Here is a 57,224-nt window from a genome sequence, read left to right on the forward strand (position 1 = left end):
GTAGCAGTCCTTAACAGATTTACGGAATTAGGTCGCCCACTTACCCAAGTTACGCCTTAAATTTGGCTCAATTAGGGGCGCTTTGCATTTCAAATCTTTGTGCAACAAAGCCTTCATAAAGTAGAGATGCAAAAGCACATTAAATCAGTTTTATGAGTATTATAAGTCAAGTGCTTGTAGGTTAGGAGAAAAGGAAAGTTGTAATAGTGTTATAATCACGACTTATAGGAATCATTTATATAAGAATCAAATTCTATGGTTAATATCAAAATATATATTTTGTGTAAAATATAAACATAAATATTGAGATTGATTCTAAAAAATTGATAAAAAACATTAGAAAATTTAGCAGAATTCATATGTGGAACAAATGAAGAAATATATCCGGTTTATCGAAAAGGTTCAGATCTAACTTCTTTTTTTCATAGTGTAGGTATATCTGTTTATCATGATGGATCAACACGTGCTAAATGGGTATTCGAGCAACTTGTAAGTTGTAGTAAAAGTCAGCTAGCTGATGTTTTAAAAAGATTGGCTTCTCCAAAAGAATATAGTGGAAATCATTCAAAAGTAATAAGTGCATTAAGACTTCTTAACAAAATTTTGTATATAGAAGGCTTCGAAATTTATCTGGAAGGAATTGAACCCAAGTTTAAAAAAATACAAATAAATTTTAGTGAGAAGATTGAACCTGAATTCAAGCCAATCCCTAGACCCAATTTTCTAGTATTAGGTTTAGAACCTGGTGTAGGAGAAATTCTTGATTATAGATGGGACGAAATCCAACGTTGTATCGAAGCTGATGCTGATTTATCGGCGGTAATTCTTATGGGAAGCTTATTGGAAGGATTACTTTTAGGAGTAATTCATAAAAATATTAAGCTTGCTAATCAAGCATATTCAGCTCCTAAAACCCGAGAAGGAAAGGTTAAACCTTTTTCAGAATGGAAATTGAGTGAAATGATTGATGTTGCGCATTCATTAGGTTGGATTGAAATTGATGTAAAAAGATTCTCCCATTCTCTCAGAGAATTTAGAAATTTAATTCATCCTTATGAACATATGATATCGAATTTTAATCCTAATAAAGATACTACTAGTATTTCTTGGTTGGTTGTTCAGGCCGCTATAAACGATTTAACGAAAACTTTAAGTTAACAGTAGAAATTAAATTTATCCCTCGAATCTACATTGATTTTTTGACTCTATCTTCATTCATGGATTGAAATAATTTTGTGCAAGCTAAGTCCAGATATGGTTAAATGCCATCATTTTATTGTGTTTCACTCTGAAAGGAAAAATCATGCGCGCGTACAACTTCTGTGCTGGTCCTGCTGCATTACCTACTGCCGTTCTTGAAAAAGCTCAAGCTGAAATGCTCGACTGGCAGGGCAAGGGTCTTTCGATCATGGAAATGAGTCACCGTAGTGCAGACTATGTCGCGGTTGCTGAGAAAGCAGAAGCAGATCTACGCAAACTCATGAACATTCCTGAGAACTATAAAGTATTGTTCTTACAGGGTGGTGCATCGCTACAGTTCTCTGCAATTCCATTGAACTTGCTCGGTAAAAATAACAAGGCTGACTATATCCATACTGGTATCTGGTCTGAAAAAGCACTAAAAGAAGCAAAACGCTATGGTGACATCAATGTCATTGAAGCAGGTACTAAAACTGCTGACGGTAAATTAGCGATTACTGAGCAAAGTATCTGGAACCTGTCAGATGATGCTGCTTATGTGCACTATGCAGATAACGAAACGATTGGTGGCCTGCAATTTGCCCATATTCCTGAAACTGACAAGCCATTGGTATGTGATTTCTCTTCAAGCATTTTATCTGCGCCAATCGATGTAACTAAATTTGGCCTGATCTATGCCGGTGCACAAAAGAATATTGGTCCTGCTGGTCTGACGCTGGTAATTATCCGTGAAGATCTATTGGATCAAGCGAAACCGGAAATTCCAAGCATCCTGAAATATGCAGATCAAGCGAAAAACGGCTCTATGGTGAACACTCCATCAACTTATGCCTGGTACCTGTCAGGTCTGGTATTTGAATGGTTGTTAGAGCAGGGCGGTGTAGACGCAATTTATAAAGCTAACCTCGCAAAAGCTGAACTGCTGTATGGTTATATCGACTCTAGCGATTTCTATGCAAACCCGATTGCCAAAGAAAACCGTTCAATGATGAACGTGCCATTTACTTTGGCGAAACCTGAACTGGAAAAACAGTTCCTGAAAGAAGCTGAAGAAAATCATCTGTTGAACCTTGCAGGTCACCGTTCAGTAGGTGGTATGCGTGCAAGTATCTACAATGCGGTTCCGCTTGAAGGTGTTCAGGCACTGGTAAAATTCATGGATGAGTTTGCAAAACGCAATGCTTAAATCCAGCAAGCAAAAAACCCAGCTCAGGCTGGGTTTTTTTATCTTCCGATTCTGAAAATTAAAACACGAAAAGATGAAGTAGAAAGGCGCAGATCAGCATGCCCAAGGCAAAAAACAAGCATGACATCATGTCAATGTCATAGCTCGAGCGAAGATGATGCTCGACTTGATGTAAATTTTCTTCCTGTACGATTTTCATAGATATTATTGTCCGATCTATTTATCGTTAATTACTATTTGTTATGAGCCTTTTTATCATAAAAAATTGGTTAAATAAAGTACATTCTTAATTTAACTGCATAAAGTTATTATTTTTTTATCCATTAAATAAATCTATTTATTTAATCCTGCGAAAGCAAGAGTCACTGTTTACAGGGTATTGCCAATATCATAAATAATATTCGTTATTTTAAAAATGAATTTGTTTGAATTTAAAATTGTGGATAAGTGATTAATTTGTAAATTTATAAAGTGTATTTAGAAGAGTAAGTTGTGGATAAAATAACCAGCTCAATAAAATCATCAATGAAAATATTTATTTAAAAAAACAGGAGATATTCAACGGATGTGAATATCTCCTGTTTTTGAATTTAAAATATAAAATTTTTAGGCTTTGCTATAAATGTTGGCCTGAATCCATAGATTGCCACGGATATATTGCCCGATACTAAAGTCTTTATGTGCTGGATTGCGCGTAGCAACACGGAGCAGGGTGGCAGGACGACCTTCATCATGAATCAGGGTGACATCATAAAGTGTGTATTCCTGATCCATAAATTGCATTGAAGTCTTACCGACAATATTGCCCTGGAACCAGGCTTCATCTTCCTGACCAATGGTTTCACCATAGAGGTAAGCCACCATTTTAGAGAAATCCACAGTAACCGGAGCTTTATCATCTTCAGATTTAGGTTCCCACGCATCAATCTGTTCCTGCAGATTTTCAGGTGCAACGCCATTGTTGGCTGCCAGAATATCATTCAGCGCACGGTGGTGCTTGATTGAAGCCGGATCATCGACAATCAGATGTTCATGTTCCGCTACAGGCTCGAGTTCATAAGCCCAGGCATTCAGATTCACCAGATAATTTTGATCTTTATCGTATTGTGTATGATTGACGCTATACAGACTGTCAAACGCATACACAATATTGTTCAGACCCAGATTCAGGCGTAATACGGCTTGAGTATTAGATTTGCAGCTGATAATCCGTTCAATTTGTGCCTTCACTTTATAAGGACTGTCGAAGCATGGAAAAGCGGTTTTCACAGCTTTGGGTTTATTGCTTTCCACCTCAATGATCTGGCTTAACTGCACAGTGGCCTTGCTCGGACCCTGAATCAGCCAGGTGTTTTCATCCATATCGCATTCTTGTTTGCAGAGACCCATCGGCATGACCGGGGCATCAAGTGCCTGAGTTAACCACTTCGGTACATCGGTACCTGGATTGTCTGTAAGGAGATTCCAGTGTTCAACATGACTACCGAAGTTTTGATCATCGATAGTGATGATCTCAGGACTATTTGAATTTTTCATATGCACAATTGATCTGGGATTGCTTATTTATAGTTAATCGAGGGTCATTCTGATTTTTCAAGTCAATCAGATGAATTTTAAAATTAAATTGCCATCAGATTCTTGTCAATTCTTATTCGCAGTCTAGAGATCAGCATAGTTGTAATTGTCCAAAGGGTGTACCAAACATGGTCATATCAAAAGGGTATAAAGAAAACCGGAACGATGAGCACTGCATTTGCTAGAATAGATGACATTCATTTCTATCCCGGACCCATGCGTGTTGCCATTTAAACTTTGGGTAGATGCCGATGCATTACCCCGTATTCTTAAAGATGTCATTATTCGCGCTTCAGACCGTTATCAGCTTGAAGTGACTTTTGTAGCAAACCAGCCTGTAGGGATCACTCCTTCAATTCGTATTAACTCGATTCAGGCACTCAGTGGTGCCGATGCGGCAGATCAGGAAATTGTAGATCGCATGAATGAACATGACATCGTGATTACCCAGGATATTCCGCTGGCGGCACAGGTCATTGAAAAAGGTGGTATTGCCATTCATCCACGAGGTGAAATCTATACCACGGCGAATGTCAAAGCGCGTCTGCATTTACGTGATTTTATGGATACGCTGCGTGGCGCAGGGGTACAAACTGGCGGACCGCCACCAATTTCTGAGCGTGATAAACGCGAGTTTTCCAGTTCACTCGATCAAACCATTCAAAAGCAAAAGCGTAAAACAGCTGCAAAATAACGAGAAAATTTTCAAATGCCCAAACAAAGTAACCTGATGGTAACCTATGCCTTACTGGTTTTCATCTGGTCCACCACACCACTGGCAATTGTCTGGAGTGTGGAAGATCTGCATCCAATGTGGGCATTGGCAATCCGGTTCTTTCTGGCTCTGCCTTTGGCTTTGGGACTACTTTGGCTGTTTAAAACCCGGTTACCATTTGATCGTGTTTCCTTGCACAGCTATCTGGCAGGGGCCTGCAGTTTTATCGGCTCGCAGACCTTTACCTATTGGTCTACAGACTATCTTAGCTCCGGTATCATTGCCCTGATGTTTGGTCTTTCACCTGTGATTTCCGGCCTGATTGGGCGCTTCATGTTTGAGATGCATCTTTCTCTCAATCAATGGCTAGGGATGACAATTGCCTTAACAGGACTTTCTATTATTTGTCTGGGGGATGCGGATCAGCATATTCAGCCAGTCGGGATTGTGATTGCGCTAATTGGTGTGCTGGTTTATTGCATGTCCATGTATTGGGTGAAAAAGATTAATGCACCAATTGACCCGATGGCACAGGCAGCAGGCTCAATTGGCTTGTCGGTAATTTTCTCTATCGGTATGCTGCCTTTTATCTGGCAATACGCACCTACTGCCATGCCACATGCCAAGAGTCTATTTGGATTAGGGTATGCCGTAATAATGGCTTCGCTGATTGCGATGTTCTGTTATTTTAAACTGGTGCAGAAGATCAAACCGACTACCTTGTCGCTTACCAATGTATTGACACCGATGTTGGCACTAATGATAGGCGCTTTACTGAATAATGAAAAATTGCCCCTCATTGCTTTGGTGGGGGTCGTAATTTTATTGTCTGGTCTTGTTGTATATTTCCTGAAAGAAATTCGGGCGAGTATTCAGGCCCGTCATAAAAAGCAATAATTTAGTCAGATTATGGAATTTCGTAAGCTTTCACACATTCGCTAATTTTTGCCCGGTCCTGTGGATGTAGAGTAATGAAATAAGCCCCAGTGCGGAATTGGCCATTATCTTCGGCACGGCTATAAACCACTTGCGCTGTCGCTGCAATATGGAAGAAGTTCTCCGGATGGCTTAAGGTCAGGTGAATATAGGTGCCTTCCTTAATGAGATGTTTACTAAAAAAGCTTAAGCCAGACTCGGAAAAGTTCACATCTTCAGGGACAGGTAACATGCTCTGTACAATTGAATCGTATAAAGACCCGGTGATCAGGTTTAATTTTTGGTTAAATAAGGATAAGATTCGAGCAATTTGTTGATCTTTTTCAGCTAATTGTTCTAATTCGTAGTTGAGTGCATGATCAAATTGATCTAACTCAGCAAGTAGTAGAAAATAGCGGGGCAATACGAAATTAGCATCGTAAGGATCATTTAAGGCTACATCATCGGAAATAATCTGATAATTAATTCGTAAGGCAGCATCGATGCGTGACATGACACGTCTTTCAGTAACTCCATGCTGATGCTGTAAATTTTCCATAATTTATTACCTCGGACTAGATGGTTATGTTCAAACCAATCTCGCTGTACATAGGGTTGAAATATACTCGCGCACGGCGCAGTAACCACTTTATTTCTTTTATCGCTTTAGTCTCTATGATCGGCCTCACGCTTGGTGTGGCAGTCCTCATTACAGTACTGTCTGTAATGAACGGTTTTGATCGAGAATTAAAAAATCGTGTCTTAGGAATGATACCTCAAGCCACTGTTTCTTCAACACAAATTTTAACAAATTGGCCTGAACTTGCAAAAAAAATTGAACAACATGAACATGTTCAAGGTGTTGCTCCATTTACCCAGTTACAGGGAATGTTGACTGCGCAAGGGCAGGTTGCCGGGATCATGGTCACAGGAATCGAACCAGATTATGAAAAGAATGTTTCTATCATTCAAAATCATATGGTTGAAGGCAGTATCGATCAGCTGAAAAAAGGCGAGTTCGGAATTGTGCTGGGCAAGCAGATGGCAGACTCAATGGGGGTCGGTTTAAACGACAGTATTACCTTGGTATTGCCGGAAGCCACGCCGTCACCTGCTGGTGTAGTGCCACGCTTTAAGCGCTTTAATGTGGTCGGAATATTCAGCATTGGTGCAGAAGTGGATTCAATGATGGGCTATATCGCCCTGAATGATGCGGCAACTTTGCTGCGTCTGCCAGATGGTGCACAGGGGATCCGCATGAAGCTGGATGATATCTTCCTGGCACCGCAAGTTTCACGTGATATTGTCATGAATTTGCCAGCAAACTTCTATGCTTCTGACTGGACTTATACTCACGGTAACCTGTTTAGTGCCATTCAGATGGAAAAGGCAATGGTGAGCTTGCTACTGTTCCTGATTGTCTTGGTCGCAGCGTTTAATATTGTCTCCTCTTTGGTAATGGTAGTAACTGACAAGAAATCGGATATTGCCATTTTACGTACCTTAGGTGCTTCACCTGCGACTATTACCAAAATCTTCATGGTGCAGGGCACTGTCATTGGTGTGATTGGTACCTGTGCCGGTGCAATTCTGGGTATCATTGCTGCGACTAGTATTAGTAGTCTGGTGGGCTGGCTGAACAATACTTTGGGTCTACATATGTTTGATGCCTACTTCATTAACTACTTGCCGTCTTATCTACGCTGGCAGGATGTAGTGCTGATTGTTGTGTTGTCATTGGTCTTAAGTTTTGTAGCAACAATCTATCCTGCGCTACGTGCAGCGAAGATTCAGCCTGCGGAGGCATTACGTTATGAGTAATATCATTCTAGATGCCCAGAATATTCAAAAATCTTTTACCGATGGTAAATCTACAGTTGAAGTGATCCGTGGTCTGTCTTTGCAGGTGCAGGCGGGTGAATTTGTTTCAATTGTTGGTTCAAGTGGTTCAGGCAAAAGTACTTTGCTGCATGTGCTCGGTGGTTTAGATCGTCCAACTTCGGGTCACGTGATGGTGAACGGCCAGCGTTTTGATACGCTGTCTGAAGCTGAGCGTGGTTATGTGCGTAATGAGCACTTGGGCTTTGTCTATCAGTTCCACCACCTTCTGCCTGAGTTTACCGCGCTTGAAAATGTCGCGATGCCACTGATGCTACGTAAGGGCAGCAAATTTAAGGAAGTGAAACAGCAAGCTGAGTATCTGCTGGAACGTGTGGGCCTAAGTCATCGTTTAACCCATAAACCGGGCGAGCTGTCTGGTGGTGAACGCCAGCGTGTGGCCATGGCGCGTGCCTTGGTGGGGAAACCAAAACTGATGATGGCCGATGAACCGACCGGGAATCTGGATCGTAAAACTGCGGTAAAAATTTTTGAGCTACTGACCGAATTACGTCAGGAGTTCAATATGGCCATGCTGATCGTAACCCATGATGAGCAATTGGCTCAGTCAGCAGACCGTATTCTGCATATGCAGGATGGATTATGGGTGAATGACTGATATTGTCCTAAAAATATTGGAATAATCCTCTTTGATTGAAGCTCACTCCGGTGGGCTTTATTATTGCGTCATAAAATAACAATAAAAAGAAAAATCATGCTGCAATGGCTAGGTGTAGGCTGGATTCTTGGCTTGACAACAATGGGGTGGAGTAAAGCTGAATACCAGTTATCAGCAGGATCAGTCTGCCTGATTATGCTGGTATGGCTGCTTATCTACCGGGTCATCTATTTAAGGCTGCATCATGTTTATCTACGTTTTATTTCTATTTTATTTTCCTTAAGTCTGAGCTTTTTATTAGGGCAGGGCTTTGCCAATCATGCTCTTGATCAGCGATTGCAATTTATCGAGAAAGAAGTTGGGCAGCGAGAAGTTATCGTTTATATCTCCCGGCTCAACAAAATAAATACCAATATTATTCAGCAACCCTTACAGGTATTACAGCCGAATGGGACGCTAGTGCAGTGGCTAGGTTCTGTTAAACAGGAAGGACCAGTGCAGGCTGCGTTTAATATGTCAAATCAACTCCAGCTGGGACAGTATTATCGACTAAACGGGGAAGTACGACCGGCACATGCCTATGCCACGCCCGGTGCATTCGATGTAGAGAAATGGCACCTTGAGCAGAACCTGATGGCAGGATTTCGTATTCAACAGATTCAGCCTTTAACCCAGCAAGAAGTTTATGCACTCGGTTTTAGCCAGCATTTACGCCAACAGCAAAGTTTAAGATCCTCGCTACTTCTTTGGATTGAACAAAAACGATTAGAGTTAAGAGTATTTATTTACCAACAGCCAATACGAAACAAAGGATTGATGCTGGCTCTGCTAACGGGAGATGAGAGTTTACTGGATCCAGCAATTGAACAGCAGTTTCGCCGTTTTGGTATGAGTCACCTGCTGGCAATTTCTGGGCCGCATGTAGTGATTTTTGCACTGATATTCTGTGCGAGTTTACAGTTTTTGACAGCCAGGCTTTTTCCAGCTCTCTATCTGAAATGGCCCAGACAATATTACCTGAGTATACCTTTTTTACTTTGTGTCTTGCTGTACTGCGCCTTTGTCGGTTTTGAAATTCCGGCCTTACGTACCTTGTTGATCTGTGTGATGATCACGGCCAGTATCTGGTTGAGGCAGTATGTGCAACCTTTAAAGTTACTGATCTTAAGTGCAGCAATATTACTGTTACTGGATCCTTTTAGTATTTTGTCCGCAGCTTTCTGGTTGTCTTATGGTGCCTGTTTTGTCTTGCTGCGAATTTATCAGACCATACAACGACAACCACGAGATGTAATCCAAAGTCCAGGACAACGTCTATATTTTGCATTAAAAGTTTTAGTCGAATCTCAGTGGAAAATTTTTGTCGCCTTATTTCCCTTAATGATTATTTTCTTTAAACAGCTGGCCTGGATCGCACCATTGAGTAATTTGTTCGCGATTCCATGGATTGGTCTACTTGTTGTGCCACTGGATATTATTGCCGCTCTATTTTTCTTCATTGCGGAACCATTCGCGGCACTGATCTTTCAAATGAACGATCTGATGATCAGTACGTTACTTGGTTTTTTAAATCTACTGGATCATCTGTTTTCACCTGAACTGATCCCGGTCGCTATGACATCATGGCTACTGATATTGAGTGTAGTTATTCTTGTAATTCTTTTTATACCGCGTGGAGCGGTACCTAAGTCATGGGCAGCGTGTGGACTGGTACCCATGATGGCAATACCGCTTTATCATTCGCCATTTCAATTGCATGTGCTGGATGTGGGGCAGGGTCAAAGCATATTTATCCGTCAAGGCCAACATAACATGATGGTGGATACTGGTGGCAATTATGATGAAAGCCGTTTTAGTGTCGGTGAACAGATCATTCTTCCATTTCTATCCGTGCAGGGAATATCTAAGCTTGATCAGCTGGTATTGACCCATTTGGATCAGGATCATAGCGGAGCTTATATGCATATCCGTGATCAACTTAAGGTTTCAGAGCTTATCGCCAGTGAACAGGCTGAACTGAATGAAAGTACTCAATTTAAATTATGTCAGCAGGGACAGTCCTGGAACTGGAATGAACAGGTTTATTTTCAGGTGTTATCACCGCGGTCAGACTCACTTAATCAGTTTAAACCTGATAAAAATGAAAATTCCTGTGTTTTCCATATACAAGTTAAAGATGCCTGGCCTTATCAGCATTTTTTACTGATGGGCGATACAGGCTGGCAAACTGAGTTTCATTTGCTAAGAGATTATCCGGATTTAAAAGTCGATGTGTTGGTCTTGGGGCATCATGGTAGTCAGCACAGTTCAGCCTATCAGTTTTTACAGCATTACCGCCCCAAAATCGCGATTGCTTCTGCTGGGCGATTTAATCGTTATGGCCATCCCAGTCGATTGACTCAAGCACGATTACAAGCTTTAAATATTCCACTGTTAAGTACGCCAGAGCACGGTAGCATCGAGTTTTTTATTAAAGAAAAACAAATACATCTTGCATCTTATCGATCAAAATATAGATGGTTGCAGAGAGATGGTCTTAAGATTCAATAGCTGTATTCGTATTTAAAGTCTGTAAAGTTTCTACTGCAAGTTTTGCCTGTTCGTCCTGATAGGCCTGGCGCAGATCATTAATTTTAGCCAGTGCTTCATCCTGTGGAATGCGATAAATGGTGCCGCCCAGAGACTCATGCGCTTTAAAGCGTTTATAGCTCCAATGGTAGTGCTCCGGGTAACGATGAATCAATTCTTCCATTTTCTTGAAAATAATCTCGGTACCCTGATTCGGGGTAGAGCTATAAATTTGCTCATCGAGGGGCTCGAAGAATACATCAAAGCCTCCTTCAGTATTACGCATTGCAAAAAGGAACAGGCATTTTGCCTTGGTCTTTTGAATCAGTTTGGCGCTGAGGTTGCTTGAGCTGAGTGGTACACCAAAAAAAGGAATATATTCACCGCCTGCAGTTGGGGTATGGTCTGGAAGAATCACTGTCGTGCCGCCTTGTTTCAAGGCTTTAAAAATCTGACGAACGCCTGTTTCATCGGTGGGTAATAAGGTAGCCTGCTCACGACTCCGTGCCTCACGAACAAAGTTATCCACAGCAGGATCTTTGACCGGCTTATACATGATGCTCATTTGAGTAAATTGAGCGAGATAAGCATTCATGATTTCCCAGGTACCAAAATGCGGCACAATCAGTACCAGTCCTTTATTTGCTGCAAGTGCTTCCTTAAGTAAATGTTGTCCTTCTACATGATGGATACGTTGAAGATTTTTTTCATTGCTCGAGCCCCAAATACTAAAGAACTCAAAATAAGACATCAATTCATTCCGGATTGAGGCACGCGTAATCTCTTCACGTTGCTGCTCTGAAAGCTCCGGAAGTGCAATTTTCAGATTAAAGCGAATAGTTTCTGAGGTCTTGGAAGTCTTCAATAGATTTACAATGCCCGCAAGACTGCTTGCCATCAATCTCGTAATTGGGAGCGGAAGTCGGCTGACGAATTTAAGCAAACCATAGGTTGAATTCTTTGAGCTTTGTGCAGTCATTGAATTGATATTAAGAGCAATGGGAAGGAATAATTGAAATTTATTATAGGATAAAACTGCTGGTTTAGACAGAAATACTCAAATCGGTGTATATAATGGGCACAATATAATTATGTGTTGGATTGTTTATGTCCGATTGGCCACCAAAACCTGAAAATCAAATACAAAATACGCCACAACCTCAGCAACCGACAGGACCTGAGTGGAAACTGCTTGAAAAAGCGGTACTTGCCTCTGTAGAAGAGCAGCGCCGCGCACGTCGTTGGGGGATCTTCTTTAAATTCCTGACGTTTGCCTATTTGCTGTTTATTATCCTTGCCATGGGCAAAAGCTGCAGTACAGCATCGACTGATGCCACTAAAACATCAGATGAGCATCTGGCGGTGGTTGATATTATTGGCACGATTGCATCAGACAAGCAAAGTGTGAATAGTAACAACACCATCAAGTCGCTGAAGAAAGCTTATGCAAGTAAGCAGGCGAAAGCAGTGGTTCTGAATATCAATTCTCCAGGGGGGTCACCAGTGCAATCTGATGAAATCTGGCAGGAAATTCAGTACCTGAAAAAGCAGTATCCGCAGAAAAAGCTGTATGCTGTAATTGGTGATACTGGCGCTTCGGGTGCTTATTATATTGCTTCTGCTGCAGATGAAATTATTGTCAATCCATCGAGTCTGGTCGGTTCAATTGGCGTGATCATGCCGAACTATGGTGTGAGTAACCTGATGCAGAAACTGGGCGTGGAAGACCGTACCATGACTTCGGGTGAAAATAAGGCACTACTTTCGATGACCCAACCAGTTGATGCTGCACAGAAAGCCCATGTTCAAGGTGTGTTGGATAATGTGCATGCTCACTTTATCAATGCAGTGAAACAAGGTCGTGGAGCAAAGCTTAAATCAACTGATCCTGCAATTTTCTCTGGTCTGTTCTGGACGGGTGAACAGGCAGTACAATTAGGTATTGCTGACCGTACCGGTAGCTTACAAACCCTGAAGCGTGAGCTGAAAACTGATAAAGCCTTGAACTACACCGTTGAATACAGCCCATTTGAGTCTATCTTGGGCCGTATGGGGGCTTCCCTAGGTGAAGGTATTGCCAGCTCGGTCGCTCAGAAACTCAGTACTGAAAGTCAGACCAAACTGCAATGAAGCCAATTATTCATTTTGCGCACGCCAATGGCGTGCCTTCTCGTGTCTATCAGAAACTGTTTGATGGACTAAAAGATGAGTATGACATTATCTATGTGCCGTTGCTGGGTCCAGATAAACGTTATCCGATTGATAATCATTGGAATAGCCTGACCCAGCAAGTAATCGACAGTATCGTACGCCAAGCACAAGGTCGCCAGGTGATTGGTCTGGGGCATTCGCTAGGTGGAGCCTTAACCATGATGGCTGCTCGTCAACGGCCCGAACTGTTCGAGCAGGTGATCATGCTGGACCCACCTTTGATTATGGGACCGTCTTCATTGATGCTGCATATGGCAAAAGTATTCAAGCTAAAGGCTGTGGATACGATGTCACCTGCTGCTTTATCTTTACGCCGTCGTGATCATTGGGAATCCCGTGAGCAGGCAGCAGAATTACTACGTTCAAAGGGCTTTTATAAAGATTTTGATCAGGAGTGTTTTCAAGCCTATATTGATCATGCCTTGAAAGATGACCCAGTGCGGGGTGGGGTTGAGCTGACCATTCCCAAAATGGACGAAGTGAATATCTTTCGTACCAATCCATCCTTATGGTGGTTACCGCAAGCAAAGGTCAAACTGCCGATGCATCTTGTTGTAGGTGATGAAAGCCTGTTTCATAAAAGACAGTTTCCAAGACTGGTTCAGAAAAAGTTTGGTATTCCCTTTACGGTAACGCCAGGTGGACACATGTTTCCTTTAGAAAGACCGTATGAAGTCGTCGGTCTGATCAAGCAGCTCATTGCAGAGCAGTCTTTAAAGTGAAAAATGAATCATAAAAAAACGCATCCGGGGATGCGTTTTTTTATGCAGTGTATTCTTTAGAATTTGCAGAATTGAACCGGTTCCTGCATCAACTCACCGCGATACATTACGCCAGCAGCAGTATGCTGAATCGTACCAGTACAGATCCATTCCACCACTTGCGGGTAAATCAGATGTTCCAGTATATGCACGCGCTGAGCTAAAGTATGTGTTGTATCTTGATGAGATACTTTTAAAACCCCTTGAGCCAATGCCTGACCAGCATCCAGTTCAGCGGTTACATAATGTACGGTACAGCCGTGCAGGGTATCCCCAGTATTCAGCACCCGTTGATGCGTATGCATACCTTTGTAATTCGGCAAGAGAGAAGGATGGATGTTCACCATTTTACCTTCCCAGGCTTTAACAAATTTTTCACTTAAAATTCGCATAAAGCCTGCCAGTACCACTAAATCCACATCCCAATCTAACAGTTTCTGATGCATTACATCATCAAAGGCTTCACGATTCGGATACTGCTTGTGTTCAATGACTGCAGTCTGAATTCCAGCTTTTTGCGCACGCGCTAAAGCATAAGCTTCAGGCTTGTTGGAAATTACGCCGACAATTTGCCCTGACAGATTGGCATCAATCAAGGCTTGCAGGTTAGATCCACTGCCTGAAACAAGAACAGCAATTTTAATCATGCGATTATGCGAAAATTACACGGATTTTTTCATCAGCGCCTTCTACAGACTCGGCATTGTCCGCAATGTGACCCATCGTCCATGCTTTTTCGCCAAGGCTGTTCAGTACGTCTACAGTCTTGTCTGCATCTGCTGCGTCAACAACAAGTACCATACCTACGCCGCAGTTAAATGTACGATACATTTCAAACTGTTCTACACCACCTTCGCGTTGAAGAAGCTTGAATAGTTCAGGCCATTCCCAAGAAGACTCATTCACAACTGCTTGAGCCCCATTTGGAAGTACGCGAGGCAGGTTACCTGGCAAACCACCACCAGTGATGTGTGCCATTGCATGCACATCTACCTGTTTAAGCAATTCAAGAATCGGTTTTACATAAATACGTGTTGGTTCCATTGCTACGTCAGCAAGTGGTCGACCATCGATGATCTGGTTTAAATCAACGTTTTTCACGTCAAGAATTTTACGAAGTAGTGAGTAACCATTTGAGTGTGCACCTGAAGATGCAACACCAACTAGCACATCGCCTGCTTTAACTTTAGAGCCATCAATAATTTTACTTTGCTCAACAACACCCACACAGAAACCTGCAAGGTCGTAGTCTTCGCCTTCATACATGCCTGGCATTTCAGCAGTTTCACCGCCAACCAATGCACAACCAGCAAGTTCACAGCCAGCACCAATGCCAGTAACAACATTTGCTGCGACATCAACATTCAAGTGACCAGTTGCATAGTAATCCAGGAAGAACAGTGGTTCAGCACCACAAACGAGAAGGTCGTTTACACACATTGCAACCAGATCCTGACCAATTGTGTCATGACGGTTCAAATTCAATGCTAAACGTAATTTTGTACCAACACCATCAGTGCCAGATACGAGAACAGGTTCTTCATAACCTTTAGGGATTTTACAAAGTGCACCAAAGCCACCAAGACCGCCCATAACTTCAGGACGTTTAGTGCGCTTAGCGACGGACTTGATTCGGTCGACTAACGCGTCTCCCGCTTCAATATCGACACCTGCATCTTTGTAGCTTAAACCAGTGTTTGGGGTAGAAGTTGAGTTGCTCATAATGAAGTCTCCGCATTCGCGGCGCTGATTATACCCGAATATACGAAACTCTTATGTTATTTATGTCCTAAAATGCTATCTTTATTCAAATATTTTACTTTTTATAATGATTAATAGAGAAAAGGCAAGACTTTATGGTAGATCGTACCTTACGTCGCATTTTTATCTTGGCTGGTATCGCCTTGATTATTTGGGTGTTATACCTACTTAAGCCTGTTGTTGTTCCATTTGTCGGCGCATTTTTTATCGCCTATCTATTTAGTCCTTTGGTTGATCGTTTACATCGTATTGGTCTGCCGCGCTGGCTCTCTATCAGTATTGTTTTTATCGGGATCGGGGTGGTGCTGACCCTAGCCATGTGGTACTTGGTGCCGTTGGTGTGGAAACAGTTAATGTATGCCCGCGACAGCATTCCTGCTGGAATTCACTGGGTCAATTATACTTTCCTGCCGTGGCTGTCTGATACTTTTAATCTCGTGCCAATGGAAATTGACACCAACCAGATTTCCAGTGTGGTCATGGATTATGTCCAGACCAATTATAGTGCCGACAGCATTCAGGCAATGGCCTTGAAATTGGCACAATCAGGGATCAGTTTTATTCAGATTGGTGGAACAATTGTTCTTATTCCTATCATTGCTTTTTATTTCCTGCTCGACTGGGAACGCATGCTCGACAGCATGCGCCGACTCATTCCACGTCCATACGAGCGTAGTACTTTGGAAGTTGTTGGTGAATGTCACGAAGTTTTGGGTGCATTTGTGAAAGGACAATTTCTGGTCATGGTATTACTAGGCGTTGTTTATGCCGTCGGTTTACAATTGATTGGCCTGGAAATCGGCCTGATCATCGGGATGGTCGCAGGCCTATGCAGTATTATCCCGTATCTGGGTTTTGCAGTTGGGATTATTGCAGCAGTAGTGGCGACTTTATTCCAGTTTGGAATTGACTGGTGGCAACTGGTTCTAGTAGGCATTGTATTCATGGTAGGTCAGGCGGTAGAAGGCTATATCCTGCAACCATTCCTGCTTGGCGATAAAATAGGCCTGTCACCAGTCGCTGTGGTATTTGCCGTATTGGCAGGTGCTCAACTGGCAGGATTCTTGGGTATGCTGATTGCCTTGCCAGTCGCTGCGGTGATCGTTGTATTACTGCGTCATGCCCGTGAATTCTATGAAAAAAGTGCACTCTACGATAATAGAACCCTCATCATCCAAAAGGCCTCTACTGGCTCTATCAATATTGAAACCCCTAATGTAGATGTAGATATTGACCTGAAATCGCCTCATGAGAAAGCACTGCAAGCAGATGAAAAATCGAGTAAGATTGAAAAAACCCAGCTTAAAGATGGATAGGCCAAAAAATAGATATGCGTCAATTGCAACTTGATATTGAACCCCAGCTCGATGCCCGAATCAGTGATTTTTCGGGTCCGGGATGGGGACATGTAATTGATGCGATTCGCCAGCTCCATGCGGGTCTGATTAATCGTTTCTATGTCTATGGTGGTGCGGGAACAGGTAAGAGTCATTTGCTTTCTGCAATTTGTGATTCTTATCTGGAAGTGGGGAAAACTGCAATTCAGGTCTCTTTATTGGAACTTTTGGATGCACCTACAGAAGCCATTACCTCACTTGACCGCTATGATCTGGTAGCTTTAGATGATATTGAAGCGATTAGTGGCGTACCCCACTGGCAAAAGGCAGTTTTTCACTTAATTAATTATAATAATGAAGGCGGTGGTCAGCTGGTCTTTTCTTCAAGGTTTGCTCCGATTGAACTTAAGCTGGAATTACCGGATTTACAGTCTCGTTTGACCCAAGCGGTGAGTACGCGCGTTCCGAACGGAAGTCTTTATGCTGACCGTTTTGCCTTGGTATCATCAGTATTGGATAGACGTGGGATTCATCTGGATCAGCAAATTTTTGATTACCTGCTGAGTCATGGTCCGCATCAGACCTCAGTACTTTTACAAACACTTGAACAGATTATTCAACTTTTAAAGGGTGAGAAACTCAAAGTGAGTAATGCTAATTTAAGGCAGATTTATGCATTGATTGACGAATATCGATAAATAATAAAAATTCTTGAGTAATTACTCAAATTATGACAGATTAGAGCAAAATAATTCAAATATCGCTAGGATGATGCGATTTTAGAATAAAAAGAAAGATTATAAAAAATTAGGAGAAGGTCATGCTCAAGAAGAGCTTAGGCATTGCTTTGCTATGTATTATGGGGCAGGCATACAGTGCTGAAATTGTCGTCACCACCACTGAAGATATCGTCAGGGATGATAAAGAATGTTCCCTACGTGAGGCCGTGCAATATATTAATCAGGGGATGGATAAGCCTTATATGGGCTGTGGAGACAACACGCCAATCGCTATTATTACTTTGAAAGAAAAAGAAATCTATAAACTAAACTCTCCCTTACAGATATTGCACTCAGTAAATATCCGTACTGTTTATGATAAAAATATTGGTGATGATCGAGCTGAAGGCTTGAGCAATGCCATTATTCGTGTTGCTGATAATTTGGATGCTTCTACTTTTGGTGGCATATTCAATATTGCCAATACTGAAATTATTTCGGGAATAAGTAAGCAGGTAGCGGTTGAATTTCGTGAAGTGACTTTAGAAGGATGTAAGGTTAATAGCTGTAAATCATCTAAAGGAGGTTTAATCTATAACCAAGGCAAGCTTACACTAAGACATGTCAAATTATATGGTGGTACGGCAAATGAAGGTGGTGCGATTTATGTGGCTGGTACTGATAAAACAGATCCAAGTAAAATTGGTAGCCTTTATATCCTGCAATCTTTGCTTGAGAATAATAAAGCAGATGAAGGAGGAGCTATTTATAGTGAACTACCCAGCTTCGATATTCGACAGTCTGTAATTGCTAAAAATACCACCTTCAATATAAATACGCGTTCATCCAATATTTATACTCGTGATGTATTATCCAATGAAGAAACAGATGTATTGGCTAAACCGCAATCCTATATTTTTAGTTCTACTCTATATGGTAATACAGGTGCGGCAGTTACTATTCTTGATGGGATTGCTGTTAATAATGCCACAATTATAAATAATTCAATTGGGGTCAAGTTTGATGTAGTAAACAAACCTGGTTATCTAGCAAATAGTATTGTATTGAATAATCCAGGGAGTACTTCTGCTAACACTGATCAGAACTGTCAATTTAGTTCTGAGCAAGTCAAAATGAGTTCCATTTTGCAGAATAACTTGGTAGGGAATTCCTGTGGTACGGGAGCTTCTATTTATGCGAATGAAATTCTGGATGATGCTTATACGGTTCTTGCTGGTGATCAGTTAGAGGGCAAGTGTCCGAATATTACCACTTCAGCAAATGCGATTTTATGCCCCTATTTTAAAAATGAAAAACAATTTTTGGGGTATTTCAGGCCAAGAATCCTGATGACATATACAAGTTTGAATACCACTCCAATCTTGAATAAAGGTGAACAGAATACTGATAAAACTAAAGCTGGATGTGTAGGTTATGACCAGCGTGGTAAGTCACCATTCGGTAAATGTGATCGAGGAGCAATCGAAATCCAGGATTCCAGAGATACGAGTCTGGTGGGACAGGATTTACTGATTGGTAAGTTAAATAATCAGGTGGCCCGGATTTCTATCATAGAAGCATTAGGTGATAGCGATCTTCTGCCTAAAGAGAAATGTAAGGAAGTGGTACTAGACCATCCTCAGGGTGAAGAATGGCAAGACGGCTGTTTACTGATTGAACAACAGGCTCATGTAAGTTCTAAGGGAACCGTTTCTTTGGATTTGGATGGTAATTTGGTTTATACCCCAAGAAACCCTAAAGCAGGCGCAGATCTATTTACTATACGTGTAGTGACTACGATGAATCGTTTTGATTCAAATGCAGCTTATCTTCCAATTCGAGTAAATATCGTAATGGAAGCAGAAAATAATATGAAAAGCGATAAGGTTAAAACATCAGGTGGGGCAACCAGTATATTCTGGCTGGTACTATTGATGGGCGGCTTGACCTGGCGAAAACTAAAAAAATAATTTGGAAATATATGATGAAGAATTATAAAAAAGGACTTTTCACAGCTGTCTTTTTGTCGACTATGTCATTGATGGCAGCTGAAAGTAGAATTATCCAAGTAACGACGACTTTGGATATAGATGATCTTAAATCATGTTCACTACGACAAGCAATCAGAACAGCTTATGAAAATAAAAGTTATGGAAGCTGTAATGTAGGCAATCGTTTACCTGGACAGCCTGATTATATTCAGTTAGAAAAAGGTGAATATATACTTACTCGGGGTGAGCTCAAGTTAAATTCACCAATATCTTTGTATGGTGCATTACCATTTGATGAGCAGGCTAAAGATTTATTAAAGGGAACTTTCCCGGCCCAACAGCCAATTCAGACCAGTATTAATGCACAAGGCCAGTCACGAATTTTCAATACGGTTACTTCTGGAACTACACTTGAAATTAATAATATTGCGCTAAAGAATGGTTATGCCAAGGCATCTAGTACCGATCGTGGCAATGGTGGAGCTTTATTTATTGGGGGAATAGTCAAAATCTACAATTCCGCCATTCTCGATTCCAAAGCGGATAATGAGGGCGGAGCGATCTACTTTGTCGGTAGTGATAGTGAAAGAACTGTATCTCTCATTAAAACCCTGATCATGCGTAATCATGCACCACTGGGTAGTGTCTGGGCAATGGATTGTGAGCGTAAAGGACTACCAACGACCTCACCAACTAGTATCAGTCATAGCAGTATTGTCGAGAATGGTAATTATCAAACGGGAATGAGTTCCAGCACAAGCATTATTGATTATTGTGGCGCAGGCAGTATTGATATTCATGCTTCTACTATTGCTAAAAATAGGGTAGATGAAGAAGATGGTGCAATTATTCAGTTCAGCTCTCGTGCTGAAAAGCCTCTTAATGGTTTAGCTTTATTAGGTTTAGTGAGTAATACGATTGTAGAAAATGAAGCTGCTGCAACCCTCTTATATGATGATAAGGGAATGAAAGCATTTAACTCTAATATATTGGCATTTAATACCGGTCAATCCTGTAGTTATGCCTTAAATGGAGGGAATACGGCAGATCAGTCAATTAATATGATTCTGACAAATAATGCATTAGATAGTACATGTACGGTTCCGGCCGTAAAATTAATAGATGCTGCGAAAAACATCATCATCCCTGCAGCCATAGAACGTTCAGAATTGCTCTCGGATTATAAACCTGCCTCTCCATATAATATATATTTGCCACTGTATTACCCTATAGATAAAAACAGTAATACAGATTTTGTAAATGCTGGACATCTTAACTGTAGTGAAAGTGATCAGCGTGAAATTTTCCGTGTTTCGAATGGAACATTATTGCTCAATCCAGAGAATGCCAATACCTGCGATATTGGTTCTGTTGAATTGATGCGCCTAACTGCAGCGGATATACAGTCATTAAGTAATATCGCATATAGTGAAATGATTACTGTTTATGAAGATCGAATCCAGCAGCTGAAAGCTATGCTGGATGATCCTGGAAATGCACCAAGAAAATTGCAAATTCAGGCTGAACTCGATGACTTTAATTCTTTATTAACAAATACGAAAATATCTGCAAAATACCGTGCAATTTATATCGATCCATTTGAATTGGCATTACCTAAACAAATTGAAAAAGATGGTGAACTACGAAATAAACCATTTGATGCAGATCAGTATTCGATAAGTACTCAAGCCAAAGGTGTAGGAAAATTGGATGCCAGTGCTACAGGTGGAACTAACTTATTTCCTTTTGGTCCAGACGAACAACAAGTATGTGAATGGGTGCCTGAGCTGAAACGTATTATGTTTTACCGTAAGGATGGTGCTATCACACCGCCTGGTGTGAGTGAGTATTGTGTTTATACTCTTACAGAGAATCTTTCCGATAGTGAAAGAGCGAATGGTGTAGTGGCAGAAAGTTCATCGGGTGTATTAGCTGCAACCTTTAACAATATTGCACCTGTAGCTAAAAATGATATTTATACCATTCGTCCAGAAAATGATTTAAGGGTAGAAGTCAATCCATTAAGTAATGACTTCGACGATGATGGACCAATGGATAATTTAGCGCCACAATACAGGAAAACTCCAACTCATTTGGATAACACGGCAGCACCTATTCGCTTTGAAGATATTGATCCTTCATTAATCAATATGTATGCAGAACGTGAGGGAGTATGTCTGGATGGAACGACGAGTGAGAAATGTTATGGTGGTAAAATTACTTTCGAGATTAAAAATAATTTAAGTCAGTTTGATTATCCAATTAAGTATCACTATTATGATACAGAAGGTATAAAGTCAAATACTGCAACTATTATTTTAAGAAATAGCGCGAAAAATACCAATAGCGATAGCAGCGGTGGCGGTGCCATTAATATCATTGCTTTATTCGGTCTGCTTGGCATTGCAGCTTATCGTTCACGTCGTTTATTCAAGAGCTAAAGCATTATAGAAACAATAAAAAAGCCTCAATTGAGGCTTTTTTAATATCTTTTATTTTTGGCAATAATTTTAATAGTCGGGCTGGGAGAGTTAGTTTTCAGCAACTATCAAATGTTTGTTGAAATATTCTTCACGAATCACAGGGCGTTGTTCAGGCGTTGCTTTTTGCATACGTGAAGCTAACTCTTTGCGTTCATGAGAACTCATTTTCTGCCAGGTTTCGCGCATCTTTTGCTTTTCAGCTTCGGGCAGTTGGGTAAACCAGTCCATGCGCTGTTGTAAGCTTACGCTTTGCTCTGCAGGAAGTTCTTTTAATGTCTGATAACGCTTAATTAAAGCGACCTGTTCTGCATCTGAAAGACTATTCCAGGTTTCATTGACTTGTGTATCAGCATCTTCGGAAAAAATCCAAAAGCGCTCAAATCCGGCAAAGCTGGTTTGAAGAAAGCCGAATGCACAAAATGCGAGTGCGAGTTTTTTAGCTGCCATGTGGAACCTGGTCCTCACCTAAAACCATTAACATTTCCAAGTCTTCAACCATTTGGGGTGAAAGCTTAGGTACGGACACGACTTGGGTTTGAGGCTCCTCTTGATTAGCGACATTCGGTAAAACAACAATACCTGCAATGGCAGCTGCAAGTGCAAAACCTGACATTTTGAAGAATGCAAAACGAGAATGCTTGGTCTCCTGAATTTCTTCAAGAACACGGTTCATCACAACAGGTTTGTCCTTATGCTGTTGTGCCATACCATCAAGTTTGGAAGTTACTTTTTTTAAGAAATCATCTTGATTCATTCGGATGACCCTCCCAGAAATGGATTTAAATGTGCAAGTGAGGCACGCAGACCCTGGATTGCACGGTGATAGTGAGTTTTCACACTGCCTTCGCTGCAGTTCATAATTTGTGCGGTGGTATGCGTATCAAAACCTTCCCATGCACGAAGCATGAAAGCCTGTTGTTGACGAACAGGCAATTGGGCAATGGCTTGCTGGATTTCTTCAGCTGTAACGGCTTGATCCAGAAACTCTAATGGGGATGGCGTTGCTTCATCGACGACATCATTGAGTTCGGCATCATCGTCATCGAGCTGAACTTTTTTAAAAAATGAAAATGGCTGATTACGACGCATTTCTTTACGTCGCCAGTCCTGTAACTTATTATTTAAAATGGTGTAGAACAGGGGATACCATTCTTCAGTGGATCGATCTGCATAGGATTTATGCAGGGAAATAAACGCTTCCTGGACCAGATCCATGGCAATGCCATGCTGGCTTTGGGTTGCACTTTCCATCATCACCAATGCACGACCCGTTACGTCTTGCATAAAATTCTTCAGGCGTGACTCAGCTGTACTCTTTAGAGTACTGGCATCTTGCGACTGAAGCTGTTTTGGCGCTAAATCCATAGAGATGGAAAATCCTGTCATTGGATACCCACCATTATTTTCAAGTACATATCTATATAACGTTGAAAATAATGGTTTGGTTGACATTACACTTGATTATTTTTTCTAGTGTAATCTATTTTTTATGCAGGTCGCTGAGAAATAAAATAAAGTAACTTAAATGTGTGATCAGATACGTTGACGGACCATTTCAAAGAAACAGATTGAACCTGCAATGGCAACATTCAGTGATTCCTGACCGCCTGGTTGAGGGATAGTAACTGCTTCGGCATGTTCCAGTGCATAGTCAGAAACGCCTTGCCCTTCATTGCCCAGAATCCATACACAGGCCTTACGCAAATCTTTGCTATATAAGCTGCTAGAACGGTGAGAGCTGGTCACATAAACAGGAATCTTAAAGTTATTAAGCACTTCTTCTAAAGTGACATTTTCAAAACACTGTAAAGAAAAATGTGCACCCATTCCTGCACGTAATACCCGTGGAGACCAGAGCGATGCAGAACCTTTGGTACAAATGATCTGATCAATGCCAGCCGCAGCAGCTGAGCGGAGCAGGGTACCAACATTGCCCGGATCTTGAACATTTTCAAGAATTAGTGTGTCTGCGGTGTAATCCAATGCTTGGCTAGAGCTTGGAATATCCACGATCGCCATGCAGGCAATCGAAGTTCCTAATGTACTTAAGTCTTTATATAAAGATTCACCAATAACGAAAACGATACCGGTGTATTTCTGTAAAATGATCTCAAAGTCCGGATGTTGCAGGGCATGTTCGGTGGTGAAAATAGAATTGATTTTCTTGCTTTCATGAAGCCATGCAAGACATAGGTGTGTGCCTTCAAGCACAGTTTGTCCTTGCTTTTTTCGATACGAATTCTGTTCAATCAAGCCACGCAAGTGCTTAATTTTAGGATTATCTTTAGATTCAAGGAAGATCGTTGGCATGGGAGAGAAGTCCACGGCAGTCAGTAGAACGCCAACTGCCGTTTTTAAATATTAGTTATGGTAGCTAGTGACAAGATCAACTTCATTTTTCGAACCGATGATCACTGGAACACGCTGATGTAAGTCAGTAGGCTGGATGTCAAGAATGCGAACACGACCAGTCGTAGATGCACCACCTGCCTGTTCCATCAACATACTCATTGGATTTGCCTCATACATCAGACGTAAACGGCCAGCTTTTTTCGGATCTTTCAGGTCATATGGATACATGAAGATACCGCTACGGCACAGGATACGGTGAATATCGCCTACCATACATGCAACCCAGCGCATGTTAAAGTCTTTTTCACGAGGACCAGTTTTGCCTGCAAGAAGTTCATCGATATAACGTTTTACAGGTTCTTCCCAATGACGTTGGTTTGATGCATTAATTGCATATTCTTTAGTATCTGCAGCAACCTGAATATTTTCAGAAGTCAGCAGGAATTCCTGGGTTTCTGGATCGAAAGTGAAAAAGATTGTACCTGCACCTACAGTCAGCGCCATCATGGTAGATGGACCGTACAATACATAACCTGCTGCAACTTGATTAACACCCGCTTGCATGAAGTCTTCTGCCTGAGTTAGGGCATTTTTAGCAGGTAAAATCGAGAAGATGGTGCCAACACACATATTGATATCAATATTGCTTGAACCATCAAGTGGATCGAACAATACCAGGAATTGACCATTTTCCTGTACAGGAGTGAACTCATCCAGTTCTTCAGATGCCAGGCCACCTACATTTGGATGAACTTTTAATGCATCGATCAAATAGTCATTAGAGATGACATCCAGTTTTTTTTGTTCTTCGCCCTGAACGTTCTCATGCTGAGCACTGCCCAATACGCCAGCCAATGCACCTTTTTGCAGTGCTTGATCAATTGTCTTACATGTATTTGCAATTGTTTCAATCACTTGTGCAAGTTCAGGTGTGAGATTCCCAGTTTTTTGCTGTAAAAATTGGGAAAGGCTTAGGTAAGACATGTCAGAAAAACTCCGAATAAAAATTTATCAGAATGATAAAAATGTAATTGGGCTATATTTTAGATGAGAACGTGGTAAAAGAAAAATTAAACTGAGACTATTTGCTATGATTTTACACTTGCAAGTCCGCTAGAAAATGCTATGTTGATTAAAAGGAAAACATAGGTTCAGGAGCACAAATATGACAACATTAAAGTTTGATGCGACTCCTACGCCGAGCGAAGCCATTAATTTAGATGAAATTTCTGAAGATAAGATGAAGGAAGCCTGGAAGGCTTATGAGGCTAAGCCGGAGTATAAAGAGTTCAATAAACACGACATGATTGAGTCGATGCAGCATCCCGAGGACGAAGAAGCTCAGCACTAAAATATTTTTCGCATTCAAAAAAAGCACTCATCAATGAGTGCTTTTTTATTTGCAGAACTGAGAACAGTTCCGGCAATTTTATTTGAGTAGTGGTGGAACCGCTTCGTAGTTAATTTCTACACGACGGTTTTCTTTCCAGGCATTTTCGTCATGACCTGGATTCACTGGCATTTCTTTACCATAGCTCACCGCTTCAAGTTGACCTGCATTCACGCCAGTTGTTATCAAGAAGCTTTCTACCGCTTTGGCACGACGTTCACCAAGTGCCATGTTGTATTCACGTGTACCACGTTCATCGGTGTGACCTGTCAAAGCAACACGTGAATTGGCATTTGCCATCAGGAATTGGGCATGGGCTTGCAGGGTAAGAAGATCGTCATTTGACAGTTCGCTACTGTCATAGTCGAAGTGCACCACACGTTTTGCCAGATAAGCTTTATTTTCAGCAGTCACACCTTTAGAAGATGCACCAGCCATGCTTTGTGCATTTAGTGCAGCATCTTCGCTCAAACCTTGAGTGTCGACAGTTGTTGCTGAACCTGTGCCAAGTTCACCAGTTTGCGTTTGTGTTGCCGGTTTACGGCTGGCACAGCCAGTCATCACTAGTGCAGCAGCCAGTAATGGAAGTGCGAATAATTGTACTTTTTTCATCTTCATCTCCATGAAGTTTTGAGTATGTTGAAGTAATGGATTATTTAGGTGCCCAAGCTGGTTCACGAACTTCACCTTGTTCACTTGGCAGGTTCATACGGAAACGACCATCAAGTGACATAATCGATAGCAATCCACGTGAACCTTCACGTGTTGCATAGACTACCATCTGACCATTTGGTGAGAAGCTTGGTGATTCATCCAGACTGGTAGGCGTGAGGATATTATTCACACCTGAATTCAAGTCTTGAATGGCAACTTTGTAATTGCTGCCACTTGGACGGTGAACCAATGCCAGTTTTTTGCCATCTGCGCTTAAAGTACCGCGAGCATTGAAAGCACCACGGAAAGTAAGACGCTTGGTTGCACTGTTGGCAAAATCATAACGATAGATCTGTGGCGAACCGCCGCGGTCAGAGGTGAAAATAAAAGATTTGCCATCTGGTGCATAACGCGCCTCAGTATCAATCGCTGAGTCATTCGTCAGACGTTTTAACTGGCGAGTTTCCAGATTCATTTCATAGATTTCAGGATTGCCATGCATAGAAGCTGTAAATAGCATGCTCTTGCCATCTGGGGAAAAACTTGGCGCACCATTGAGACCACGGAAGCTGGCCAATTTTTCGCGTTGACCAGTTGCCAGATTTTGTAGATAAATTGCCGGACGTTTGGTTTCAAATGAAACATAGGCAATCTTTTTCGCATCTGGTGTCCAGGCTGGGGACAGGATTGGATCACGTGAAGTCAGGATGGTTTTTGGTTGTTCACCATCGGTATCAGCAATCTGCAGGGTATAACGCTGATCAGGTGTCGCAGGATTGCGCAGTACATAGGCAATACGGCCGCTGAAATCGCCCGGAATACCGGTCAATGCTTGGAAAATGGCATCACTGATCATGTGAGCAGCTTGACGGGTACGTGTAGCCGGTACTGTTAACAGTTCATTCAATAGATACTGTTTTTTCTCAATATCATAGAGCTGATATTGAATTTCATAAGAACCATCAGCATTGGTTTTGGATGAGCCTGTTACCACATAAGGTACACCTGCAGCCGCCCAGGCATCCGCATTCGGATTATTCAGGGTTGCTGTTGCTGGCAGGTTTTTTGAAGCACTAGTAAACTTGCCAGAACGGTTCAGGTCATTTTCCACAATCGGGTAGATGCTCTGGTCCTGATTGAATGGCACGATCGCAATCTTTGGAGCTGCTTCAGGGGCCTTGGTAATTTCAAGATGCAGTTGCGCCTGTGATTGTGTTGCAGTCAGTGTACCTAGCGCAGCGAATATGGCAAGGCAGAGTAAGTGTTTGCGCGTTTTTTCCATCATTCGTTATTTACTCAAATCAACGGATTTATTGTGAATATGATTGCGTTACATCATCGCATGAATTTGGCTGAATGAAACCACTCAGCAATGATCAAACTGTTATAACACTGTGAAAAGTGAATATTATTTTGCCGCTTTTTGCTGAAGTTTAACTTAAAAAAATAAAAGCCATAACTGTTTTTCAGATTATGGCTTAAATTTTTATTGTGCAGTGAAGGTAGAGGTGAAACTCCGGGCTTCACGCCGTGCATCTGGATCAGATGGCATCGGGTAAGGTGCAGCAGCACGAACTGCGGCTTCTACACTGGCTTTCATGTCCGGATCGCTAGCATTCACGATCACAGAAACCACAGAACCGCTGTCACTTAAGGTAACCCGGGCAGTCGCTTTCTGACCGGAAGAACCAGTAGGCGTATCCCAGGCACGCTTGATCTTATTTTCAAAGTCGCGTTTTGCTGTAGAGGCAATCCGTTTTACTTCAGCTTTTTTCTGGGCAGCTTCTTCAGCAGCCTGTTTAGCAGCAGAAGCTTTTGCTTCAACTTCAGCCTGTGCTTTAGCTTCGGCATCCGCTTTAGCTTTCGCATCGGCAGCAGCTTTATTTTTGGCGGCGGCATCCGCTTTAGCTTTAGCATCTGCTTCTGCTTTGCGTTTGGCCTCAGCATCGGCTTTCGCTTTTGCAGCGGTATCCGATTTTTCCTTGGCAGCGGCATCTGCTTTGGCTTTCGCGGCAGCATCAGCCTTACGTTTTGCTTCGGCATCAGCTTTCGCTTTTGCATCAGCGGCAGCTTTATTTTTCGCAGCAGCATCGGCTTTTGCCTTAGCAGCAGCTTCAGCCTTGGCTTTCGCCTGTGCATCCGCTTGCTGTTTAGCTGCTAAGTCAGCTCGCTTTTGTGCTTCTAGTTTTGCTTTTTCTGCAGCAACTGCTTTCTGCTGAGCTTGCTGTTCTGCACGGCGGGCAGCTTCTTGTTCAGCTTTTGATTTGTTTGCAGCATCGGCTTTTGCTTTAGCAGCCGCTGCCTTGGCCTGTTCTGCAGCCTCAGCACGTTTTGCTGCTTCTGCGGCTTGCCGTTCAGCCTTGCGTTGTGCAGCTTCTGCGGCTTTCGCTTCTTGTGCGGCCTTTTGAGTATCTACTTTTGGTGCCGGTGGCGTCACTGGAGGGGTAGCAGTTGGAATTACTGGGGCTGCTTCCGTAGGCTCAGCAGTCTGCGTGATCTGTTCTGCCACATTTTCATGGGCAGTTTCATCAAACTCGGTTTCTTCACGTGTGACCGGTTTTAAGTCTTCAGGATTTACCAGTACAGTTTTAATCTGTTTTGGCGGTTCCGGCGGTTTGCTCATCCCCAGATAAAGTAATCCCACCAAAGCGACTGTATGGACTCCAATCGTGAATCCAATCGCAAGCACTTTCTGCTTAGAGGGTGGCTTTTTGAAATCTTTCATAAATTACTTTATAGGGGCGGTAAGCAAGCCGACTTGTGCGAGACCGGCATCCTGTAGGGCAGACATGAGTTTCATGACTTCGCCATAAGGACGAGTCTCACTCCCATTAATCAAAACGCTAAGCTGTTTGTTCGCAGTCTGTGCTTCATTTTGTGCATTGGTCAGGACTGTTTTTAATTCATCGAGCGTTAACACATCATTTGCGTGATTTTTATCTTCTAATTTAATCGTACCATCTGCTTCTAAAGTCACGATCGCAGGGCGGTCCTCAGCTTGAATTGGATTGCTATTGGCTTGTGGCAAATCAACCTTAATACCGGTAGTAATCATAGGTGCCGTCACCATAAAAATCACCAGAAGCACCAACATCACGTCAATATAAGGCACGACGTTCATGTCACTTTTCAGTGGTTTTTTAATACGCTCAAAGCGTCCTGAACGTTGAATAGCCATTAGTCATTGTCCTGAGGCTGGCCAAGTGACTGACGTTGTAACAGGGCCACCATTTCTTCTGCGAACAGGGCACGATCAGAATAAACTGCTTCACCTTTAGCTGTGTAATGGTTGAATGCCAATACTGCTGGAATGGCAGCAAATAAACCAATTGCGGTTGCAATTAAAGCTTCCGCAATGCCTGGCGCTACAGTTGCTAGCGTGACCTGATCCACATCTGCCAGACCAATGAAAGCATTCATGATGCCCCAGACTGTACCGAACAGACCGACATAAGGCGCAACTGAACCGATACTGGCCAAGGCACCTAAGCCATTTTCCAGGCTACCCTGATCACGGCTTAAGCCCACGCGCAGAATACGTTCAGTGCCTTCAATCGACTGGGTGGTAGAGGCATTGCGTTTTTTCAGTTTAAGAAACTCACCCAGGCCCTGATAGAAAATATCTTCCAGACCGGTACGTTTAGAGTTCAGCTGAGCATTGTTATAAAGGGTATTCAGTTCAGCACCAGACCAGAAGATCTTCTGAAAATGTTCATCTTCAGCCTGTGCTTTTTTGTAGCCCATGTAAAGCTTGGCAATCAGATACCAGCTATACAGAGATGCCAGTAAAAGAGACAGCATAACCAGTTGTACGACAGGGCTTGCTTGTAAAATAAGATCTGATACTTGTAGGGATGATGCTAACTCGGTTGCCATAGTGTTTACATGTGCCAATTCATTTTTTTAATCTTGTTCCAATTCTTTTCGAATCAGGTCGCGTATTTCATCAGGTAGGCGACGTGGACGCATATCAGCGCCGATACAGGCCAGCTCTACCTCACCCGATGCAAGCATGATTTCACCACGATAAATATTTTGTTGCAATACAAAAGATGAAGCTTTAAGTGAAACGACACTTGCAGTGACGGTAATTAAGTCATCCATCATAATAGGACGCGAATATTTCACGTTAATTTTATGTACAACAAAATTGTAATCTTTTTGATGCCAGTAGTGGCTGATGCCTGATGCACGCAGCCATTCGGTACGTGTACGTTCCATAAAGCGAATATGATTGGCGTGATAGACAATGCCACCCGCATCTGTGTCTTCAATATAAACGCGGATATTGAATTCAAATTTATTCGCCATAATGCTTTTCCATTGGTTTTACATGCAGATTAATGCTGCTTTCTGCACCTAATTTTGAGCTTAGAATTTGCCAAAATCAGGCTACAAGTCAAGTGATATCAGGCTGGGCAGTTTAGCATACTGACTTTTTTGACCAATGGCACAAGATTTCAAAGACGTGAAAAATTTTACCTGTAGGGGCGGTATTAGAGAGACCGCTAGCGATAAGAACTAATCAATTAATTTTTAAACAGTCCTACATTGAACTGGATGATTGTCATAGTCGCCTTTAAAGAAAATGGATTGCGTATCGCGGTTTATGGACAGTACATAACTTGGACTGTTATGAGGGTGATCACGATCTACCCAGCGAATTTGAGGAAGTTGAAGTAGGGGTTGAGCGTTGACGTAAGTCACTGAAGCTTCACCATTCCAGCAGGCATTTTCGGCACAGATGGAGACATGTTTATGACGATTGACTGAGATTGTTAATTTATCTGGTGAAGAACTAGATGGGTTTTTAATACAATTTGGATGCGGGCAAAGACTTTGTAAAATTGCATTATTGCACTCCCAGACATCTTGGGCAGAAGTTATTACTGGATATAAAATAGCGCAGGTCGCCAATAAGAACACTTTCATGACTTAATCCTCATTGAATACTTTTTTATAGTCTTAGAATGCCTATCTGCTGATTTTTATTTGTATTTTGAAAAGGATGTATGGAAGAAAATTTAATCAGAATAGACAGTTTAAGCTTTATATTTTTTCTGAAGAATTTTAATCACTTTTTATTTTAAGTGAGTATTGCTTCTCATTTTTTAATTTAAAAGGTTTATATAGACCGATCAATATCTTCAGAGAGAGGATTTGTAGCGAACGGTAAAGAGTAAGCATAATATGTAATAAAGAATTAAAGTTTTAAATCTTATAATATATTTAACATGCTTGAATATTAGACGATAAGAGAGGAGGTATTGAAGCAAAAATATATTTGAAAATACAAGTTATTTAGACAGCTTTTAAATAGATGAATGGCATGCTATTAAATAATAGCTAAAATAAATTAATCTCATTTTATACAGTTTTTAATTAAACTAATTGAACAACATTAAGAATCACTAGCAAAAGGTAAGTAAATCACCTGTTCTGATTTAAACACTAAACTCTAATTGCTTTGATCTGTTTTTTTATTATAAAAGTTCATAGACTGATTTTCTTTCTAAGGGGAGCTGAAAATAGTACGGTAAATATCTACCTATGATTATTCCGGAATATAAGAGAAGAGAGCTGATGTTTAAATCAGAACAGATAAAAAAGTGTTGTATAGAAAGATGAAAAAATGAATGAGTTCCAAAACTCATTCATTTGGATACATCAGATTATTTTTTCTTTTTCCAGTTGGCCTGGACCTGTTCAGCTACTTTCGGGTAGTCGAGGACAAAGCGAACATGACTTTCTACACCGGTTTTCAGGGTCGCATCATCCACAATGAAATTCGGGTTATGGTTTGGTGCGGCCTGCTTGATATCCTGATCGGCTGGTGTTGCTCCAACAAACACAAACAGGGATGGCATCAGCTGGCCATAGTAAGCAAAATCTTCACTAGCGCTAGCATTGTTGTCTAAAACATGCAGTTTATCTTCGCCATGCACACTCGCCAATGTCGGGCGCATCAATTCAGTCAAAATTTTATCATTGGTGGTGACCGGTGCATAGGGAGAAATTTCAACCTTGACCTTGACATCGTTGGCAGCAGCATTGTGTTCCAGCATTTTCGGCAAGTCTTTTAAAATGCCTTGACGCACATCTTCACTATTGGAGCGGATGGTGCCAACCATATTGACCTGATCTGGAATGACGTTACCTATTGTACCGCCCTGAATGCTGCCAATACTGACCACGCCCATCCCTTTAGTCAGGTCGGCTTTACGGCTGATCAGACTTTGTAAATTGGTCACCATCTGGGCAGAAGCATAGATCGGGTCTTTCCCTGCCCAAGGCATGGAACCATGTACCTGACTGCCATTCACCTGAATACGTAGATGATCGGCACTATTCAAAATCGCGCCATCTTTATAGAAAATATTGCCACTCGGCATACCTGCCATTACATGCATCCCGAAAATCACTTCAGGTTTTGGATTATTCAAGGCACCGTCGGCAATCATTTTACGTGAGCCAATCTGATCGCCATGGGTGAAATTATCAATATCTGCACCACCTTCTTCAGCTGGCTGGAATACAAACACCACTGTTCCTACAATTTTATCTTTATTGGCGGCCAGAACTTTGGCTGCCCCTAGGAGCATGGCAGTATGTGCATCATGACCACAGGCATGCATCACATAAGATTCTTTGCCTTGATAAATCGCTTTTTGCTTGCTGGCGAAAGGCACAGGTGCAGTTTCCTGGATGGGTAAGGCATCCATATCCGCACGCAGGGCCATGACTGGACCCGGTTTTGCACCTTTCAAAACTCCAATCACACCGGTTTTGGCATAGCCTTTACGTACTTCAATACCATAGGTCTTCAGTTCCCTTTGCACCAGTTCGGAGGTTTTAAATTCCATATTGCCTAGTTCCGGGTGTTGGTGGATATGCTGGTGTAATTTGATGGTATGAGCTTCAGCTTTCTGCACAGAATTATCAATCCAGTCTGCCAGACTCATCTGACTGGCAAACGCAAGTGGAAGACAAAGACAAAGCTGCTTATACATATTCATATCTGGGGAGAACCTTAAGAATCGGAGATGGTTAAAAGGATATTCTAGAATGGCATACTGGCTTTAAATTAACCAAAACCTGCACGGTATATAGTCAATACTTCTAAGGTATAAAGAGGGAGTTACCTTGCTGTTTAAGGAAATTATTCAGTAAGTTTTATTGTAATTTTATGTATCACAGGGACATGTGGTTTTTCTCTCTTCATATACCTGCTTTCTATATTGAAATTTATTCAAAGAAGTATAGATCGATCAAATGATTAAATTTTGAATATTTATGATGGGGTATGTACCAGATTGGCATTGGGATTGCATGAAGTTCGCTTGCATTAATTTTTCATGGAATTTGAACATATGTTAAAACCTTTAGCTTTGTCTCTTGCTGTTGCAGCAAGCTTTTCTTTTATTTCTGCACATGCGGTAGCTGAAGATTTTAAAATTTTAAAACAGCTTGAAAGTAAACCAGTCTTACTCAAAAGTGGGGAATATAAAGGGAATTATTATGTTCCAAGCACCTTGAATACCATCACTTGGGGCTATTTACCTAACAAAGATGCCAAACCTGTGTTGACCATTCCATCGGGCAGCACTATTACCTTTGATACAGTTTCGCATGAAGGCTTGCTTGAAGACCAAGGGCGTGATGCTGAAAAGTATTTCACTTCTAAAGGTGTGAAACCTGAGCATATTTTGCCTGAAGCGAAACTAATTACAGGTTCAAAGCTGAAACACGATTTCCATAAAGACGGTCCACATATTATTACCGGACCTGTCTATGTTAAAGATGCGATGCCAGGTGATATTTTAAAAGTCGAGATTTTAAAGGTTGAGCCACGTGTGCCGTATGGTGTGATTTCGAACCGCCATGGCAAAGGCACATTGCCTGAGTTTCCTAAGCGTCAAAAGCATGATCATGCATCGCCTGCAAACCCAGAAGCCTATGGCAATGTTTCCATCTTTACTCCAATTGAAAAGAATAAAGAGGGTATTTGGGAAGGCGTTTTAAAAACCGAGTCAGGCAAAGCAATTCGTTTCCCATTGAATCCATTTATGGGCACGATGGGTGTTGCACCAAATACGAGCGACCCTGTGCATTCTGTGCCACCATCGTTCTATGGCGGTAACATTGATATTAATGATTTAACCGCAGGTGCAACGGCTTACTATCCAGTTCAAGTACCGGGTGCGTTGTTCTATACGGGTGATAGTCATTTTGTTCAAGGTGATGGTGAGGTCGCATTGACCGCACTTGAAGGTTCTGCACGTGCGACCTTTAAAATTACGGTATTAAAAGCGGGGAGTGACAAGATACCAGGTAAATCGTTGAAGCAGCCTTTGGGTGAAAATGATGAGTTTTGGATTACACCAGGTTTAGATGAAGACCTTGATGAAGCGATGCGTAAATCAACGCGTGAAGCGGTACGTTTTCTGGTTGATGAATATGGGATTTCAGAAGAAATTGCCTATGCGTATTTAAGCGCTGCGACGGATTTTGAGGTGTCTCAAGTGGTCGATAAAACCAAAGGGATTCATGCCATGATTCGTAAAGCGGACTTTAAGGAGTTTAAGAAAGAAGAAAAATAAGCAGAATAAAACTTAGAAAAAGGTTTGTGCTTTTGCCAACTGATTTAGACATGGTCAGTTGGCTTTTTCTTTTGTCACGATTTGAAAGTGTTTAGAATATAAAGAATTATTAGTCGATTTTAAATAAGAAAGGGGATAACGTGGCAATAGAAGAAAAACAAGCTTTGGTACTAGAACAGCCTAAAGATCAGAAAGTATATTTAGATTTGCAGCATTCGACAGATTGGGTTGTTGTAATTAGTGTTATAGCATCAGCTCTTATTAGCTTTATAGGATTCTTAATTACTATATATATTGTGAAGAAATCAACAGAAAGCCAAATAGTTTCTAATAAAAATCTCGTAAAGCAACAAGAAAGGTTAAAGATTAGAGAACTGAAAATATTAAATAGAAATAATATTTTGGATAAAATAAAAGAGTTAGTGAGTGATAATCTTTACTTGGCTGGAAATATACAAAACCAAATTGAAATAGGGATTAATGAGATACGACAACAGAAATTTAATGATTTTTTTCATTCTAGGCATCATGGTGATTTCAAGATAGTACTTAATAATTATCAAAGTTCTATCAATCGTCTAAAAGTATATCTAGGGAATGAAAATCGACATGCACAAGAATTAAATAAACATTTTCGAAGAATGCAATTACTTTCTTGGAGTCTATATACTGCCAATATGCATGAACCAGCTTTGAGTGAAAGTCTTGATCAATGGATAAAAGAGTTTAAAGTGAGTGAAATTTTGGTGCAAAACTATTTGAATGATGAACTTAAACTTATTTATGAAGATTAATAAAAAAGCAGCCTAAGCTGCTTTTTAAAATCACTTATCTTTCGGTTCAGGTGGTGTCAACCCAAACTGCAAATACGCCATATTAGTTGCTATACGACCACGTGCAGTACGCATGACATACCCTTGCTGAATCAAATACGGCTCAATGACATCTTCCAACGTGCCTGAATCTTCAGCCATCGCTGCAGCCAACGCTTCAACACCGGCAGGACCACCATCAAAACGTTCAAGCAGCATCGACAAATAACGGCGGTCGAGCGTATCCAAACCATCTTTATCCACATTCAGCATATCAAGTGCACGTTGTGCCATATCTTGAGTGACTTCGCCTGTACCTTTGACTTGAGCATAATCACGCACACGACGGAGTAAACGGTTGGCAATACGTGGTGTACCACGAGAGCGACGAGCAACTTCAAGCGCACCTTCATTAGTCATTGGCACATCCATCAAACTCGCTGAACGTTTCACAATATGGGTTAAGTCTTCAACTGAATAGAACTCTAGACGCTGCACAATCCCGAAACGGTCACGCAGCGGAGAGGTGAGCAAACCTGCACGTGTGGTAGCAGCTACCAAGGTAAATCGCGGTAAATCCAGTTTAATCGAACGTGCCGCAGGACCTTCACCAATCATGATGTCGAGTTGGTAATCTTCCATCGCCGGGTAAAGAATTTCTTCAATGACGGGTGAAAGACGATGAATTTCATCAATAAATAAAACGTCACCTTCCTCTAAGTTGGTCAGCATGGCTGCCAAGTCACCCGCACGCTCTAAAACTGGTCCAGAAGTCGACTTTAAGTTACCACCCATTTCACGCGCGATAATATTGGCCAGCGTGGTCTTGCCCAGACCGGGAGGACCAAAGATCAGGGTGTGATCCAGGGCTTCTTCACGGCCACGGGCTGCACCGATAAAAATTTCCATTTGCTCACGAACCACTGGCTGACCAATGTAGTCATCGAGGGAGGTTGGGCGAATCGCACGATCAAACTGATCTTCGGGTTTTTCAGAACCACTGATGAGACGGTCTTGCATATCTTTTGAGTCTTTCTCTATGGTTTATTTGAGGTGAATAAAGTCATAGCCTCAAAATACGCTTGGAATTTTTATGCCATTGTGCAGGCATACTCTTACTTTTAACAGGGCAAAAGTAACAAAACCCTTTGTTAGATTGAGGATATGTCCCTATATCCCAATCTAACAGCGACATCCATGTCGCTAGTCAAGTATTGAAAATAGGAGAATAAACAAACTTATTTAACATTAAGTCATTTTCCTATTATTTATTCATCGACTTTAATGCCGCACGGATAATATCACTGGCTTCAGTAAAATCACCTTTGGCTGCATTAACCAGTTTTTGGGCTTCCAAAGGTTTGTAACCCAATGACTGTAATGCAGCTTCCGCTTCTGCCACTGCAGAATTGCCAGTAAATTGAATTTGCTCAGTGGTAGAGTTGCTTGATGCTGTACCTGAAGCCATGGCTTTAAAGCGGTCACGTAATTCAATCATTAAACGTTCTGCAGTTTTCTTGCCTACGCCGGGCACTTTCACCAGTGTATTCACATCTTCATGTTCAACGGTATGAATCAGCATTTCTACACTCAGGGTAGACAGAATGCCAAGTGCCATTTTAGGGCCAACGCCGTTCACCTTTAATAAAGTACGGAAAATGGTTTTTTCCTGGGCATTGATAAAGCCATAAAGTAACTGGGCATCTTCACGCACAGCCAGATGCGTCCATAAGGTAATTTTCTGGCCTTTTTGCAGCTGGCAAAAGGTAGTCAATGGCGTATCAATTTCATAACCGATACCATTTACATTCAACAAAACAGTCGGTGCTTCCAGTGCCAGCACTTCACCAATCAGACATCCAATCATTTTTTATAAATACTCAATTTCAATACGGGCATATTAGTCAGCATTCGGGCCAAAGGCAAAATACTGCAAATCAAAAAGTTGCGATTTGTCGAGATTATCAGCAAATCGTGTAAATCATTAAATTAATCCAGCTTTATTGCCATGCAGTTCCTGAGCCAGGTTATAAGCCTGATGATCCGAAAACTTGGAAATAATATCCAGTACCTGCATGATATTGTCATAATGATCTGCATGGAACTGTGCACCTGAACGGTTCAGAATCGCCATCAGGCGCTGTTCCTTAAAGCTCAGGTTTTTATGGGGTGTGGTTAAGGGAATAAAGGCATCCAGAATGGTTTGCAGACTCTGATGGGCAATAATTTCCAGACCGGCTTTTTGCGGATGTTCAAAGATTTTGTCTCTCGCCAGTTCTTTGGCCCGGTTAATCCCGATCTCTATGTCTGAACTGCAATAACCTAGCAATGAGCCTTTTAGCTGACCCATCAAAATTTCCTGCTGGTGATGGGCAAATGCCGTCGTGACTTCAGCTACCAGACGTTTCATTACCCGACCACGCAGGGCAGCAATTTTTTGCTGCCAGGTTGTATCCGGCATCCCGATCTCGGAAGGTGTTCCATAATCGCCTAACAAGTTTAAAAATACTGGTTCTACTTCGGCATAGCTGAGCATATTCAGACTGATGCCATCTTCGAGATCAATCAGGGCATAACAGATATCATCGGCAGCTTCGAGCAGATAGGTTAGGGGATGACGACAGTAGCGATATTCACCCAGCTGTATCAGTCCAAGCTGTTCAGCAATTTCTTTTAAAATCTCTTTTTCAGACTGATAACAACCAAATTTCGGACGATGGCTGGCTGGCGTATTGCCAGTAGGATCGATGGTCTGAGAGAGCCATGGATATTTCAAGTAAGCACCTAAAGTGGCATAGGTCAAACGCATACCGCCATCGTTAGGATGATAGTCAATCTTGGTCAGCAGGCGCAGACCTTGAGCATTACCTTCAAACTGACGAACATCGGCTTCCTGCTCCGGACTTAAGTTTTTCAGGAAATCAGTATGAGAGGCATCATCAAACCATTCACGAATAGCGTATTCACCGGCATGGCCAAAAGGCGGATTACCAATATCATGTGCCAGACAGGCAGCCTGAATGATGGCACCGACATCGGCAGGAGAAATCCAGGGAGGTAACTGATCCTTGATTTTTTCCGCAGCCAGCATACCCAGGGAACGCCCAATACAGGACACTTCCAGTGAATGGGTTAAACGGGTATGAATGCCATCATGCTGAGTCAGAGGGTGGACCTGGGTTTTACGATTTAGCTGGCGAAAACTTTGCGAAAAAATAATACGATCATAGTCTTTATGGAACGGGCTACGCGCCAGTTCAGAACTTTGCTTTTTGCTGCCAATACGGACAGTGGAGAGTAATTCCAGCCAACGCATTTGAGTCATTTATCATTATTCAATCAATTCTTTAACGCATGATGCCAAAAATGGAGCTAAAAATATATGGAGTTGCGACATAAGTTGCCGTCTTAAAGTGAGATAAGAGTAAAGAGTTTTTAAAAGATGATTTTAATATTGAGATACTTCAATAGACGACAAGAAATATTTATTTTCAAATAAAGGGAGTTTTTTTAAGGTATTCGGCACACTGAAGCAAGTAAGAAGGTTTAATTCTAGATAAATTTGTTGTTGAAAAATAATACAATTTTGCGACTAAAAATAAAACTTTAACGGTTTTGATTTTTCTGCAAGAAAATGTGTTAATCTAATCGACTACATTAAATTTTTTTAACTGAAAATAAAAGTATTATTTTAAAAATCCTGATAGTTTAGCGATCAGATTTATTAATTCCTCACTAGCTGATTCCAGTATTTCACAGTAGAATATGCGCTCTCTCAAGTCACATTGTGGCATGGTTCACAAGACCATCCCGTGGAGCCAAAATCAGCATGTTTATCGTTGCCGGTGCACCTGCACATTCTTCTTTTAAGAAAACTCAACTACTTTCGCGTTTGTCGTCAATTAGTTCTGTTCAATCACTAGAAAGTCAATTTGTTTATCTTTTTGACCAAGCGCTCAACGAGCAACAACAGCAATCCGCTTTACAGCTTCTCAACGATGGTCAATCATTTGAACTGCACCAGGCTGCAAGTGATGAAATCCAGATTTTAGTCACACCGCGTGTCGGCACGATTTCGCCGTGGTCCTCGAAAGCGACTGATATTTTCAAGAATTGTAATACACCGGTTCATCGTCTTGAACGCGGTGTTTTATTTACGCTGAAGGGTGTAAAAGAGCTTTCTACAGAAGCATTACAGGTCTTGCATGACCGCATGACTGAAAGCGTATTTAATGCAATTGATGATGCGGCTGCACTATTCATCGAAACTGCGCCAAAACCTTTGAACTCGATTGATATTCTGGGTCAAGGAAAAGAAGCACTGGTAAAAGCCAATAACGAGTTTGGTTTTGCACTGTCTGATCAGGAAATTGATTATCTGACAGAAGCGTTCACTAAACTGGGCCGTAACCCGAATGACATCGAACTGATGATGTTTGCTCAGGCAAACTCTGAACACTGCCGTCATAAAATCTTTGGTTCTGAATGGACCATTGATGGTGAAGTTCAGCCATTGTCATTGTTCCAGATGATCAAAAATACCTATAAAGAATCACCAACAGACGTATTGTCAGCATATAAAGACAACGCATCCGTGATTGTTGGTTTTGATACTCAGCGTTTCTACCCAACGCAAGAAGAAAACGGTCAACACGTTTATAAATACAAGAGCCAGGCTGCTCACATCCTGATGAAAGTGGAAACCCACAACCATCCAACAGCGATTGCACCATTTGCCGGTGCAGCGACAGGTTCAGGCGGAGAAATCCGTGATGAAGGCGCGACTGGTCGTGGTGGTAAGCCAAAAGCTGGTTTAACCGGTTTCACCGTATCTAACCTGAATATTCCTGGCTTTGAACAGCCTTGGGAAGAAAACTACGGCAAACCATCACGTATGGCATCTCCACTTCAAATCATGATTGAAGGTCCATTGGGTGGTGCCGCATTCAACAATGAATTTGGTCGTCCTGCATTAAATGGTTACTTCCGTACGTTTGAACAAAATGTAAATGGTGAAGTCAAAGGCTTCCATAAGCCAATCATGATTGCCGGTGGTTACGGTAACATCCGTTCAGACCATGTTGAAAAAGATGCAATCCAGCCAGGTGATCTTCTGATTGTTCTTGGTGGTCCTGCGATGCTGATCGGTCTTGGCGGTGGTGCAGCGTCTTCTGTAGACAGCGGTAAACTTGGTGAAAACCTGGACTTCGCTTCTGTACAGCGTGAAAATCCGGAAATGGAACGCCGTTGTCAGGAAGTGATTGATACTTGCTGGCGCATGGAAGATCACAACCCGATCGTGTCTGTACATGATGTGGGTGCGGGTGGTATTTCAAATGCAATGCCTGAACTTGTGAACGATCACGAACTTGGTGCGGTACTTGATCTGCGTAAGATTCCATCGCTTGAGCCAGGTATGTCTCCAATGGAAATCTGGTCAAACGAAGCACAAGAACGTTATGTGCTTGCGATCCGCCCGTCTTCATTAGAATTATTTGAATCAATCTGTGCACGTGAACGTTGTCCGTTTGCGGTATTGGGTGAAGCGACTGAAGCGCGTCACTTGACTGTTGAAGATCCGTTATTCGGCAACAAGCCTGTGGATATGCCAATGCAGGTGATGCTTGGCGGTACACCACGTATGAGCCGCTCATACGAAACAGCTGAACGCAAAGGCGACGACTTTGATGCGTCTAAAGTGACTGATCTGAAAGATGCGATTTATCGTGTTATCAAGAACCCAACTGTTGCCTCTAAATCATTCTTGATCACCATTGGTGACCGTTCGATTACCGGTATGGTTGCACGTGACCAGATGGTTGGTCCATGGCAAGTGCCTGTAGCCGATGCTGCAGTCACCACAACAAGCCTTGTAGGTTACACTGGTGAAGCAATGGCAATGGGCGAACGTCCACCAGTTGCATTGTTAAACCCAGCAGCTTCTGCGCGTTTATCTGTTGCTGAATCAATCTCGAATATCATGTCTGCCAAGATTGAGCAAATCAGCGATATTAAATTGTCTGCGAACTGGATGGCTGCTGCTGGTCAACCGGGTGAAGACCAAGCATTGTTCGAAGGCGTTAAAGCGATTGGTATGGAAATGTGCCCAGCATTGGGTATCGCGATTCCAGTGGGTAAAGACTCATTGTCTATGCGTACCACGTGGAATGACGAAGGCGAAGACAAATCTGTCACTTCTCCAATGTCAGGCGTGATCACTGCATTTGCACCAGTCACTGATGTTCGTAAAACATTAACACCTGAGCTTAAAAACCTTGAGTCTGTACTGGTACGTATCGACTTGTCTAAAGGTCAATTCCGCCTTGGCGGTTCGATCCTGGCTCAGGTTTACAAAGCAATCGGTTCAGTAACTCCCGATGTCGATAGCTTCGATGACTTCAAAGCATTCTTTGCTCTAGTTCAAGACTGGAACAACCGTGGTCTGATCAAGGCTTACCATGACATCGGTGATGGTGGTTTACTAGCAACTGTTACGGAAATGATGTTTGCTTCACGTCTGGGTGTGGCATTAGAAGAACAATCGGTTGCAGGTCTATTTGCTGAAGAAATTGGTGCAGTGCTTCAAATCGCGAAAGCAGATTGGGAAGCGTTACAAGCTGAAGTTGCAGCATCTACATTGAAAGATGCAATCAGCGTAGTTGGTACTGTGAACAATACAGACCAATTGTCTGTAAACGGTCTTGTACTTGAACGTGCTGATCTGCAAGTAGCTTGGACTGAAGTTTCTCACCAAATCCAACGTTTACGTGACAACGTAGAAACTGCGGACCAAGAATTTGCATTAGTTACAGACAAAGCGCACAAAGGTTTGATTGCTCAACCGACATTCGACCTGAATGAGCAAATCGAAGCACCGTTCATTAACTCACGTCGTCCAAGTATGGCTATTCTGCGTGAGCAAGGTGTCAACGGTCATGTCGAAATGGCAGCTGCGTTCGACAAAGTTGGTTTTAGTACAGTTGACGTACACATGAGCGACCTGCTGGCAGGCCGTATCAGCCTGGATGATTTCGAAGGTCTGGTGACGTGTGGTGGCTTCTCTTATGGTGACGTATTGGGTGCAGGCGGAGGCTGGGCAAAATCAGTACTGTTTAACCAGCAACTGCGTGACCAGTTTGAGAAATTCTTTAACCGCCAGGAAACCTTCTCTTTAGGTATTTGTAACGGTTGTCAGATGTTGTCTCAATTGGCTCCATTGATTCCAGGGGCGGATGCATGGCCTCGTTTCCATCGCAACAAGTCAGAAGTATTTGAAGCGCGTAGCGTAAACGTTCGTGTAGAGAAATCTCATTCTGTATTGCTTGAAGGTATGGAAGGCTCAATCCTGCCAATCGCTGTGGCTCATGGTGAAGGTCGTGTGGTTGCATCAGCTGAAAGCATTGCTGCGTTGAATGCCAATAACCAGGTAATCATGCGTTATGTAGATAGCCAGGGTAATGCAACTGAGCAATATCCACTGAACCCGAACGGTTCGCCTGAAGGGATCTCTGGTGTGACCTCTAAAGATGGTCGTGCAACGATTCTAATGCCACACCCTGAGCGTAACTTCCGTGCAATCCAGCATTCTTGGAAACCAGAAGACTGGGATCAGGACGGTGCTTGGTTACGTATGTTCCGTAATGCTCGTAAATTTATTGGTTAATTAAATCAGTGAGTTGAGAAAGCCACCGGAAGGTGGCTTTTTTTATTTGCCAAAACTCGTTTTGTATAATTTTCATATGTCAGTTGAATTTAGCTGAATTGTATTATGAATTTAGAGGTAGAGTTTATTACAGCTTTATTTGATGCATAAAATAATTATAAAAATAATGACAGTGTTTATATTCACGTTTTTAGCAGGTTGTGAGTGGTATATGTGGGGAGTGAACTTTCATCGAATCGATACGGCTAAAAAATAGGATAGTTGCCAAAGCTCAGCGCAAGCAGTATTAATGGTAGATAAAACTGACACGATTCATGTGAGAAGATTAAATTTTGAAGTCGCACGAGCAATCTCTTACATATATGATGTATTTCCTCTAGAAAATCATGTTTCATCGAATGTTGTGAAAAGTATGAGGACAATCACAACCAATACTAAACAACGCTTTCACGAAAAATTAGAATTTTCTAAAGCATTGGATGGTACTTCGATGATAATGCCGCGAGATGATTATTGTAATTAATAGTTTTTAAAACAATAACTAAAATTTATCATATGGAAAAATAGTAATTTATTCAGTAAGATGTAGATACTCAGCCACCCATTCGGTGGTTTTTTGTTTTAAAGCATTTTGCTTTTATTTTTAATCTCTCACTGAACTGGTTTGGATTTTGCTTTTATATAGGTATAGAGGTGATATTGTGTAATTTATGCACAATAGATATGCATTTTAAAGCAAAGATGATATAGATCATTTCAGTATCAACACTCATGTATGAGGTGATGACATGGCTAAAACACTCAGAATAATAGATAGAACGGAACTACGTCAGAAAGGTTGGTGGTTATTTGGTTTTGTTGTTGGTTTACAGGTGCTATTTTTGCTAGGCAGTTATTTGCTACAGGGTTCTTGATCATCAGATTTAATAAAAGCCACCGAGAGGTGGCTTTTTTCATTTTTGATTTTATGTGTGTATTACTTTTAATGAAGCGTCTTGGTTACTTTGAAGAATGAGGAATATATTCCGTAAAGTAACCAAAATCCTTTGTTAGCCTGATGGGCATCTATGTCCTACAAGTTGACGAGTAGCATCTATGCCGTAGGGTATTTGTAAAATAATGAGATATTAGGGAAAAGATTTATGATCTTAATGATCGACAACTGTGATTCTTTTACCACTAATAAAGAAAAACCACCTGAAGGTGGCTCTTTATCTCTAAACAGTTAATTGAATCTGTTTCAACACCGCTTTCAGTGTATTCACAAAATCAAACTGATCATTGGTACTGTCCTGATAACGCCATGCGACATAACCATCTGGACGAACCAGAATTGCACCAGATTCATGAATTTCGGACTTGGCATTCCAGGTGCCATACACATCGCGGTAGTCACGTGAACCGATCTGAATGACATCTAAATAAGGTAAGTTCAGTGATTCGGTCGCCTGTTTCCAGCCTTTACCCGATAAACCAGTCAGCAGGGTGAAACGACCTTTACCGGTAATATCCAGGGTGGACTGCTTTTGACCATTGGCATTAACCAGCCAGGTATGTGGCACTTTAGCACCTGGACGCGTCGTTGCTTGCAGATACAGCTGTTGATCACGCTCAAATCTTTCAGGCTCAGCTTCGCTAATGACTGCATTAGAGGTATAGCGCTGATTTAACTCTACACCTTGCGCATTAAACTCATAATTTTTTACTGCTAATGCTTTGAACAATTTCTGACGGATTTCAGCACCTTGTTCATCTTCAGCAAAGATGCGTTCCAGCATTTGTTTTTGTGTGGTCACGCCTTGATCAAAACCAAAGACTTCTTTCAGGTATTTATAGTCAAAACGTGACTGGTTCGCACGCGCCACGATCTGTTTGCCCACAGGTGCACGTTCAGTTGTATAGGAATCCAGCAGGGAAGGCGCAGCCCAGCCTTTGACTGTATAAGCCAGTTTCCAGCCCAGATTAAAGGCATCCTGTATACAGGTATTTGAACCTAAACCACTGGATGGTGGATGACGATGCACTGCATCTCCGCCACAGAACACACGGCCTTTGGAATATTCGGTTGCCCAGGTCTGGTTCACATACCAGTAAGACAGTTTTTGAATTTCGACATCTTCTACTTCAGCACCAACAAATGTATTGAGGCGTGCCCGAACCTGTTCTTCAGTGACTTGCGGCTCACCTTTGGAAATGTCAAAGCCCCAGCCCATAATCCATTCATTCCATGGCGTAATTGCACGCAGTAAGCCCATACCAAGATCACCAAAACTCGCTTCCGGATTGACAATCCATTGCAGGATGGCAGGGCGGTGCTGCACATATTTAGTCAAATCAGCCTTAAAGGTCACATACACTGTACCGGCACGGGCCATGACACCTTCCAATGGCAAACCAAGTTGTTCCAGTACGCGTGACTTGGCACCATCCATACCGACCAGATATTTCGCTCTTAAGCTAAATTCAGTATTGGTAATCCGGTTCAGGAAAGTTGCTGTGACGCCATCTTCATCCTGTACATGAGAGAGATATTCAGTATTAAAGTTATAAATGGTGCCACGTTCACCCGCATTCTTCACCAGTAAAGCTTCCATTTTTGGTTGAATCAGATCAACCAGTGGGCATGGACTACCTTTGATATAGTCACCATGACGTTCATCACCGGTACCCCAGGCACTCATGCGGGCAATTTCTTCGCCAACCAAGCTGGTGGTAATCAGGCTCTCACCCATTTGATCCCAAGGTGTAGCAATTTCTTTGACCTGTTCTTCAACTCCTAAATCACGTAATACCTCCATGGCACGTTGGTTAGTAATATGTGCGCGTGGACTATTGGCCAGCCAGCTAAACTGAGTAAACAGTTGTACCTTGATACCGTAATTAGCCAAAGCCAAACCCAATGTTGAACCTGCAGGACCGGTACCAATGATCAAAACATCAGTGTCATAATGCTGTGTCATACAAGACTCCATGTATATGCGTGAAGAACAAGCCATCTATATGGTCATGCAGTCTAGTAAAACAGGATCTGTTCATATAGCGATATTCATATAAACTATCGACCTATTCTTATTTGCAATGCGCGGGTCATAATCTTAAGATGCTGACCTGATCAGAAACCGGGCAGCTTATGGAACTTCGACATTTACGCTATTTTATAACTGTGGCGCAGCAACAAAGTTTTACCAAGGCTGCCGAAAAGCTGTTTACCGCTCAACCGTCATTAAGCCAGCAAATTAAGGATCTGGAACAGGAAGTTGGGGTGAACCTGTTTGATCGTTCATCCAGAAAAGTCAAACTTACCGATGAAGGGCGGGCTTTTCAGATCTATGCGGAAAAAGCACTAGAAAATGCCAAGCTGGCAGTGGCAGCAGCACGCCAGGTCGCACAGCAGAAAAATAATCAGATTCATATTGGCTTTCTGAATGTTGCAGAAATCAAGGTGATGCCTCAGATTCTGGCGCAGCTTAAAAAAACCATGCCTGACTTAAAAATTCACTTACATAGCCTGACCTGTATGGAGCAGATTCAGCGGCTAAAAAATGCTGAACTGGATTTATGTATTACCCGTTTTCATCTGGATCATCCAGATTTTGACAATATTCATTTATTGACCGAACAGATTTACTTGCTAGCTGCTCAGCATTTGCATCCTACAGATCGAATCCTGAAATTACAGGAACTGAAAAATCAGAATATAATTATGTGTGAGCAGAATGCTTCACCCGTATTTTATGAAAAGCTGGATCAGTTGCTCAATATTGATCAACTCGAACATGAGCAGCTACTGTGGGTGACCAATGTGTTGCAACATATCAATCTGACCAATATGGGGATGGGTTTTAGTTTTGCTCCTGAGTATTTGCTGAGATTTTTGAATGATCATGTGAAAATCATCCAGACGGATCAGGTGCTCCCAAAACTAGGCTTGTATGCAACATTTAACAAGAATTCTCAAAATCCTGCATTGAAGATAATTACCCAAGCCCTTAAAAATACAATAAATATCTGAATTTCAGGAAGGAATATATGTTAAAGCTGATTTATTACGTACCGGACGAAAACTTGGAAGATACTAAAAATGCAGTGTTTGCAGCAGGAGGCGGTGGCATTGGGGAATATACCAATTGCGCCTGGCAGGTTTTGGGAACCGGACAGTTTAAGCCGCAAGAAGGTGCAGATCCTCATATTGGTGAAGTCGGTCAACTGGAACAGGTAGAGGAATGGCGGGTAGAAATTCTGGTGCCAGATGAAAAGGCAGTCAAGGTCGCTAAAGCCTTAAAAGAAAGCCATCCTTATGAAGAGCCGGCTTTTGAGTTTATCCAGCTGCTGGATATTAAAGTCTAAACTCAAAGTATTATTCATATCATATTCATTACGGCGTGTTCATCCTGGCGCGCCGTCAGTCTACATTTAAAAAACAGTCAAACTGCTTTTGTTATTATAAAATTTGCCATAGCACTCCAGATAAAAAATACAATAAGGAAAATAACAATGCATTGGCCAAAACCGCTTAGCAGAATGCTCAAAAATACGCTTAGTAAATCCATTCAATACAGTGCAGAAATTCTGCATAGTCGTATTCTCTATTCCAATGATAATCCTTATCTGGATAGTATATTTGCCCCGCAACGGCAGGAGCATTTCTCTACTCAACTCATGGTAGAAGGACAGATTCCGGCAGAACTCGATGGTGCACTAATGCGGATTGGCCCAAATCCAATTCTGGTCAAAAATCCCAGAAATTATCATTGGTTCACTGGCGATGGCATGATTCATGCCTTGAGACTGAAAGGCGGTAAGGCACATTGGTATAAGAGCAGTTACGTCGGAGTTGCCAGCGTGCAGAAGAAACTTCACCGACCACTGATTCCAGGCAAAACGCGAGGTGTTGCTGATGCCGTGAATACCAATGTCATTAACTTTGCTGGAAAAATCTGGGCTTTAGTTGAAGCGGGTGCTTATCCAGTTGAAGTCAATAGTAAGCTGGAATCCGAACGACATCATCTTTTTAAAAATGAAGAGGATTTACCATTCACAGCTCATCCGCATGTTGATCCCGAAACAGGGGATATTCATGCAGTTTGCTATGATGCCTTGAGCCAAAATAAAGTTTTTTATCTGCATATAGATTCGCACGGTAAATTAAAACACCAGGTCGAGTTTCCAGTGAAACATGGACCGATGATTCATGATTGTGCTATTACCAAATCTCAGGTGCTGATTCTGGATCTGAATGTGAATTTCTCGGTTCGCAGTGCTTTAAAAGGTTCAATGCTGCCTTATCAATGGAATCCAAAACGACAGGCACGTATAGGTGTATTACCTTTTGGTGGCAAAGTCACTGACATGCGCTGGTATGAGATTGATCCCTGTTTTATTTTTCATACCGTGAATGCCTATGATCTGAATACTGGCGATATAGTGATGGATGCGGTAGTGCACTCCAAAGCATTGATCCGCTCGATTCAGGGACCGATTGAAGATCAGGATATACGACTAGAGCGCTTTATTTTTGAACAAGGAACAGGAAAAGTGACACGAACCGTATTATCAAATATCAAGCAGGAATTTCCACGGATTAATGAAGCATTTATTGGGCGACAGTATCGTTATATCTATAGTATTTATTTTGGTGAATTTGATGATCCTTCCCATGTCAGCAGCAATACGGTGATGTGTTTTAATTTAAGAACCAGAACCACAGAAAGTTATTCCTTTGGAGAAAACTGGGTCACTGGTGAGGCAGTCTTTGTCGCACGGGAAAATGCTCAGGCAGAAAATGATGGATGGTTAATGTCTTATATCCATGCTTTAGATTGTAGCCCCTCGAAAGTGGTAATTCTGGATGCCCAGCATATTACAGAAGGACCCATTGCAACGATTCATTTACCAGTTCGGGTGCCGGTCGGATTTCATTGTAACTGGATTGATTATCGGAAATTAAGAGCGAACTATTCTTAGACTAGTGGGTCAAAAATTTAAAAAATCTTTGTAGGCGTTAAGATGGCATAGCCTCATAAAGTGTGAGAAGTTGTAATATTCGTTCATAGGCTGATGTTACTTTGAGGGATGAGGAATATATTCCGTAAGGTCACCAAAATCTTTTGTTAGGCAGAAGATTCATCCCTGAATCTCTGCCTAACAGCGACATCCATGTCGCTAATCATCTAGCAAATAAAAGATTTAAATTTTAAATGCTGTTTAAACCTTTTGAATGAATAACTCACGATCAAAACGGTACTGCGGGAAGAATACCCCATCTTTAGCACGTTCACCTGCACCAATCACCATGACTGGATACTGTTCGTCATTTAATTCCAGAATTTCACGAACCATGGGCTCATCGAAGCCTTCCATCATACAGCTATCAAAACCATAAGCGCGTAAAGCTAAAACCAGATTTTCACAAGCCAGCGCCGTGGTTTTAGTCGCCCATAGTTTTGCATCAGCGGGGCTGAAAGCAGAAACCGGCATCTGCTTATCCAGAGTACGGGCTACTTTGAAAGCGACTTTCTTAAAGTTACCAAAGGCATTCAGATAGCCTGTCTTGTAGTTATAGGGAATGTACTTATAGTACTTTTTGATTGCTGGAGGCGCCTCAGGAAATGGAAACTCACTAATATTCAGTTTCGCCATTTCATCAATGCGGTCAGTACGAGCAATACAAACAATCAGTTCAGAAGCTGTTTTAGCGGCCAGTTGGCTCATGCAGGCTTTCACCAGATGCTTTTTCTTGGATGGGTTCTGCACAACATAAAATGTCCATGGCTGCAGATTTGATGAATTTGGTGCCAGTAGTGCCAGATCCAGACAGGCATCCAGTACCTCAGCAGGGATTGGTTTTTTGGTAAATTTACGCACTGAACGGCGGCTTTCAATGACCTTACGGAAATTCTCTACATCAATATCCTGTGGTGCCGGCTCGTAATAACGCTTCTTGTCAGGATTTGAACTATCAGTTGTTTGAGAAGTCATTTGGGAGTTTTCATTTGTCATAAGCTGGGTTCTTTCAGAAATATAAAAGATTGAGGCAGTCTAAACTGCCTCAATTAAAAGATAAGTTTCAGAATTAGTTGAATTGTGTGAAATCAGGTTTCCGTTTTTGTATAAAGGCCTGAACTGCTTCCATCATTTCAGGTGAGCCTACACGCTTCATAAAGATTTCTGCCTCATCATCAATGCATTCAATAATTTCAGCCAGATTATGCTTCATTAGTGCTTTGGTCTGCTTAATAGAAGCCAAGGGTAAAGCGGCAAGAGTTTGAGCCTGTTTTTGTGCAGCTGCATACACATCTTCTTCGATGCTATTGATCAAACCTGCACTTAAGGCTTTTTCACTATTAAATCTTTGAGCTGTCAGGAGCAGTTCAGCGGCTCTGTGATAGCCAGCCTGTTGTACCAGCAGTTTGCTTGATGCACCTTCAGGAGACAGACCAAGGCTGACAAATGGAATCTGGAACAGGGCCGTATTATCGCTATACACCAGATCGGCGTGCAGGAGAATCGTTACCCCGATGCCAATGGCAACACCACGCACTGCAGCAATCAAAGGCTTGGAGAATTTTGCAGCAGACTTGAGCAGAACAAAGGGCGGTGTATCACCGGCTTTACCCTGTAAAGGTGTCTGGATGAACTTCATAAAGTCCTGCATGTCATTGCCGGCACTAAAGTCCGCATCCTGACCACGTAGAATCACCACACGCACGCTACTATCCTGGTCCGCTTCATCCAGGGCCTGAGCAATCCATAAGTACAGCTCGCCGTAGAGCGCATTTTTCGCTTCAGGACGGTGAATGGCTAAGGTCAGTATGCCATTGTCTAAATTCGCATTTAAATGCTGATGCGGTTGTTGAATACAGCTCAGTGTCATCGTACTATCCTTGCTTTATTAATATGAATTTATTGGCGCTTATTATGTCGTAAAAATTTCCCTACGACATAACTGATGCGTTCATAAAAGTAAGATGTGCTATGAAATATAAATTTGATTATCTGGTTTTTATTGGTCGCTTCCAGCCTTTTCATCTGGCACATATGCAAACCATTAAAATTGCTTTGCAGCAAAGCCAGCAGGTGATTCTGGCTTTAGGATCAGCGCAGCAGGAACGTAATATTAAAAACCCATTTCTAGCCTCTGAACGTGAAGAAATGATCCTGTCGAATTTTTCCGAAGCAGATCAAAAGCGTATTAAATTCGTACATGTCATTGATGTCTATAATGATGAAAAATGGCAAAAACTGGTAAAATTACTGGTTGCCGGAGTGGCAGAGCTAAATGCCAAAGTTGGTCTGATTGGACATTTTAAAGATGAGTCCTCTTATTATTTAAGATTGTTCCCAGAATGGGAAATGTTGGAACTAGATAGTCTAGTCGGTGCCATTTCAGCAACACCATTACGGGAAGCCTATTATCGTGGTGACATTATGGAATCAGCATTTCCTTTAGGAACCAGTGAGTTTTTACATAAGTTTAAAAATACTGAGATTTATCAACAATTGGCACACAAGTTTAAAACGAATGATAAAACGAATCTGAGCTAAAACTGTTTTAAGGTGAGGAGTTCATTTGATTGTTAGGGAGCAACACAATGAATTTTATCCTAAAAAATATGGCCTATGCAGGATGCCTTTCAGTAGTAAGTATATCAGCAGCCTACGCCAGCTGGAGCTTGACGCCTAAAAGTAGCGTGGGTTTTAGTATTAATTCATTGGGTTTGACTGTCGTAAAGGGAAGTTTTCAGCAATTCCAGGCCTCGATGCAGTTTGATCCTCAAAAACCACAACAGGCTTCAACTGAATTTACCATGCAGGTAGATAGCCTGCAGCTGTCCAAGCCAAGTCTAAAAAATATGATTATGGGTGAAGATCTGTTTGATGCTTCACGTTATAAAACTGTGAATTTTAAAAGTACCCAGTTTAAACCAAATGGTACGAATCGCTATCAGGTATTGGGTAATTTGACTTTACGGGGTGTGACGCGTCCAGTTGTTTTTGATACCACGCTAATACCAAATAAAACCAACCCGAATTTACTTGATGTAAATTCGAAAACAGTGATTAACCGTTCAGATTTTGGTATGAAAAAAGCCACAGCTGGTGTAGGTGAAAAGGTCAATATTCATCTGATCGGGCAGTGGAAAGCATCATAATTTAGCTGTTCATTTCTTTAAATGTGGCAGAGCAGTCTAAATTGGAATGGGATAATTTAAATGTTGCTCTGCCTGTTCTAGAATAGTTTGGGTGAGTTGTTGTAAAGCTGGTGACTGCTGTTTCCAGTGATGCCAATACAGTTTCACATCTGTTCTGCATTCTAGAAGTATTTCTAGCAAAGCGTTTTGTTGAAACCGATCTGCAATCTGATAATCCGGCACCAGACCATAACCCAGTCCGGTAAAGACTGCTTCTGCAAAAGTAGTCGAAGAAGGAATATAATAAGAAGGATAGCTTTGTTGAGAAAGACCGTAATGAGTCAGTAAAGCTTCACCATGCATGTGATCCTGATCTTTATAAATAATTGCAGGGGCCTTATGCAGAGACTTGCGATGAATGCCTTGACTAAACCATCGCTGAAAAATGCAGGTGTCGCTACCATTCTATAACGCATAGCACCAATCAGTTGAGCCTGACAGCCTTTCATGGCTTGTTGCTGTGAACTGATATCTTGATGTACTGATTGCGATGGTAATGTGGGGAATTGCAGTATCTTTAATCTTTGTTTGAGTGATAAAAAATGAGTCTCACTTGGACTCATTTTTTTGTATCAAATAGATTTTAAGTTGCTTGGAGTGCTTTTAAATCTTCTAAAACCTGTTCAGCATGACCCGCTGCTTTTACTTTACGGTATTCCTTCACCAGTTTGCCATTATGGAAAATGAAAGTAGAGCGCTCAATGCCCATAACTTTTTTGCCATACATGTTCTTTTCTTTAATTACGTCAAAGTGATTGCAGAGTACTTCTTCTTTATCACTGATCAGGTTGATGCTAAGGTTCTGCTTTTCCGTAAAGTTTTGGTGAGCTTTAACTGAATCGCGTGATACCCCCAGAATTGTTGTATTTAGTGCATCAAACTGGTCTTTTAGACAGGAAAAACCAACAGCTTGTGTAGTACAGCCTGGAGTAGAGTCTTTTGGATAAAAATAGATGATTAACCACGCTGCATCTAATTGAGCCAAGTTGATTTCACCAGTCGTAGTAGGGAAAACATGATCAAGCAAGCCAATCTCAGACATAAAAAACTCCATTGCTGTTGTAATTTTCACAAAAAAATAAGCCACATTATAGTGGCTTATTTATGCAAAGAATAATCAGAAATTATTTTTTGGCAGCAGCAGCTTTTTGGGCCTGTTCAGTTAAGGTTTTTAACTTACCGGTTAACTGTGGGCCAAAACATGCTTGCAAATCTTTATTTTGCTTTTGTACAAAAGCTAAAGTTGCTGGACTTTTCTTCTGGTTAATCGTGCTTTGAATTTCCCATTTCTGTGCATTGGTTAATTTGCCATCTGCTTCAACAGCACAAGTACAATATTTGCTCACTTCAGAACTGGTCAGCTGTTTGCCTTTGCCAGTTTCTTCTTTACAAACATTGATCAGAGCAGCTTTAATATTGGTACTTTTGTAAGCATTTTGCAGTTTGCTGTCATCTGCTTGAGCAGTAGTTGCAAACAGCGCAGCGGCTGAAACTAAAGCTGAAAGAACAATATTTGACTTAAAATTTTTCATAAACTTTACCTTGTTATTACGGTATATAACGTGTCGGATCTTCAACACCTGCATCTGCAAAACCTTGTTTACGCAGACGGCAACTGTCACATGTACCACAAGCACGTCCTTGGTCATCTGCCTGGTAGCAAGATACCGTTTGGCTATAGTCTACGCCATGATCAAGACCTAAGCGAATGATATTTGCTTTGGATAAATGTAACAGAGGTGTTTCAAATTTGAGCGCTTGACCTTCTACACCGACCTTGGTTGCAAGGCGTGCCATATTGGCAAAGGCTTCAATAAATTCAGGACGACAGTCAGGATAACCGGAATAATCGACGGCATTAATTCCGATCACAATTGCTTCTGCACCAAAAACTTCAGCTGCAGCCAGTGCATAAGACAAGAAAATTGTATTGCGTGCTGGGACATACGTCACAGGAATACCTTCCTGAAGTTGGTCTGGCACATCAATACTGTGATCAGTCAGGGCAGAGCCACCGAGGTTGCCTAAGTCAATATTGATGACACGATGTTCTACACCTGCACGACCAGTCAAAGCTCTTGCTGCATCAAGTTCAGTGGTCGAACGCTGGCCATACATAAAACTTAAAGCAATACATTCGTAGCGTGCCTGCGCCCAGGCTAAACACGTGGTTGAGTCTAATCCGCCAGATAACAATACAATGGCACGAGGGCGCATAGCTAAATCTCCAAAATATTTGATAAATAATTAACGACCAGTTTCGTCATTCCATAACAGCTTATGTAACTGTAGCTGGAAGCGAACAGGGAGATGGTCTTCTAAAATCCATTGGGCCAGATCACGTGCCAGCTGTGGCATACGCGCTGTACCTTTTTCCACTTCAAAAGCAGGCGAGAACCAGACCGTACCGACTTTTTCATTAAGCTGATATTGTTTAACCTGCTGTTTGGACCATTCATAATCTTCACGATTACAGATTACGAACTTGATCTGATCGTGCTGGGTTAAATGGTCGAGATTGGAAAGCAAATTTCGTGCAACTTCACCCGAAGTTGGCGTTTTCAAGTCTAATACTTTTGATACACGAGGATCTACCTTAGACACATCCAGCGCACCGCTGGTTTCCAAGGAGACTTCACAGCCGGCATCGGCCAGGCGCTGCATTAACGGCAAGGCATTCGGCTGTGCCAGTGGTTCACCACCAGTCACGCAGATATAAGGTGTCTTAAAATCGAGTGTGGTTTGAATGATTTCTTCTAAAGATTTACGCTCACCACCTTCGAAAGAATAGGTGGTATCGCAATAGGTACAACGCAGTGGACAACCCGTCAAACGGATAAAGACTGTTGGCAGACCTGCTGTATTGGCTTCACCTTGTAATGAATAAAAGATCTCCGTGATGCGTAAACCCGCAGACGGATCAGAAACAGGGATAGCAGAAGATCGAAGCGTACTCATAACAAAATTAACCAGAGAAGAAAGAACAATGTATAAAAATAAAAATCCCTACGATCATTACTGACCGTAGAGACGAAGAGCGACTAAAGCTCTGAGGAACATTAAGTTCCTAAAAAGTTAAGACTTAGTCTTCACGCAACAGATCGTTCAGGCTAGTTTTCGCACGTGTTTTTGCGTCAACTTTTTTCACGATCACAGCAGCGTACAGGCTGTATTTACCGCATTTAGAAGGAAGGCTGCCAGATACAACGACTGAACCAGCAGGTACACGGCCGTAGTGGATTTCGCCAGTTTCACGGTCATAAATCTTGGTGGATTGACCAATAAATACGCCCATAGAAATCACAGAGCCTTCTTCTACGATTACGCCTTCTACGATTTCAGAACGTGCACCGATAAAGCAGTTGTCTTCGATAATGGTTGGGTTTGCTTGAAGTGGCTCAAGAACACCACCAATCCCTACACCACCTGACAGGTGAACATTTTTACCGATTTGCGCACATGAACCTACAGTTGCCCATGTATCAACCATCGTACCTTCATCAACATACGCACCGATGTTCACATAAGAAGGCATCAATACCACATTTTTCGCCTGGTAAGAACCTTTACGTGCTACAGCAGGTGGTACTACACGTACACCAGCAGCTTTGAACTGTTCTTCAGTCCAGTCACCAAACTTAGTATCTACTTTGTCATAGAAGCGAAGATCACATGCTTCCATTGGTTTGTTGTCATTCAGTTTGAAAGACAACAATACAGCTTTCTTAATCCATTGATGAACAACCCATTCACCATCGATTTTTTCAGCTACACGTAAAGAGCCATTGTCCAGGCCAGCAATTACTTCCTCAACTGCTTGACGAACTTCAGCAGCACAATCCGCTGCTGTGAAATTCGCACGGTCTTCAAACGCTTGTTCAATGATTGTTGAAAGCTGAGACATGATCTTCCTTCCAGAAAAAAAATTTCCAAGATTTTACACTATATTGAGCAAAGATTAGATGGAAAACACGACTTATATCAAAATTAATTCTTCCGAATTATGGAGAAAATGGATGTGTCAAGTTTCATTAAAAGATTAATAGATCTCTTTCATAAATCAAAAAACGATCTTCTTTTTGGTTAATATTTGCACTCCGGATTTCTTAGCATTCGTGCATAATCTGCGGATGAAATACATCGATTCAAACAAGCTTTCTGATCCTCAGTTCAAGCGATACACAGGCATCTCATGGTCAACTTTCTATTTGATGGTTGAGCAATTGCAGAAGCATGTCTCTGCCAAAGGCAGACCGCCCAAGTTAAGCCTGGAGGATCAGGTTCTGCTCTGTCTGAGCTATTGGCGGGAATACCGAACCTTATTTCACGTTGCGACGAGTTACGGGGTTTCAGAGCCCACAGCCTCAAGAATTGTCCGTCATGTTGAAGACTGCCTGATTCGGTCCAATCTGTTTAATTTACCCAAAGATTTACCCGAGGGCGAAGGCATCGACTGGAATGTTGTGATCGTGGATGCCACGGAAATTCCAATCCAAAGGCCTAAAAAAACAGAAGAAAAGCTATAGCGGCAAGAAAAAGACCCATACCTTTAAAGTACAGGCCATGATTCACTACAAAACTCAGCAAATTCTGAGTTTATGTACCAGTCGCGGTGCAGTGCATGATTTCGAGTTGTTCAAACG

The 57,224-nt window shown here is 41.8% G+C and carries 55 protein-coding genes; 25 read left to right on the top strand and 30 right to left on the bottom strand.

Annotated elements, in window-relative coordinates:
* Nucleotides 1-531: 531 nt before the first annotated feature.
* Nucleotides 532-1,158 (top strand): hypothetical protein, encoded by a 627-nt coding sequence (locus tag ACTJIX_RS12720; protein ID WP_227591048.1) that lies wholly within the window; start codon nt 532-534, stop codon nt 1,156-1,158.
* A gap of 145 nt (nt 1,159-1,303) precedes the next feature.
* Nucleotides 1,304-2,386 (top strand): 3-phosphoserine/phosphohydroxythreonine transaminase, encoded by a 1,083-nt coding sequence (gene serC / locus ACTJIX_RS12725; RefSeq protein WP_180184690.1) that lies wholly within the window; start codon nt 1,304-1,306, stop codon nt 2,384-2,386.
* Between the two features lie 606 nt (nt 2,387-2,992).
* On the opposite strand, the gene ACTJIX_RS12730 is transcribed toward serC, so the two are convergent.
* On the bottom strand, nt 2,993-3,922 hold the full coding sequence (locus tag ACTJIX_RS12730) for a hypothetical protein (RefSeq protein ID WP_004815058.1): 930 nt from the start codon (nt 3,920-3,922) through the stop codon (nt 2,993-2,995).
* 229 nt (nt 3,923-4,151) lie between these two features.
* Between ACTJIX_RS12730 and ACTJIX_RS12735 the strand changes: the two genes are divergently transcribed.
* Together ACTJIX_RS12735 and ACTJIX_RS12740 are read left to right on the top strand one after the other, a co-directional pair.
* Entirely contained in the window at nt 4,152-4,655 is a 504-nt protein-coding gene (locus tag ACTJIX_RS12735; RefSeq protein WP_163165409.1) for a YaiI/YqxD family protein, read from the top strand.
* Nucleotides 4,656-4,670: 15 nt separating this feature from the next.
* Complete coding sequence (locus ACTJIX_RS12740; RefSeq protein WP_440611505.1) at nt 4,671-5,573, top strand: DMT family transporter; 903 nt, start codon at nt 4,671-4,673, stop codon at nt 5,571-5,573.
* A gap of 10 nt (nt 5,574-5,583) precedes the next feature.
* On the opposite strand, the gene ACTJIX_RS12745 is transcribed toward ACTJIX_RS12740, so the two are convergent.
* Complete coding sequence (locus ACTJIX_RS12745) at nt 5,584-6,150, bottom strand: PilZ domain-containing protein (protein ID WP_004815068.1); 567 nt, start codon at nt 6,148-6,150, stop codon at nt 5,584-5,586.
* 26 nt (nt 6,151-6,176) lie between these two features.
* Here ACTJIX_RS12745 and ACTJIX_RS12750 point away from each other — a divergent pair, with 26 nt between their 5' ends.
* The 3 genes from ACTJIX_RS12750 (at nt 6,177) to ACTJIX_RS12760 (ending at nt 10,638) form a co-directional block, all read left to right on the top strand.
* A complete protein-coding gene (locus ACTJIX_RS12750) occupies nt 6,177-7,412 on the top strand; it encodes a lipoprotein-releasing ABC transporter permease subunit (RefSeq protein ID WP_004815071.1) in 1,236 nt (411 codons plus the stop codon).
* A complete protein-coding gene (gene lolD, locus ACTJIX_RS12755) occupies nt 7,405-8,088 on the top strand; it encodes a lipoprotein-releasing ABC transporter ATP-binding protein LolD (RefSeq protein ID WP_004815072.1) in 684 nt (227 codons plus the stop codon). The genes ACTJIX_RS12750 and lolD overlap by 8 nt, the downstream gene beginning before the upstream one ends.
* A 96-nt stretch (nt 8,089-8,184) precedes the next feature.
* A complete protein-coding gene (locus ACTJIX_RS12760) occupies nt 8,185-10,638 on the top strand; it encodes a DNA internalization-related competence protein ComEC/Rec2 (RefSeq protein ID WP_440611506.1) in 2,454 nt (817 codons plus the stop codon).
* Here the strand turns inward: ACTJIX_RS12760 and ACTJIX_RS12765 are convergent.
* Nucleotides 10,625-11,635 carry a lysophospholipid acyltransferase family protein gene (locus ACTJIX_RS12765; protein ID WP_440611507.1) on the bottom strand — a complete coding sequence of 337 codons (1,011 nt, stop codon included), beginning with the start codon at nt 11,633-11,635 and terminating at the stop codon, nt 10,625-10,627. The genes ACTJIX_RS12760 and ACTJIX_RS12765 overlap by 14 nt on opposite strands.
* A 128-nt stretch (nt 11,636-11,763) precedes the next feature.
* Here ACTJIX_RS12765 and sppA point away from each other — a divergent pair, with 128 nt between their 5' ends.
* The gene (sppA, locus tag ACTJIX_RS12770) at nt 11,764-12,786 is read left to right on the top strand and encodes a signal peptide peptidase SppA (protein ID WP_004815079.1); all 1,023 of its coding nucleotides are present in this window, start codon (nt 11,764-11,766) and stop codon (nt 12,784-12,786) included.
* Nucleotides 12,783-13,589, top strand: a complete 807-nt coding sequence (locus ACTJIX_RS12775; RefSeq protein WP_286861391.1) for an alpha/beta fold hydrolase — start codon at nt 12,783-12,785, stop codon at nt 13,587-13,589. Before sppA ends, ACTJIX_RS12775 begins: the two co-directional genes overlap by 4 nt.
* Before the next feature lie 56 nt (nt 13,590-13,645).
* Here the strand turns inward: ACTJIX_RS12775 and purN are convergent, their stop codons facing one another.
* Nucleotides 13,646-14,275, bottom strand: coding sequence for a phosphoribosylglycinamide formyltransferase (gene purN, locus ACTJIX_RS12780; RefSeq protein ID WP_440611508.1), 630 nt, complete (start codon nt 14,273-14,275; stop codon nt 13,646-13,648).
* Nucleotides 14,276-14,279: 4 nt separating this feature from the next.
* On the bottom strand, nt 14,280-15,350 hold the full coding sequence (gene purM / locus ACTJIX_RS12785) for a phosphoribosylformylglycinamidine cyclo-ligase (RefSeq protein ID WP_004892154.1): 1,071 nt from the start codon (nt 15,348-15,350) through the stop codon (nt 14,280-14,282).
* 134 nt (nt 15,351-15,484) lie between these two features.
* Here purM and cxpE point away from each other — a divergent pair, with 134 nt between their 5' ends.
* The 4 genes from cxpE (at nt 15,485) to ACTJIX_RS12805 (ending at nt 21,877) form a co-directional block, all read left to right on the top strand.
* Nucleotides 15,485-16,705, top strand: a complete 1,221-nt coding sequence (gene cxpE, locus ACTJIX_RS12790; RefSeq protein ID WP_004815086.1) for a chloramphenicol efflux transporter CxpE — start codon at nt 15,485-15,487, stop codon at nt 16,703-16,705.
* Nucleotides 16,706-16,719: 14 nt separating this feature from the next.
* Nucleotides 16,720-17,424, top strand: coding sequence for a DnaA regulatory inactivator Hda (gene hda / locus ACTJIX_RS12795; RefSeq protein ID WP_004815088.1), 705 nt, complete (start codon nt 16,720-16,722; stop codon nt 17,422-17,424).
* A gap of 122 nt (nt 17,425-17,546) precedes the next feature.
* The gene (gene rbtA, locus ACTJIX_RS12800; RefSeq protein WP_440611509.1) at nt 17,547-19,415 is read left to right on the top strand and encodes a rhombotarget A; all 1,869 of its coding nucleotides are present in this window, start codon (nt 17,547-17,549) and stop codon (nt 19,413-19,415) included.
* 11 nt (nt 19,416-19,426) lie between these two features.
* Nucleotides 19,427-21,877, top strand: a complete 2,451-nt coding sequence (locus tag ACTJIX_RS12805) for a CSLREA domain-containing protein (RefSeq protein ID WP_005222807.1) — start codon at nt 19,427-19,429, stop codon at nt 21,875-21,877.
* 90 nt (nt 21,878-21,967) lie between these two features.
* Here ACTJIX_RS12805 and ACTJIX_RS12810 read toward each other — a convergent pair whose 3' ends face one another.
* The 5 genes from ACTJIX_RS12810 to ACTJIX_RS12830 all read right to left on the bottom strand — a co-directional run bounded on the left by ACTJIX_RS12810 (nt 21,968) and on the right by ACTJIX_RS12830 (nt 25,255).
* Nucleotides 21,968-22,366 (bottom strand): DUF3106 domain-containing protein, encoded by a 399-nt coding sequence (locus tag ACTJIX_RS12810; RefSeq protein WP_440611510.1) that lies wholly within the window; start codon nt 22,364-22,366, stop codon nt 21,968-21,970.
* On the bottom strand, nt 22,356-22,673 hold the full coding sequence (locus ACTJIX_RS12815) for a hypothetical protein (RefSeq protein ID WP_004815094.1): 318 nt from the start codon (nt 22,671-22,673) through the stop codon (nt 22,356-22,358). The genes ACTJIX_RS12810 and ACTJIX_RS12815 overlap by 11 nt, the downstream gene beginning before the upstream one ends.
* Nucleotides 22,670-23,284 carry an RNA polymerase sigma factor gene (locus ACTJIX_RS12820; RefSeq protein WP_004815096.1) on the bottom strand — a complete coding sequence of 205 codons (615 nt, stop codon included), beginning with the start codon at nt 23,282-23,284 and terminating at the stop codon, nt 22,670-22,672. The genes ACTJIX_RS12815 and ACTJIX_RS12820 overlap by 4 nt, the downstream gene beginning before the upstream one ends.
* Nucleotides 23,285-23,452: 168 nt before the next feature.
* Nucleotides 23,453-24,229: a TrmH family RNA methyltransferase gene (locus tag ACTJIX_RS12825; protein ID WP_008302432.1), complete on the bottom strand. Its 777-nt coding sequence runs from the start codon at nt 24,227-24,229 to the stop codon at nt 23,453-23,455.
* A gap of 51 nt (nt 24,230-24,280) precedes the next feature.
* Nucleotides 24,281-25,255 carry a class 1 fructose-bisphosphatase gene (locus tag ACTJIX_RS12830; protein WP_440611511.1) on the bottom strand — a complete coding sequence of 325 codons (975 nt, stop codon included), beginning with the start codon at nt 25,253-25,255 and terminating at the stop codon, nt 24,281-24,283.
* A gap of 181 nt (nt 25,256-25,436) precedes the next feature.
* Between ACTJIX_RS12830 and ACTJIX_RS12835 the strand changes: the two genes are divergently transcribed.
* Complete coding sequence (locus ACTJIX_RS12835; protein ID WP_004815102.1) at nt 25,437-25,622, top strand: NF038105 family protein; 186 nt, start codon at nt 25,437-25,439, stop codon at nt 25,620-25,622.
* 78 nt (nt 25,623-25,700) lie between these two features.
* Here ACTJIX_RS12835 and pal read toward each other — a convergent pair whose 3' ends face one another.
* From pal to ACTJIX_RS12875, 8 genes are all read right to left on the bottom strand, one after another.
* A complete protein-coding gene (gene pal, locus ACTJIX_RS12840) occupies nt 25,701-26,273 on the bottom strand; it encodes a peptidoglycan-associated lipoprotein Pal (RefSeq protein WP_004815103.1) in 573 nt (190 codons plus the stop codon).
* Between the two features lie 40 nt (nt 26,274-26,313).
* Nucleotides 26,314-27,597 carry a Tol-Pal system beta propeller repeat protein TolB gene (tolB, locus tag ACTJIX_RS12845; RefSeq protein WP_440611514.1) on the bottom strand — a complete coding sequence of 428 codons (1,284 nt, stop codon included), beginning with the start codon at nt 27,595-27,597 and terminating at the stop codon, nt 26,314-26,316.
* A gap of 204 nt (nt 27,598-27,801) precedes the next feature.
* A complete protein-coding gene (gene tolA, locus ACTJIX_RS12850; protein ID WP_440611512.1) occupies nt 27,802-29,040 on the bottom strand; it encodes a cell envelope integrity protein TolA in 1,239 nt (412 codons plus the stop codon).
* Nucleotides 29,041-29,043: 3 nt separating this feature from the next.
* Nucleotides 29,044-29,493 (bottom strand): protein TolR, encoded by a 450-nt coding sequence (gene tolR, locus ACTJIX_RS12855; protein WP_004815110.1) that lies wholly within the window; start codon nt 29,491-29,493, stop codon nt 29,044-29,046.
* Complete coding sequence (gene tolQ, locus ACTJIX_RS12860) at nt 29,493-30,191, bottom strand: protein TolQ (protein ID WP_004815111.1); 699 nt, start codon at nt 30,189-30,191, stop codon at nt 29,493-29,495. Before tolQ ends, tolR begins: the two co-directional genes overlap by 1 nt.
* Before the next feature lie 27 nt (nt 30,192-30,218).
* Nucleotides 30,219-30,626, bottom strand: a complete 408-nt coding sequence (gene ybgC, locus ACTJIX_RS12865) for a tol-pal system-associated acyl-CoA thioesterase (protein WP_004892182.1) — start codon at nt 30,624-30,626, stop codon at nt 30,219-30,221.
* Between the two features lie 225 nt (nt 30,627-30,851).
* Nucleotides 30,852-31,247: a hypothetical protein gene (locus ACTJIX_RS12870; RefSeq protein ID WP_081409045.1), complete on the bottom strand. Its 396-nt coding sequence runs from the start codon at nt 31,245-31,247 to the stop codon at nt 30,852-30,854.
* Between the two features lie 740 nt (nt 31,248-31,987).
* Nucleotides 31,988-33,325 (bottom strand): amidohydrolase, encoded by a 1,338-nt coding sequence (locus ACTJIX_RS12875; protein ID WP_262478310.1) that lies wholly within the window; start codon nt 33,323-33,325, stop codon nt 31,988-31,990.
* 360 nt (nt 33,326-33,685) lie between these two features.
* On the opposite strand from ACTJIX_RS12875, the gene ACTJIX_RS12880 reads away from it, so the two are divergent.
* On the top strand, nt 33,686-34,915 hold the full coding sequence (locus ACTJIX_RS12880; protein ID WP_005222795.1) for an acetamidase/formamidase family protein: 1,230 nt from the start codon (nt 33,686-33,688) through the stop codon (nt 34,913-34,915).
* A gap of 140 nt (nt 34,916-35,055) precedes the next feature.
* Entirely contained in the window at nt 35,056-35,709 is a 654-nt protein-coding gene (locus ACTJIX_RS12885; RefSeq protein WP_004815122.1) for a hypothetical protein, read from the top strand.
* 30 nt (nt 35,710-35,739) lie between these two features.
* Here ACTJIX_RS12885 and ruvB read toward each other — a convergent pair whose 3' ends face one another.
* The 3 genes from ruvB to ACTJIX_RS12900 form a co-directional block, all read right to left on the bottom strand.
* Nucleotides 35,740-36,747: a Holliday junction branch migration DNA helicase RuvB gene (ruvB, locus tag ACTJIX_RS12890; RefSeq protein ID WP_004815124.1), complete on the bottom strand. Its 1,008-nt coding sequence runs from the start codon at nt 36,745-36,747 to the stop codon at nt 35,740-35,742.
* A 244-nt stretch (nt 36,748-36,991) separates the two neighbouring features.
* Nucleotides 36,992-37,594 (bottom strand): Holliday junction branch migration protein RuvA, encoded by a 603-nt coding sequence (ruvA, locus tag ACTJIX_RS12895; RefSeq protein WP_004815126.1) that lies wholly within the window; start codon nt 37,592-37,594, stop codon nt 36,992-36,994.
* Between the two features lie 117 nt (nt 37,595-37,711).
* The gene (locus tag ACTJIX_RS12900; protein WP_004815127.1) at nt 37,712-39,052 is read right to left on the bottom strand and encodes a deoxyguanosinetriphosphate triphosphohydrolase; all 1,341 of its coding nucleotides are present in this window, start codon (nt 39,050-39,052) and stop codon (nt 37,712-37,714) included.
* 504 nt (nt 39,053-39,556) lie between these two features.
* On the opposite strand from ACTJIX_RS12900, the gene purL reads away from it, so the two are divergent.
* Both purL and ACTJIX_RS12910 read left to right on the top strand, forming a co-directional pair.
* Entirely contained in the window at nt 39,557-43,390 is a 3,834-nt protein-coding gene (gene purL / locus ACTJIX_RS12905; RefSeq protein ID WP_004815130.1) for a phosphoribosylformylglycinamidine synthase, read from the top strand.
* A gap of 788 nt (nt 43,391-44,178) precedes the next feature.
* Entirely contained in the window at nt 44,179-44,304 is a 126-nt protein-coding gene (locus ACTJIX_RS12910) for a KGW motif small protein (protein ID WP_004815134.1), read from the top strand.
* Nucleotides 44,305-44,607: 303 nt separating this feature from the next.
* Here the strand turns inward: ACTJIX_RS12910 and ACTJIX_RS12915 are convergent, their stop codons facing one another.
* A complete protein-coding gene (locus ACTJIX_RS12915; protein WP_004815136.1) occupies nt 44,608-46,350 on the bottom strand; it encodes an FAD-dependent oxidoreductase in 1,743 nt (580 codons plus the stop codon).
* A 170-nt stretch (nt 46,351-46,520) separates the two neighbouring features.
* Between ACTJIX_RS12915 and ACTJIX_RS12920 the strand changes: the two genes are divergently transcribed.
* The 3 genes from ACTJIX_RS12920 to ACTJIX_RS12930 all read left to right on the top strand — a co-directional run bounded on the left by ACTJIX_RS12920 (nt 46,521) and on the right by ACTJIX_RS12930 (nt 49,354).
* On the top strand, nt 46,521-47,402 hold the full coding sequence (locus ACTJIX_RS12920; protein ID WP_004815141.1) for a LysR substrate-binding domain-containing protein: 882 nt from the start codon (nt 46,521-46,523) through the stop codon (nt 47,400-47,402).
* Nucleotides 47,403-47,419: 17 nt separating this feature from the next.
* Entirely contained in the window at nt 47,420-47,737 is a 318-nt protein-coding gene (locus ACTJIX_RS12925; protein ID WP_004815142.1) for a hypothetical protein, read from the top strand.
* 147 nt (nt 47,738-47,884) lie between these two features.
* Nucleotides 47,885-49,354 carry a carotenoid oxygenase family protein gene (locus ACTJIX_RS12930; RefSeq protein WP_004815145.1) on the top strand — a complete coding sequence of 490 codons (1,470 nt, stop codon included), beginning with the start codon at nt 47,885-47,887 and terminating at the stop codon, nt 49,352-49,354.
* A gap of 240 nt (nt 49,355-49,594) precedes the next feature.
* On the opposite strand, the gene ACTJIX_RS12935 is transcribed toward ACTJIX_RS12930, so the two are convergent.
* Together ACTJIX_RS12935 and ACTJIX_RS12940 are read right to left on the bottom strand one after the other, a co-directional pair.
* On the bottom strand, nt 49,595-50,389 hold the full coding sequence (locus tag ACTJIX_RS12935; protein WP_004815147.1) for a nitroreductase family protein: 795 nt from the start codon (nt 50,387-50,389) through the stop codon (nt 49,595-49,597).
* 73 nt (nt 50,390-50,462) lie between these two features.
* A complete protein-coding gene (locus ACTJIX_RS12940) occupies nt 50,463-51,263 on the bottom strand; it encodes an enoyl-CoA hydratase (RefSeq protein WP_004815149.1) in 801 nt (266 codons plus the stop codon).
* A gap of 101 nt (nt 51,264-51,364) precedes the next feature.
* Between ACTJIX_RS12940 and ACTJIX_RS12945 the strand changes: the two genes are divergently transcribed.
* Both ACTJIX_RS12945 and ACTJIX_RS12950 read left to right on the top strand, forming a co-directional pair.
* Nucleotides 51,365-51,934 (top strand): nicotinate-nicotinamide nucleotide adenylyltransferase, encoded by a 570-nt coding sequence (locus ACTJIX_RS12945; protein ID WP_163171063.1) that lies wholly within the window; start codon nt 51,365-51,367, stop codon nt 51,932-51,934.
* Between the two features lie 47 nt (nt 51,935-51,981).
* Nucleotides 51,982-52,542: a YceI family protein gene (locus tag ACTJIX_RS12950; RefSeq protein ID WP_440611513.1), complete on the top strand. Its 561-nt coding sequence runs from the start codon at nt 51,982-51,984 to the stop codon at nt 52,540-52,542.
* Between the two features lie 36 nt (nt 52,543-52,578).
* Here the strand turns inward: ACTJIX_RS12950 and ACTJIX_RS12955 are convergent, their stop codons facing one another.
* From ACTJIX_RS12955 to dapD, 6 genes are all read right to left on the bottom strand, one after another.
* On the bottom strand, nt 52,579-52,884 hold the full coding sequence (locus ACTJIX_RS12955; RefSeq protein ID WP_004815157.1) for a LysR substrate-binding domain-containing protein: 306 nt from the start codon (nt 52,882-52,884) through the stop codon (nt 52,579-52,581).
* Between the two features lie 280 nt (nt 52,885-53,164).
* A complete protein-coding gene (locus ACTJIX_RS12960; protein WP_004815158.1) occupies nt 53,165-53,623 on the bottom strand; it encodes a peroxiredoxin in 459 nt (152 codons plus the stop codon).
* 82 nt (nt 53,624-53,705) lie between these two features.
* The gene (locus tag ACTJIX_RS12965) at nt 53,706-54,113 is read right to left on the bottom strand and encodes a hypothetical protein (protein WP_004815159.1); all 408 of its coding nucleotides are present in this window, start codon (nt 54,111-54,113) and stop codon (nt 53,706-53,708) included.
* Nucleotides 54,114-54,129: 16 nt separating this feature from the next.
* Nucleotides 54,130-54,798 (bottom strand): 7-cyano-7-deazaguanine synthase QueC, encoded by a 669-nt coding sequence (gene queC, locus ACTJIX_RS12970; protein ID WP_004815160.1) that lies wholly within the window; start codon nt 54,796-54,798, stop codon nt 54,130-54,132.
* A gap of 30 nt (nt 54,799-54,828) precedes the next feature.
* The gene (gene queE / locus ACTJIX_RS12975; RefSeq protein WP_103800259.1) at nt 54,829-55,539 is read right to left on the bottom strand and encodes a 7-carboxy-7-deazaguanine synthase QueE; all 711 of its coding nucleotides are present in this window, start codon (nt 55,537-55,539) and stop codon (nt 54,829-54,831) included.
* 124 nt (nt 55,540-55,663) lie between these two features.
* Nucleotides 55,664-56,485: a 2,3,4,5-tetrahydropyridine-2,6-dicarboxylate N-succinyltransferase gene (gene dapD, locus ACTJIX_RS12980; RefSeq protein WP_103800260.1), complete on the bottom strand. Its 822-nt coding sequence runs from the start codon at nt 56,483-56,485 to the stop codon at nt 55,664-55,666.
* Between the two features lie 211 nt (nt 56,486-56,696).
* Between dapD and ACTJIX_RS12985 the strand changes: the two genes are divergently transcribed.
* Together ACTJIX_RS12985 and ACTJIX_RS12990 are read left to right on the top strand one after the other, a co-directional pair.
* Nucleotides 56,697-57,107 (top strand): transposase family protein, encoded by a 411-nt coding sequence (locus ACTJIX_RS12985; protein ID WP_171054439.1) that lies wholly within the window; start codon nt 56,697-56,699, stop codon nt 57,105-57,107.
* A partial coding sequence (locus tag ACTJIX_RS12990; protein WP_392390198.1) for a transposase family protein occupies nt 57,055-57,224 on the top strand: 170 nt, incomplete at its 3' end. The genes ACTJIX_RS12985 and ACTJIX_RS12990, both read left to right, overlap by 53 nt.

Source organism: Acinetobacter sp. 22323 (genome assembly GCF_052044895.1).
GTDB classification, from domain to species: domain Bacteria; phylum Pseudomonadota; class Gammaproteobacteria; order Pseudomonadales; family Moraxellaceae; genus Acinetobacter; species Acinetobacter schindleri.

Excerpts from the sequence above, each read along its gene's own strand:
- serC (WP_180184690.1), top strand. The coding sequence starts at position 1,304 with ATGCGCGCGTACAACTTCTGTGCTGGTCCTGCTGCATTACCTACTGCC.
- ACTJIX_RS12730 (WP_004815058.1), bottom strand. The coding sequence starts at position 3,922 with ATGAAAAATTCAAATAGTCCTGAGATCATCACTATCGATGATCAAAAC.
- ACTJIX_RS12735 (WP_163165409.1), top strand. The coding sequence starts at position 4,152 with ATGACATTCATTTCTATCCCGGACCCATGCGTGTTGCCATTTAAACTT.
- ACTJIX_RS12740 (WP_440611505.1), top strand. The coding sequence starts at position 4,671 with ATGCCCAAACAAAGTAACCTGATGGTAACCTATGCCTTACTGGTTTTC.
- ACTJIX_RS12745 (WP_004815068.1), bottom strand. The coding sequence starts at position 6,150 with ATGGAAAATTTACAGCATCAGCATGGAGTTACTGAAAGACGTGTCATG.
- ACTJIX_RS12750 (WP_004815071.1), top strand. The coding sequence starts at position 6,177 with ATGTTCAAACCAATCTCGCTGTACATAGGGTTGAAATATACTCGCGCA.
- lolD (WP_004815072.1), top strand. The coding sequence starts at position 7,405 with ATGAGTAATATCATTCTAGATGCCCAGAATATTCAAAAATCTTTTACC.
- ACTJIX_RS12760 (WP_440611506.1), top strand. The coding sequence starts at position 8,185 with ATGCTGCAATGGCTAGGTGTAGGCTGGATTCTTGGCTTGACAACAATG.
- ACTJIX_RS12765 (WP_440611507.1), bottom strand. The coding sequence starts at position 11,635 with ATGACTGCACAAAGCTCAAAGAATTCAACCTATGGTTTGCTTAAATTC.
- sppA (WP_004815079.1), top strand. The coding sequence starts at position 11,764 with ATGTCCGATTGGCCACCAAAACCTGAAAATCAAATACAAAATACGCCA.
- ACTJIX_RS12775 (WP_286861391.1), top strand. The coding sequence starts at position 12,783 with ATGAAGCCAATTATTCATTTTGCGCACGCCAATGGCGTGCCTTCTCGT.
- purN (WP_440611508.1), bottom strand. The coding sequence starts at position 14,275 with ATGATTAAAATTGCTGTTCTTGTTTCAGGCAGTGGATCTAACCTGCAA.
- purM (WP_004892154.1), bottom strand. The coding sequence starts at position 15,350 with ATGAGCAACTCAACTTCTACCCCAAACACTGGTTTAAGCTACAAAGAT.
- cxpE (WP_004815086.1), top strand. The coding sequence starts at position 15,485 with ATGGTAGATCGTACCTTACGTCGCATTTTTATCTTGGCTGGTATCGCC.
- hda (WP_004815088.1), top strand. The coding sequence starts at position 16,720 with ATGCGTCAATTGCAACTTGATATTGAACCCCAGCTCGATGCCCGAATC.
- rbtA (WP_440611509.1), top strand. The coding sequence starts at position 17,547 with ATGCTCAAGAAGAGCTTAGGCATTGCTTTGCTATGTATTATGGGGCAG.
- ACTJIX_RS12805 (WP_005222807.1), top strand. The coding sequence starts at position 19,427 with ATGATGAAGAATTATAAAAAAGGACTTTTCACAGCTGTCTTTTTGTCG.
- ACTJIX_RS12810 (WP_440611510.1), bottom strand. The coding sequence starts at position 22,366 with ATGGCAGCTAAAAAACTCGCACTCGCATTTTGTGCATTCGGCTTTCTT.
- ACTJIX_RS12815 (WP_004815094.1), bottom strand. The coding sequence starts at position 22,673 with ATGAATCAAGATGATTTCTTAAAAAAAGTAACTTCCAAACTTGATGGT.
- ACTJIX_RS12820 (WP_004815096.1), bottom strand. The coding sequence starts at position 23,284 with ATGGATTTAGCGCCAAAACAGCTTCAGTCGCAAGATGCCAGTACTCTA.
- ACTJIX_RS12825 (WP_008302432.1), bottom strand. The coding sequence starts at position 24,229 with ATGCCAACGATCTTCCTTGAATCTAAAGATAATCCTAAAATTAAGCAC.
- ACTJIX_RS12830 (WP_440611511.1), bottom strand. The coding sequence starts at position 25,255 with ATGTCTTACCTAAGCCTTTCCCAATTTTTACAGCAAAAAACTGGGAAT.
- ACTJIX_RS12835 (WP_004815102.1), top strand. The coding sequence starts at position 25,437 with ATGACAACATTAAAGTTTGATGCGACTCCTACGCCGAGCGAAGCCATT.
- pal (WP_004815103.1), bottom strand. The coding sequence starts at position 26,273 with ATGAAAAAAGTACAATTATTCGCACTTCCATTACTGGCTGCTGCACTA.
- tolB (WP_440611514.1), bottom strand. The coding sequence starts at position 27,597 with ATGGAAAAAACGCGCAAACACTTACTCTGCCTTGCCATATTCGCTGCG.
- tolA (WP_440611512.1), bottom strand. The coding sequence starts at position 29,040 with ATGAAAGATTTCAAAAAGCCACCCTCTAAGCAGAAAGTGCTTGCGATT.
- tolR (WP_004815110.1), bottom strand. The coding sequence starts at position 29,493 with ATGGCTATTCAACGTTCAGGACGCTTTGAGCGTATTAAAAAACCACTG.
- tolQ (WP_004815111.1), bottom strand. The coding sequence starts at position 30,191 with ATGGCAACCGAGTTAGCATCATCCCTACAAGTATCAGATCTTATTTTA.
- ybgC (WP_004892182.1), bottom strand. The coding sequence starts at position 30,626 with ATGGCGAATAAATTTGAATTCAATATCCGCGTTTATATTGAAGACACA.
- ACTJIX_RS12870 (WP_081409045.1), bottom strand. The coding sequence starts at position 31,247 with ATGAAAGTGTTCTTATTGGCGACCTGCGCTATTTTATATCCAGTAATA.
- ACTJIX_RS12875 (WP_262478310.1), bottom strand. The coding sequence starts at position 33,325 with ATGTATAAGCAGCTTTGTCTTTGTCTTCCACTTGCGTTTGCCAGTCAG.
- ACTJIX_RS12880 (WP_005222795.1), top strand. The coding sequence starts at position 33,686 with ATGTTAAAACCTTTAGCTTTGTCTCTTGCTGTTGCAGCAAGCTTTTCT.
- ruvB (WP_004815124.1), bottom strand. The coding sequence starts at position 36,747 with ATGCAAGACCGTCTCATCAGTGGTTCTGAAAAACCCGAAGATCAGTTT.
- ruvA (WP_004815126.1), bottom strand. The coding sequence starts at position 37,594 with ATGATTGGATGTCTGATTGGTGAAGTGCTGGCACTGGAAGCACCGACT.
- ACTJIX_RS12900 (WP_004815127.1), bottom strand. The coding sequence starts at position 39,052 with ATGACTCAAATGCGTTGGCTGGAATTACTCTCCACTGTCCGTATTGGC.
- purL (WP_004815130.1), top strand. The coding sequence starts at position 39,557 with ATGTTTATCGTTGCCGGTGCACCTGCACATTCTTCTTTTAAGAAAACT.
- ACTJIX_RS12910 (WP_004815134.1), top strand. The coding sequence starts at position 44,179 with ATGGCTAAAACACTCAGAATAATAGATAGAACGGAACTACGTCAGAAA.
- ACTJIX_RS12915 (WP_004815136.1), bottom strand. The coding sequence starts at position 46,350 with ATGACACAGCATTATGACACTGATGTTTTGATCATTGGTACCGGTCCT.
- ACTJIX_RS12920 (WP_004815141.1), top strand. The coding sequence starts at position 46,521 with ATGGAACTTCGACATTTACGCTATTTTATAACTGTGGCGCAGCAACAA.
- ACTJIX_RS12925 (WP_004815142.1), top strand. The coding sequence starts at position 47,420 with ATGTTAAAGCTGATTTATTACGTACCGGACGAAAACTTGGAAGATACT.
- ACTJIX_RS12930 (WP_004815145.1), top strand. The coding sequence starts at position 47,885 with ATGCATTGGCCAAAACCGCTTAGCAGAATGCTCAAAAATACGCTTAGT.
- ACTJIX_RS12935 (WP_004815147.1), bottom strand. The coding sequence starts at position 50,389 with ATGACAAATGAAAACTCCCAAATGACTTCTCAAACAACTGATAGTTCA.
- ACTJIX_RS12940 (WP_004815149.1), bottom strand. The coding sequence starts at position 51,263 with ATGACACTGAGCTGTATTCAACAACCGCATCAGCATTTAAATGCGAAT.
- ACTJIX_RS12945 (WP_163171063.1), top strand. The coding sequence starts at position 51,365 with ATGAAATATAAATTTGATTATCTGGTTTTTATTGGTCGCTTCCAGCCT.
- ACTJIX_RS12950 (WP_440611513.1), top strand. The coding sequence starts at position 51,982 with ATGAATTTTATCCTAAAAAATATGGCCTATGCAGGATGCCTTTCAGTA.
- ACTJIX_RS12955 (WP_004815157.1), bottom strand. The coding sequence starts at position 52,884 with ATGCATGGTGAAGCTTTACTGACTCATTACGGTCTTTCTCAACAAAGC.
- ACTJIX_RS12960 (WP_004815158.1), bottom strand. The coding sequence starts at position 53,623 with ATGTCTGAGATTGGCTTGCTTGATCATGTTTTCCCTACTACGACTGGT.
- ACTJIX_RS12965 (WP_004815159.1), bottom strand. The coding sequence starts at position 54,113 with ATGAAAAATTTTAAGTCAAATATTGTTCTTTCAGCTTTAGTTTCAGCC.
- queC (WP_004815160.1), bottom strand. The coding sequence starts at position 54,798 with ATGCGCCCTCGTGCCATTGTATTGTTATCTGGCGGATTAGACTCAACC.
- queE (WP_103800259.1), bottom strand. The coding sequence starts at position 55,539 with ATGAGTACGCTTCGATCTTCTGCTATCCCTGTTTCTGATCCGTCTGCG.
- dapD (WP_103800260.1), bottom strand. The coding sequence starts at position 56,485 with ATGTCTCAGCTTTCAACAATCATTGAACAAGCGTTTGAAGACCGTGCG.